We start from the raw sequence: 51637 nt of genomic DNA on the forward strand, positions 1-51637 counted from the left end.
ATTTCCAATACTTGCGGAGTAGTTTCTTTTAACTCATTTATTTTCGTTCGTAAGTACTCCATATCCTTTGATACATCATCCACTGTTGTTTTCACGGTTTCTATTTGACGACGAACAGAATCGGTTACTTCTTGAGGGTGTTGGACGGCATACTTTATTTTTCCACCAACCCTCTTCCCATTATGTATGAAATTTTCTCTAGTTTCTTTATCAAATAACGTAATTGCCGCTCCAACTAACGCTCCAATTAACATTCCATCCAGCATTTTGTTTCTTTTCTCCATGTTCTTCCACTCCCTCTTTTACTTAAATTTTTCTTCATTAATCTTCTCAAGCAAGCTTCTACATCCAGCCGATACAAGGTCATATACCTCATCAAAGTTGCCTGTAAAATACGGATCTGGTACGTCGCTCTTTTCGCTCTCTGGTACAAAACCCAAGAGTCTTCCGATAAATTCGGTCTTTTCATACCCAGCCATTTTACGTAGATTATCTAGGTTTTTGGCATCCATTGCGATAATATAGTCATATTTCGATAAATCCTCCGCTTTAACCTGCCTCGCCTTTAATCCCTCATACGATATTTTTTATCATCTAACAACTTTCTTGTGCCCTCGTGTGGTGGATGGCCAAGATGTGAATCACCTGTTCCAGCAGAATCTACTTCAATTTTGCCAGAAAGACCACCTTGTTCCACTAGGTGCTTGAAGACTGCTTCAGCCATCGGAGATCTACAGATATTCCCGAGACAAACAAATAATACACGTACTATTTTTAACCAGCTCCTTTCCACAGGTGCTACCTTTATTATATACATTTTCTCCACTCACATCGAATAATCTAACAATACTACATACTTGATGTTTACCCGCTTATCGGAAGAATGGTACTGTTTTTTTGAAAATCATGATAAAATATAGAAAAGTGTGTTCGAAAGGAATGTGTTCGAAATGAACTTAACAGAAAAATCAACCGAAAATGTCGTCTTCATGATTGAAGAAATAAAAGGAAAACTAAAAGTATTAAACTTGGGCGCCATTAAACCTTCCCATTTTGATGAAGAGATGTACGAGGAATTGAAAGATATTTATGAACTTGTAATGAGAAAGCCTTCATTCAGCCCTAATGAAATGCAAGGACTTGTTGAAGAACTAGGAAATTTACGAAAAAATAAAGACTAATGCCACAAATTAAACACTTAAAATTTCATTATTTTAAGTGTTTTTATTTTGCTCTTCTTCTGCTATTTTTTTCAGTTCATGTGCTCGTGATACGATGAAATTTTTCATATAATCGTGTAAAAACAGTTTATCTGCAACTTTTCCTATAACACCTAACGGAGACTTGTAAGTAAAAGTATCCATCATTATTGTTCCGCCCTCTACCTCCTTAAATTCATGTGTATGGGTAAAAGAATGAAATGCTCCTGTTACCATTTCATCCACAAAGTGATAAGGCTTTTCCATTCTCGTAACCTTTGCAGTAAGTTTTTGTCGGATTTTAAAATGTCTGGCTTCCCATGTCACCTGGTCCCCCTTTTCTAATAATCCATGTGTAACCCCTGCGATTGCGCGTTCTTTTGTTTTCGCTGTAGTTTTTGTATGTATATCCACATTTCTAGCAAGATCAAAGCAACTTTCTATCGTTGCTTCTATATATGTTTCGTAATAAATTACCGGCATGCAAACCTCCTCCTTATTGCTCTTATTATACTAGAAATGAGACAGTATTTAGGTATCAAGATTATCCCCTAGGCATATTGTGTATGGAGGGGGAATTTGAATGATTGCTTTATACGGTGCTACCATTGGTCTAACGTTGTTGCTATTTTTATCGATGGGGGTTTTTATTTATCTTGTTTCAACTGGATTAAACAAAAAAGACGCTGTTACGATTGACCCTTTTCCACCAGAAAGTAAGGATGAAGAGTATAATAAAATTGATTAGGACAACCTACTTTGTTCTTGCCCTTTTATTAAGGTAAAATGTTATTGAACGTTTTTCCTTCCTAGGGGGTTTTTTATTTTGGATACGATTACACATACACTGTTTGGAATGACCATCTACGGAGCAGTGGATAAAAGAAATGATGATAAAAAAACTAAGATTGCTTTATTTGTCTCTGCTGTGACAGCTAGCCAGATTCCTGATAGCGATGTAATTTCCCAGCTATGGGATACCGAGGGCTTGTACCAAATGTGGCATAGAGGTTTCACACATTCTCTATTCATGGTGCCTATTTGGGCACTTTTGCTGTTTTTAGTAAGCATCCTTATCTTAAAGAAAAAGGATTGGCGATTTTTATGGGTCCCGTTGATCGGTACTTTTGTACATAGTACAAGCGACCTGTTTAATGCATGGGGCACAGGTTATCTCGAACCCTTCTCCACTACTCGAATTACATTTGGTACCATTTCTATCGTTGATTTTATGATTTGGTTTATCATCGGAGTCGGTTTTTTGGCAAGACGGTTATGGAATAGAGAGAGGCATCAGCTCTACCGCTTAGTATGGCTGTTAATCATTTTTCATGTAACCATACAAACGTTTCAGGGCTATCTTCTTTACAAAAGCTATGAGGACAAATATGATCAAGTCGCTTTATCGGCAAGCTTTATTCCTTGGCATTATTCTGTTATTGGAAAATTAGATGATACCGTTATGATCTTTGATGATTCCCTTTTCACCTCACCTACGCTACAGTACTCTCTCATTTCAGCTGAGGGAACGGAACTTGATGAGCTATTTTCGCGAGTGCCTGAAGCGAAAACACTCTATGAGTGGTCTCCTTTTGTGGTCATTGTGGATGATGAGGAAAGGCTCGGCATATACGATCCAAGGTTCTATCGAAATGGACAATCTTTTTTATTTGAGTTTTTGGAAAAAGATTGATGACGAAGGGAAGCTCCCATTGACCTATTCTTATGGTCGATGGGTTTTTTATTGTGAATAAATAATTTAAGCTACGACAACTACCTACCATTTCACTTTACTTTTTACTTTCTCTCAATCTATTTTAAAAAACTTTATCAGTTTATGAATATAAATCTATGAAACTGGGAATTACTATATCAAATACAAAATTAAAAACGAGGTGCAGAGAATGTTATTAGCCAAAAGATACTTTTTAACAGAAATAGAACGTGAAAGTGTTGAACAAACGTTAATGGATGAAGGTCACCACCGTAAGAATATACTTAATCTTGATGACGAAGAAATTATTCACATCTATCAAAAAATAATGGTAGACCAGTTAATCACTAAGTAAATTAACATTTTCTCCATTAACAATTCCTTTGGTCATGCAAATAGTAGTGATTGTTACAGGAACTTATAACTTTTTACGAGAGCGGCCAGGTGAATCAGGCATAGCAAGAGGCACACTATTGAATAGTGTGCCTCTTTTATATATAAATAAGGGGGGGACAACGATTATTGAGGACTTAATCCTTTGATTAGATCAAGTCTAGGTTTACAAACTTCCACTTTAAGGCCTTTTTTCTTGTATTTTTCTACTAGGTTACGTACATCAATACCTTTTTTTACTTTATCCACATTTTTTTGCATGATTTTCCGCCTCTATTCTTTTATTTAGGCTCTTTTCGTAAAGATTGTTGCGTTAAGCCCTTAAAAACCGACAATTGAAATTTTCCTGCTATATTTACAGAGCAACGATTTTTAAGGTTTGTAACATCTTACGCATAGCAACAATGTATGATAAAAACAGCCTTAATTTAAAACATTTGTTTTACTAAAGTCATTTCAGCTTCCTGCAATTGTCCATTTCTGTAGTACGATACCTTCATTTTGTCTCCGACTTCTTTTTCATTGTATAGAAATTTCCTTAGGCCTAATGCATCTTTTATTTCGGTGCCATCGAGCTTCACAATGACATCAAAATTCTTCAATCCAGCTTTATCTGCAGGTGATGCCTGCTCTACACCAGTAACAACAATCCCATTTTTCACTTCTTCCGGAAGCTTTAATGTAGCACTTTGCTGTTCCAATGGCACATCTGACAAGGATGCAAGCGATACTCCCATAAATGGACGCTGAACTTCCGCATGCTGCTCTAAATCTTCAATAACAGGTTGAACTACTGAGGTCGGAATGGCAAAACCTAACCCTTCCACTCTGGATTGTGCAATTTTCATCGAGTTGATTCCTATTACTTCACCGCGAAGATTTATAAGTGCTCCGCCACTGTTACCAGGGTTAATTGCTGCATCTGTCTGAATAACATCTGCTTCCCAGTCTGGCTGTCCATCTTGATTTATGTCAACAGGTATCATCCGCTCTTTCCCACTGATGATTCCTTGTGTTACTGAGCCGAAAAACTCTAAGCCAAGTGGATTACCAATCGCAATAACAGGTTCACCTAGGGTAATAGAATCTGAATTTCCGAAAGAGGCAACTTTGTTTACACTTGAACCATCTACAGTTAATACCGCTAGATCAGTTATCGTGTCGGCTCCTACTAATTCTGCTTCTATTCTTGTTCCATCGACTAGACTCACTTCGATTTTAGAGGCCCCATCAATAACATGAGCATTGGTTACGATATATGCTTTTCCATTTTCCTTTTTATAGACCACACCTGAACCTGTGCCCGCTTCGGTGGCTCCTTGCGAGCGTGGTTCAAAAAGCGAATTTCTGCCTTCTTGTATATTTACTACCCCAACTACCGCTTCAGAAACTTTTTCCACTGAATTTGTTACATCTGTTTGGATTTGCTTAAAATCAACCTGCTCTGTTTGAATAGTGGATGTGGTTTCGATACTGTTAGGAGTTTCAGAGCTTTGTGCATCATCTATATAAACACCCCAATCCAAAAGAATCGGTAACATCGCAACGACAATAAGGGCGCCGACGATTCCGCCAGAGACGGAGGCAAACAACAGTTTACCTAAAGTCTTTTCTTTTCTAGTGCGCTTCTGGGTCACATGTTCATCATAGTACCCCATATTTCCATCACCTCATGATTTATTTATCTCTCAAACAAATGAGATATTCTATACTTTATATTTAACCTTATCGATATGAAAACAACCTTAAATATAAATGAGAATTTGATGAGAAATTATTTGTTTTCTTTTTCGGTGTCAAAAAGGACCTGGATAGAGGTCCATTTTCCTTCTTCGCTTTCTGCTTTAATGAGGCCGTTATAGTTGTGAACAATTCTTTTGGCAATGGATAGACCTAGTCCTTGGCCGCCTTGTTCACGGCTTCTTGCTTTGTCTACTCGATAAAAGCGGTTGAATATTTTTTCAAGATCTTCTTTTGGAATCCCCATCCCATAGTCCATAATTGAGCAAGAGAATTTACCATCCACTTTTTCTACCTTTACATCAATACCCTTGGAATCCATAGAATATTTCACCGCATTATCCAGGAGTATTATTAATAATTGTTCAAGATGGCGGTCTGCCATTTGAATGGATATGTCTCCTTTAATCTCTTTATGCAGAGTTAAGGTGAACTCGGGGTGCAATAGGGTGAATTTCTTAATAAGTTCTTCAATGACCGGAATCGGATTAGTATAATCATCTCCAATTTCAAAACGATCTGATTCCAGCCTTGTTAATTCAAGCAGCTCGAAGACCAACATTTTTAAGCGCTCGACCTCCTGCTGGGAAGCCTTGAGAGATTCTTCGAGCACTTCTGGATCGTTCTTCCCCCATCTATTTAACAAGGCTAAATGTCCTTCTAAAATAGAGATTGGGGTCCGCAGTTCATGGGAGGCGTCCTCAACAAATTGCTTTTGCTTTTGAAACGAGGTCTCCACATCGTTCATCATTTCATTAAACATGTTGGAAATCTGTGAGATCTCATCTTGTTGGTTTTTTTCCAGTGGTACCCTTTCTTTAAAGCCACGCTTTTTTATCCGCTTCATCGTATCCGTTAGAGCTGCTATTGGCGCTAAGAGCTTTCTCGCTATTAGCATTCCTCCTACACCACTTAGGAGAATAGCGCCTGCGCCGGCAGACCATGTTACTAAAAATATCAAACCCTGAAGACGTTCGTAATTTTTCAAATCTCTGATAACTTCTATGTACCCGATAAATCCATTTGTGATAACAGGTCTACGATTAATTAAATAATGTTTCCCATTTACATCCACGTGTTCCAAGTTCCCGCTTTCAACCGGAGTGACAAGCAGTTCTTTCGGGAGATTTGTAGCAACGGCTACGATTAAATTTCCTTCTTGATCAATAATACGGATAAGCTCATTCGCTTCATTGATATTTTTCAAAAAGTCACTACTATAAATGATTTCGTTTCTATCTACTAGGAAGGGTTTATCCGCTAAATAGGCTTGTATTTCCTTCATCTTTTCCTGAATATTTTGTTCCTCCTGCTCAATCATCCAAGTTCGCATAACATAATACTGGATGGAGTTATAGGTAACAAATAAAATAAATAATACCAAGGACGACCAGATGGTAATTTTCCACCGGATCGGCAGCTGGGAAAAGAAATTTCTTATTTTCGTCATTTTCTCATCACATACCCTGTGCCACGAACTGTTTGGATATAGCTTTCACCATCGGGGTTATCCAGTTTATTTCTTAAATATCTAACATATACATCCACTACATTCGTCTCAGCATAGGTTCCTAGCTCCCACACTTTTTCAAGCAAAAGTTCTCTTGTCAGAACTCGGTTTATATTAGTCATAAAAACCACTAATAGATCAAACTCCCTTTTTGTTAATTCAATATGTTCCTCTTTTCGATAGACCGAGCGGGCATCAATATCTACTACCAAGTCTCGAAAAGTGAGGGTTTGTGTGGAGTCAGATTCCTTCTTACCTTCCGTTCTTCGCATAAGAGCACGTATTCTGGCAAGCAACTCCTCTATTGCAAAGGGCTTGGACATGTAGTCATCTGCACCACTATCCAATCCAGATACCTTGTCCATCACACTATCTCTAGCAGTCAGCATAATTATCGGCGTTTCTTTTGCGGCTCGAATTCTTCTGCATACTTCCATGCCACTAAGCCCCGGCAGCATCAAATCTAAAAGAATAACGTCCCATTGTTCATTTATCGCCAAATCAAGGCCCGCTCTACCGTCATATGCAGTAGCAATCGTAAAGCCTTCATATTGTAATTCCAGTTCTATAAATCGCGCCAGATTTTTTTCATCTTCAATAATAAGTACCTTACACATCTCTCCACCTCCTAGTATCAGTGGCATCCTGCTTACAGTTTGGACTAAAATCGATCGTCTCAACCGTAAGACACTCTTATACTATAGTACCTAATAACTGAGGTATGTGGGATGAGAATTTGATGAGAATTTAAAACGTAATCTGTTTGTAACGGTTCTGAAAAGATTGGTAATGGGTGTGAAGGAGGGCTCTTTTAATAGTTCCGTGAGGTGTGAAGGAGGGCTCTTTTAATAGTTCCGTGAGGAGTGAAACCGGTCAGAGGAACCGGATTGAGTATGAAAGTGTCCCCTTCCTCAACCACTTTAAAAAGCACTTTTACTCAAATCGATTTAACATTTTACTTTGATAGGTTTTGAACACCGCCGAATTGTTTTCTTTCTTTTTTTTATCCATCAATTGATTAAAACGTATCAGCTTTTCATTGAGTCTTCTTGTTAAACGCTCTTCTTCTAGGTCGTCGTGTGCACCTTTAATCAAATCTTCCAAGTACTCGATCTCGCTTCGCACTTGTTGTTCTTCCATCATGCCAGCATTTTTCATCATTTTATAGGCCATTCTCATTTCGGGCGGAACACTTGAAAGATCTTCTAATTCAAGACGCTTCCCATACCCTGGTAAATTTTCAAATTCACCGTCTTCGTATGCTTTTTTTATTTTTTCATCCGTTAATCGAAAAAAGTCCACTGTTATCACCCTTTTTCTCTGCGTTATTTTTAGTATACCCGAACTCAACTTATTGGTTTATGAACTTTTTCTGAACATTCGGAAATATAATGATATTTATTTACTATTGTTGTTTTTGTATTAGAGGATTATAATACTAGTTTGTGGGTCCTCTGAGACCGGGTGGGAGAGGGAAACTGAATAAGGTGTTTTATAATGCTTCAATGGTTTAAGTCGTCATTCGATTTACCTGGTCATGAAACGACGTTAAAGCGTGAGTTAACGGCCGGTATGATATCTTTCTTTACCATTGTGTACATTATTGCTGTCAATGCAACGATTCTTGCAGAAGCTGGCATTCCTATCGAAGCCGCAATTATAGCCACCATTTTTACATGTGTTGTAGGATGTTGGTTAATGGGATTCTGGGCTAATGCTCCAATTATCCTTGTTCCAGGTATGGGCATCAATGCGATGTTTACCTATACATTGGTTCATTCGATGGGTTTAACTTGGCAAGAAGCGTTGGGCGTGGTGGTAGTTGCTGGTGTGATTGTGTCCATTATTTCCTTCACAAAACTAGCACAATTACTGCTTGAAGCAATTCCAAACTCTCTAAAGCATGCGATAACTGTTGGTTTAGGTTTATTTTTAACCTTAATCGGACTTGAAAAGGGTGGCTTAGTTATTAAGGGTGAGAACTCACTGTTAGCACTTGGTGATGTGACAAGTCCTTATGTACTAGCAACCATTCTGTCTATTATTCTAGCAGCAGTTTTATTTATGCGAAATGTACCTGCCAACTTTTTGATTAGTATGGTCGTTGGTACAGGTATCGCCGCAGCTTTAGGTGTGGTAAGCTTTTCCGATGTTGGCGGAAATGCATTACCAATGGAAAGCTATGCTTCCTTATTTGGTGCCGTTTCATTTGCAAAGATTGGAGAGTTTACGTTTTTAGTAGCTGTCTTCTCTTTAACGATGGTCTTGTTATTTGAGAACATCGGGCTGATAAATGGGCATCTAAGTATGATTAATCGTCCAGAAAAGTTCAAGCGTTCCTTTCAAGCAAACGGAATCTCCATTTTAACTAGTGGAATTTTTGGCACTAGTCCTACTGTATCCACAGTAGAAAGTGCTGCCGGAATTGCTGCTGGAGGAAGAACTGGCGTGACAGCAATTGTGACAGGAAGCTTATTTTTGCTTTCGATTTTTGCGATTCCTTTCATTAAGATTATTCCTGGAAGCGCGATTGCACCAATCCTGATTATTATTGGGGTACTGATGTTGCAAAGCGTAAAACAAATCGACTTCCAAGATCTATCAGAAGGTTTCCCTGCATTTCTTGTAATTGTAATGATTCCATTCTCTTACAGTATTGCAGACGGAATTGCATTCGGATTCATCGCCTATCCGCTAATCAAACTAGCACTAGGCAAAGCAAAAGAAGTCTCAGCGCCGCTTTACATCATCGCGGCCCTATTCTTCCTAACCTTCCTCACAAATGTACATTGATGGTATTTATTTGAATTAGGGGCCAGACCCCGGCAGGAATTTACTACTGAATGTAGTACTGCCGAGGGTCTGGCCCTTTTTGGTTATAAATGGTAATATGTTTTTCACCAATAAGTTGAGGACTCAATGAATCTTGATTTTCTGCCCCTTGCCTTGGCTACTAACCCTTTTAGCGGATAAACGCCTCTCTTTGTTCAGAGAAAGCATCAACCAGCCATCTGGGATGCATCGGTAGCAAGTCATGTGGAAGTCTGTTTGGAGCAAAGTATTCTAGTTCAACCATTTCCTTGTTCTTGGTTGCAGTAGTACCGCCAATAATTTCCGCTTGAAAATAAGAGGTCACAAATTGGACCAATCTTCCATCAGGATATTCAAAGGTTTGCGATTCAGGATCAGAGTAGATACCGATAAGCTTTTGTGGCTCTATATGCAAACCTGTATCCTGGTAAACTTCCCGTATGGCTGCTTGCTCGACGGTTTCTCCAGGCTGTACGTGTCCTGCTGGAATGGACCATAGTCCCACATCGGCTCTTTTTTGTAAGAGTATTCTCTTTTGATTATCAAAAATAATCACTGCTACCGCAGGGTACATACTAATCTGTTTCTGTTTATTCATAGGAATACTCCTAACAATTCATTTTTTCATTAGTCTAACGCGGACAACCTGTACTTTCAATGGAAACCCTTTTTATTTTAGATAAATAGGTCTTTTTCCCGATGAAATATTCCAATATGTTCTTATTGATAGTTAGAAGCTACTAAAAACACTAGTTTTATTGATTGAACCTACTCTTCTACAGAAAAAAACAGCGCCCATTATAGACGCTGATTTAAGCCATTCATCGTTTTTATATCCTCTTTTGTCTGATCTGTTCCTAATTCATAGATAGATGTAAAAATACGATCTACTAGGGACTGCTGAAGATTACGACGCTCTTGCCCTCTACTTTCGCTCCATGGCTTCATCAAGGGTTCAGGGCTGTATTCGGAGTCATGGAGATTTCCAAACATATGTTCAATCTCCATAATCTCTTTCTCAGTAGCCATTATTTCATAATAATTCACTTGATCATCAAATGGCTCTCGATGTATTTCACCGGTATCCAATGTTACGTAATATAACCGCTTCTCCATAAGCTTTTCCCTCCTATTGTGTACGAGGTGTTTTTTTCTTTTGTTTAAAATATTCAAATCCTTTTTTAATTAAAATAGGCAACACTGCAATAAACATTCTCTTAAACAGCCTTTTCATTCCAATCGCCTCCTTGGTCTATATAATACATTTACCCCTCTTTTTCTAGGCCGAAACAACAAATCATATCACTTGATGCAGACATGCTTTTGTCCTAAATATCACAGCAGGATTTAACATAAAAAGCCCACAGAATCTATTAAAGCTCTGTGCGCTACTTTTTGTAAGATTTATAGAAAATCCGAATATTTCCATCCTCTGCAACTTTGTAGTTCAAACCGGCCTCTTCAAGTGCTGAGATTAAAGTAGTATTCTCCAACGTCTTAAGGTCTTCAATCTTTTTGAAATTCTCTTCTACCACACCTCTTGATCTTTCTCCAAGTGAATACGTGTACGTAGCAGCATAGCGTTCGACGATAAGGGCATTTACGGTTTCCCGGTGTTTTAAAAATTCCTTAGGGGCATCTAGTGCTTGTCCAGCTGATATTGTTTGCCGTAAGGAGTGAAGCGCTGCATCTTCCATTGAATAACTATTACTCTCTCCTTTTGCAAAAAGTGACAAAGGTTCAACAAGTTGTTGGGATTCTTTTAATAGTTCGTCTGCATTAGAAATATATTTACTTATTTCTTGTTCCTTTTGAACCGAAATTCCATCATAAAACACAAAGAAGGTTAGTACTGTGATCACAATCGTACAAGCGATTAAAAAGTAAGTAACTATTTTATCAATCGAAAAGGAGTCATCCTCTTCCTCTATCTCGAAAAATGGCTCTTCCACTTTATTTCTTTTAAATAGCATAGACATGAATCCCCACTGATTTTTTACTCGAATATACCATATAATTACTATATTTACCACTTATTTATGAAAAGGTCTTCTTAATATGGCCGCTAAATTTACATAAATATTATTACCATATTATTCTATTGATTTCACCCCCACAAAACGACAAATTTCTATGAACGTATATACGAGACCTAAACTAAAAGAATGATTGGGTGAAGTGACTATGTTTTCAACAACTGAAATTGGAATTGACTTAGGTACAGCGAATACGCTGGTGTACAGTAAAAGTAAAGGTATCGTGTTCAATGAACCGTCCGTTGTAGCGATCGATTTAGATACGAAAGAAGTGCTCGCTGTCGGTACGGAAGCAAAAAAAATGATTGGTAAAACTCCAGGAAGAATCGTTGCTGTTCGACCTTTAAAAGATGGCGTTATTGCAGATTTTGAAATTACGACAAGTATGTTAAAACAGATCATGAAGCAAGCAGGAAAAGCGATGGGCTTCTCTATTCGAAAGCCAAGCGTGGTTGTTTGTACGCCATCTGGATCTACATCGGTAGAGCGCAGAGCCATTCAAGATGCTGTCAAAAACTGCGGAGCGAAGCATGTTCATTTAATTGAAGAGCCTCTAGCAGCCGCAATTGGTGCGGACCTTCCTGTAGACGAGCCTATCGCAAATGTAATCGTTGATATTGGTGGAGGCACTACAGAAGTTGCCATTATTTCGTATGGTGGGGTTGTGTCCTGTAATTCTATACGTGTCGGCGGCGACCAATTCGATGAGGATATCGTCCATTATGTCCGTAAGAACTATAATCTCCTTATCGGGGAAAGAACAGCAGAACAGATTAAAATTGAAATCGGCTATGCATTAGTAGAACACGAGGAACTTTCTATTGAAATTCGCGGCCGCGACCTTGTAACAGGCTTACCTAAAACGATCGAACTACATTCAACTGAGATTCAAAAATCAATGAGAGAATCCCTATTACACATTTTAGAAGCAATTCGAGCTACATTAGAAAACTGCCCTCCCGAACTAAGTGGAGACATCGTGGATAGAGGGGTCATTGTCACAGGCGGTGGAGCATTGCTTAATGGTATCCAAGGATGGCTCAGCAATGAGATTTTCGTACCTGTATATCTTGCACCTAACCCACTAGAATCTGTTGCAATTGGAACAGGAAAATCCCTAAGCGTTATCCATAAGCTGCAAAAAGCAGCACTTTAAAAAACTAATACTGATAGCCCGTAAAAAGTCGAAATTAGATTTTTTACGGGCTTATTTTTCGGAGTAATATTCTTGACCAGAAGAGTCTTTTAAAAGTTCTTTAACCCCATTCTCCGTGTAAAATTTAACTTTCCGAAGCTGGATACCAGGACTTGTTCCATAAGAAACCATACCCTTAAGTAATCCTCAAAGGAGTCACACCAATAACGAGCCGCGAAAACCTCTAGATCCATAATAGGAGTCTGCTCCATTATGATACAAAAAGACATGACCAAACCGATAATCGCAAAATAGTGCACCGCCGAGCTTTCGGATATCATTGGGTGTTTGAACCCAACTGGATGTTTTTTTTTCGAAATTTTCAAGTTGCTGCAACGCTCGATATTGTTCTTCACTCAATAGTTCTATGCCCATAGAAGCTGCCATATCGATCACATTATTTTCAGGTTTATATTTTTTTCTTGATTCCAATGCCTCCCGGTCGTAGCACACACTTCTGCGACCTTTAGGACTTTCCGCTGAACAATCACAAAACATGTATTCTCCCTTTTCATTATCAAAGCCAACCACATCCGGTTCACCACCGGTTATTTCCATTTCATTGAGTGACCACATTTTTTCTGTATTATCTTCAAGTTTAGCTTGGACTTCAGCCCATTTTATCCCTTCGTGACGATGCATGTTCTTCTCAAAACGTTCTTTCAATACTCTAAGTAATTCTTCACTTTGTTCTAGTGAAAGTTCATTTTTGTTGCTAACTTTATTTTTCATTGTCCAACTTCCTCCCCGTTTGTTACTCGAAAATATTAATGCATAGCTATCAAGAACATCTATTATTCTGAATTACTTCCCCTCAAACCCTTCGCTTGATACCAATGTATCGTTTGTTAGAGTAATGAGTAATCTTACTAAGTTTTATTATAAAATCTATTCACTCTATTTTCCCTACATATTCTAAAAGCTCCTCGTATTCCTTCCAAAACTGGTGGTATTGCCCCTCATATAGTTCGTTATTTTCCGTTCTCTTATCATTACCTAAAAAAAACTCCTTTGCATCGATTGCAAAGTTATATATCTCTTTTGCATATTCCGATAAAGGAATTTTGACTATCAACATTGAAAAATCAATTTCACCATCATTTTTCTTAAAATCTAATAACTCAACAACCCTTTCTGTATGCCTTACCTTCCAGCCTATATTTGATGGACAAAATGACGTAAAGCATCCACAGTGAAATATTAAATAGTTCTCTTCTTTAATCTCTTCAGGATAATATTTTGGGCTCTCTCTACATGGAAAGTTCTCTTTTACAGACCGTAATAAGGAAAGAGCAGACTCGCTTATATTCCATTCCCCATCTTCTTCATTTGATAAGACTGTATCACCAATACGAAGCAATATTTCTCCATGAGAACATAAATCACCTTCTGGAGGACCTAACCAAAATTGTTTTAGAATTTTTATTTCGAACTTTTTATTCATAGCCATCCCCTCATTTGGAAATGAGTAAAAACTTACATTTATTTTAAAGATTGTTCTCGGCTATCACTTTAATTCAACAGGCGTTATAATCACTATTTATTTTTAATAGTAGGAAAGCTGTGTTTACTGTTGTTTATTTTCTCTAATTTACTTCTAATAAACGTGTCTTTAAATTCTTCAATGCGAAAGGGGATTATTGGTGATAAGTATGGAACTCCAACGGAACGAAGGGTAACCATGTAAACAACCAATAAGGTTGTTCCTATTATCATACCTGGAAGACTAAATAAATTCCCAATGATTAAAAATACTGTTCGCAGTGTATTGGTTGGAGCTGCCATTTGTTTATTGGCAAGTAAAAGACTTGTCAAATATGTAATTGCAACTAATATAAGGGTTACTGGGTGTATTAGTTTGGCTGTAACAGCTGTTTCACCAATTGCGATTGTAGCTAATAATGATACAAGAATGATCCCACTCTGTGGAATTCTAAAGATTGCATCGGTCAAAACAACTAATAAAAAAAATAGAATAATCATCGACCAAAATGGTGGAAGCAATTCATCACCTTTAAATAATGTCTCTGCTACATTAGTTGGTAAATCATCTACATAATATTTTGCTATAACTACATATATGCTTGGAATATAAATCGTCATAATAAAGCTAATAAGTCTAACAAGACGAATTGATATTCGTCCAAGTTTTTGATAATATTCATCTGGGGCTTGAAGTGCTGAAACAAACAAACCTGGCAATATGATTCCAAATGGATTCCCATCTACTAGCACTACTACCTTTCCTTCATATAATGAAGAATTTATAACATCAGGACGCTCTGTAGTCTCAGACATTGTAAAAAGAATTGTCTTCGCTTTATCCTCCATGGCTTCTTCAATCAGTTTTGCTTCTAGTACATAATTAACTTTCAATTTATTTATACGTTGTCGAACTTCAGCTAACACATCTTGATCAACGATCCCTTTTATGTACAGTATCGCTATGGGGGTTTTTGAGATTGATCCTATATCCATTGAGTCTATACAGAAATTAGAGGTCTTTAACATACCACGCAATAAGCTTATATTCGTATCAAGTTTTTCTGTTAACCCTACTAACCCACCTCTTGGTGAACGCTCACTTGTTACTTGTTCTAAACTTCTCTCTTTCAAATCAGCCGTCTTGGCAATGATTCCTTTATTATAGCCTTCTATCAAGATAACAGTATTTCCGTCTAAAATAGCGTCCGTTAATTCAGCAAATGTACCTGCTATCTTAATTCCTGCCACTTTAATAACTTTTTGTGAAACGTCCTCTATATAGGAGGCACTTAACTCAATTTCCTTAGCCGACTCTAAAAGAGGGTCAATTATATTCATCTCTATTTTATCCGTATTAGCTATCCCTTCTATGTATACCAGATACACATTAAAGGGATCTTCTGTAGGTATCCGCAATTTCCTTACTGAAAGATCTGACGCACTATAAAAGGAATCTTTTAGATGTGTGATATTTTTTTCAAGGCTTGTATGTATTGGCTCACTCATTTTCTATCCACCTTACACAATTTTTACCATTCCATTAGGTTTGCCCATTAATAAATGAAATAGACATTTTATGGACATGTAATTGTGTGTAAAGTATTTACCCACCCTATGCCAGCTAACTTAAGATTGGTATAGTATTCCTTCCAAAACGAGTGGACTTGTCCCTCTAATAGTAGCCATCCCTAGGTTTAACTTAATTGACAATACCTCGATTTTCATTCATCTTATAACATCTTGTTAAAACAAATAATACGATTTGCTTCACTAAATCCCAATTTATAATGCAAGGCTAAGCTTACTTCATTTTCTAATTCACAGTCACTAGCAAACTCGTGACAACCTTTTTTCTTAGCCCAAATCTCACAAGCATTAACTAGTTTTTTAGCATATCCTTGCTTTCGAAAGGCTTCTTTTACGTAAAGTCCTTCTAGATATCCTACCGGGCTTGAACTTGTCCCTTCCACATAATCATAACGCAGTTGGCATTGTGCAAACCCAATTGCTTCAGTGTTATGATAAGCTAACATAATCGTTGCATCATGCTGTATAATAAGATTCGTTATTTCCTTTATAAATTCCTCTAAACTTTGACCTGGCCAAAGCAGTAAAGCAAGGTGCGCAGCTTCATTTATGTCAGATAATGTCGCCTCTTTTAGCATACAGAAACCTCCACTCTAAATTAAAATTTTCGAAAGTTTTTTCTTTTACTATCTCATGTATTCCATTTCCCTTGTGATTCCTCCTCCATTAAATGACCATTTTTCAAAGCAACTAAAATATGTCACTTATAAAGAGGCACTGTTAAACGCCCCTGTTGTTTCCGCAAAAGGCTACGTGTTCCACGGGGCGGTGCTGGAGCCTCCGCCCTTTGCTCCAATCATCACACTCATCTTTAACAAAACTTATAAAAAAAACAAGACGAGATCGTCTTGTTTTTTCTCGTTAACTTTAAATGAATTTAGGTATTTTCATTCACCTAAATCTACATTATGGTAGACTCGCTGCACATCCTCTAAGTCTTCTAGTGCATCAATCAATTTCTCGAATTGTGCTTGGTCTTCTTCTGGGATTTCCATCTCGTTTTGCGCAAGCATCGTTAGTTCTGCTACAGAGAATTCAGTAATTCCTGCTTCTTTTAATGCTGCTTGGACTGCATGAAATTGATCAGGCTCTGCATAGATAATGACTGCCTCATCTTCTTCAAAAATGTCACGTGCATCGAGGTCTGCTTCCATTAATAGTTCCATAACTTCATCTTCTGTTTTTCCTTCGATACCAAAAACAGCCGTTGCATCAAACATATATGCTACCGAACCACTGACACCCATATTGCCGCCATTTTTCCCAAAAGCAGCACGTACCTCTGATGCGGTACGGTTCACATTATTGGTCAGAGCGTCAACAATGATCATCGAGCCATTCGGTCCAAAGCCTTCGTAACGGAGCTCATCATAGCTTTCCTCGCCGCCGCCTTTTGCTTTTTCAATCGCACGGTCAATAATATTTTTTGGTACATTATAGGTTTTTGCACGTTCCAGCACAAATTTCAAGGCCATGTTTGATTCTGGATCAGGTTCGCCTTGTTTAGCAGCTACATAAATTTCAAGGGCAAACTTAGAATAAACACGACTTGTATTGGCATCCTTTGCCGCTTTTTTCTCTTTAATATTGTTCCACTTACGACCCATATATTTCACTCTCTTTCTACTTTTTATGTACGCAGGTAAGGTACTAATGATTTAATTCATGCCTGTTTCTCATGCGTTATTGACTTGTATCTATTTTTAGCATAATAAAATTTACATGCTTCTCCTCATCCATTATACCTTAACCTTATAGAGTCTTACGAGTCCCAATCTTTCTAATTTTTTCCCATCTCTTAATATAATCTTTCCTGATAAAAATAGTTTGGTGTGTTTATTTTATCTTCATAAGAATGGTGAAAAATATGGGTAGCAGCGGGTGATAAGGGTGGAATCAGCCAAGCCCATTCACCAGTTACATGACGGCAGCTTTCTTCCTCTCGTTGTTCAAAGTGTTGAAATTGCATGGCTGCCGTGTGGTGGTCCACTATGCTTACGCCCTTTTCTTTATACGATGATAAAACAGCAATATTTAATTCTATAAGCGCCTTATCCTGCCAAAGCGACGTATTAGAACTTGTGTTAAGCCCCATGATTTCCGCTACTTTAGGAATCATGTTATACCGGTTACGATCTGCAAGATTCCGAGCACCAATCTCGGTTTCCATATACCATCCATTGAATGGAGCAGCCGTATAATTAATTCCCCCGATTTCCAACCGCATATCGGAAATAAGTGGAGTTGCATACCATTTAAGGTCTAATTCACGGAACCTCTCCATCTCGGGGTGATAAAGCGGTACCTCTAACACATGCTCTTTTGCAAAGGAATACACCTTAGGCTTTGCCTCATCAACTTGGATTACTAACGGTAACACATCAAACTGCGTGCGTTCCCCTTCCCATCCAAGACTCTCGCACACTTTTGTTAAAGATACTGAGGCCGGATCACCAATCACACCATACTCTGTTTCATATCCTGCATATCGAATCAGTTGGTGGTTCCAAATACGTATCTGCTGATCTGGTCCTTTTTGCTGACGAAAAATAGTGAGCGTAGGTTTGATTTTTCCATTGTTCGTTGCAAATACAATATGCTCAGTTAATGCTTGAGCGATATCCTCTTCTGCTTGAAGATGGCGTTTATCGATTACATGCAAGGCATTCCAGAATAGCCTTCCGATACAACGATTGCTGTTGCGCCAAGCCATTTTCGCTCCATGAGATAACTCTTCAAATGTATGCTCATAGGTACCAAAAGCGGCTATATCATCTTTAATTGCTTGAAGTCTTTCATTTATTGTAGCTTCCTCTTTTTCCAATTCTGAGTAACACTGCCTAATAAACTCTTCAGCCTTAACGAGAAGAGTCTCCTTGTATTCTGACAAATTATCCACCTCTATTTGCTCTATTTTTTCTATTGTATACTCTTTTGGGTTGTATTAAAAATATTGAAGCGCAGCCTGCTGGACGTGACTAACTGCTATGGAAGTATTAAACAAAATCTACTAAAACCATAAAAAAACAAGCGCTCTCCAATAAAGAGTTCGCTTGTCTAAATCATGCCAGTTGTGTGTAGTTCTGGCCTAATATTTCACGCATATTATGAACAGTGATGAACGCCTGCTTATCTGTTGCACTAATATATTTCTTCAGTCGTATAAAGTCCTTCTTATTTAAGATGGTCGTTATGACTTCCTTCTCGTCAGATGTGAATGCACCTTTTGCAAAATGAATGGTCGCACCTTGCTTAAGTTCACCTACAATATACGATCGAATCAATTCGCTTTCACTGCTGATAATCACCACTTCACGCATTTCGTTTACCTGCTGCAAGGTGTAATCAATGACCAAGCCATTTAAAATCACCCCAAATACCGCATACATTCCTACCTCAGGGCCAAAAACCAGAATGGAAGACAGTGCAATAAGAATATCCGCCAATAGTACTCCCCTTCCCATATCAATGGAAAGGTATTTATTTAAAATTAGTGCAATAATATCTGTTCCGCCTGTAGATGCACGCTGATTAAATACTAGTGCAATCCCGAGAGCCGCGATACATTGACCAATAATTAACTGTATAAGAATATCTTCACTGAGTGGTCCTGATAATGGAAATAGCCATTCTAATAGCCAGACCATCACCGATAACATGACACTTGCATAAATAGTTTTTGCTCCAAAAGCAAAGCCTAGCAATAAAAAACCGATTACAAATAAAACCAGATTGACTATAAGCATCCAAACCCCGATAGAAAGGTTTGGTACCACATCATTTAAAATTATGGAAAGTCCACTTACTCCTCCAGTAGCCAAGCTATTGGGAGATAAGAAGAAATGAACATGTATGGCAACAAAAAGAGGACCAATATGCAAAAACAGGAAAGTTTTAAGATTTTTATTCAAATGCTCACCCTCCCTCTATTATTTCTACGTCTAGAGGAAGTATAAAGACCTAACTCGTTTATGTAAACACCTTAAAAAGAAGTTGCACAATTGAAAACGGTTTAATTTTACTTAGATCTACAGAAAAGAATGTTTGCAGCAAAACTTTTTAAAAAGTTGATTTTTTAGAAGGCCCTTCTTTCCTTGATATAAAAGGATTTTTATTGTTCTTCAATCAAACGTTTGTTTAAAAATTGCTTTTTTGCAAAAATACTTCTAATACTATAGCATTCAATCCTTTAGTGCCTAAGAGGTTTCGTTTGTTTTAGCCATAGCGTGACATTGATTTTATGACAAACTGTTAAATAGTGCATCAAGGTGAGCAGGACGATTCCTGTATTCATCCCTAGGATCACTCCACTCATACGAAGACTTTCCATGGAACCGAGGATAAATATCAGAATAAACGAGACAATGGTAGACCAGATGGAGTGAAGAAAAGCATCCTTAATTAGTCCAAGACCAATCATATAAGCCTGTAGCGGAATGACAAATAAATGAAATAAAAAGTACGGCCATAAAAGTTGCAAGTAGATAGATGCCTTTGAGTACTCATAAAATATATTGGTTAATGGTACTGCAAAGTGGTAAAAGACCATCACCACCGGTATTCCATATAAAAAGGTTAGAGCAATTACCTGTTGCAGAAGTCTGCGAAGCTTTGCATAGTCATGATCAGCATGTGCTGCGGATACGGTAGGGATCAACACAATCAACAAGGAATGTGCGATAAAACCAGGAAAAAAGCCAATCGTTAATGCCACGCCGGCCAATAATCCGAATTCTTCAAGTGCGATTGTTTCACTCAATCCCGCCTGGAGCAGGGCGATCTTGATTAGAAAGGGCTGGATTGCATGTGTAATGGCATGGAAGATTCTCATGCCCGTTGTTGGGATCGAAACTTCCAATAGGTTCTTCCTCACTACTCTCGCTTTCATGGCTGTGCTTGGCTGCTTTTTCAGTTGTTTATATTGAAGCATGTAGGCATAAAGTAAATACAAGCAAACAATCAGTTCCGTTAGAACGAGTGTACAAATAGCGATTAGAATTGCTAATTCAATTGAAAAGTTGAAAAAATGATAGACCAGAACAAGTAATACTAACTGAACGGCTTTACGCAGAAAGTTAGAAATGGCGATTTTACCCATATGTTGAAGTCCCATAAAATATCCTCTAGCGATGGAAGAGAACGAGATAATAGGAATCATCAATAGGATAAGCCATTTAACTAAAGGATGATAATGTTCGAATACTGGAATCAATGGCACGATTAGGGCAGCTAAAAAAGTTACTGCAACGGTAAAAATAATCGTAAGCCTTGTCGCATGAATTAGCATGCTTTTATGATATTTTTCTTCTTTTGCAGCCACAAATTTTGAAATAGAAATGGGAAGCTCTAGGCTTGCAATCACCACTACGAGAAAGATAACAGGAAGCACCGACATATAAAGTCCCATCCCCGCTTCTCCTAGCTGTTTCGCCAATACCATATTTACAATAAATTCTAAGCTTTCTCCTAAGAAAGCAGCAATAGCTAGTAATAGTGTCGCTTTAAAAAACTTATTCATGATTGTTCTCCTCTCTAATGGAAAAGGCTGACCAAAAGACCCATTATCCATCTTATGAGACAAGTTCATGAAAATTGCCAATGACATGTAGACAAACTAAATAAAATCCACACATTAAAATGGTTATCGCCCCATCTTAAGTGGAATAGTATTTAAATAAAAGAGAGAAAGGAGAAGGAAAATGAAGAGATTATGGCTGAATGTAGTTGCTTTTTTATTAGTTGTCACAGTAAACATTCTTTCCAACGCGTTGCCTTTTAACGGTCAGACAGCCGGTGAAATATCAAATCGATTGAATGTCCTGTTTACACCTGCAGGCTATGTTTTCTCCATTTGGAGTCTTATTTACTTATTATTAGGTGTATGGATTATCCGCCAGTTCCCAAAAAGCCGCAGGAATCTACCAATCTATCAAGATACAAGCACCTTATTTATTCTAAGCTGTCTTTTGAATAGTGCATGGTTAATCTTATGGCATTATGAATATTTTGTCGTGACAGTAGCCGTAATGCTTGGTCTATTGCTTACTCTAATTGCGCTTTACAAAAAAGTGGAAATATCGGATCCTGGCTTTTTTGACCGGTTGCCTTTTTCCATTTATCTTGGCTGGGTCAGTGTTGCAACCATCGCCAATATCAGCTATGTTCTCGTTGATTTGGGGTGGGACGGCTTTGGATTATCAGATATAACCTGGACGATTATTATGCTGGTGGTTGCCACACTTCTAGCTATCTGGTTTAATCTAGCCAACCGAGATCGAGTATTCCCGCTAGTCTTCGTGTGGGCCTTTATCGGTATCGGCGTCCGAAACATGGAAGAGTACAGTTATGTTTCCTATGTGGCGTATAGTCTGGCGGCAGTCATTTTGATTATGACAGTATTGGTAAGGGGACGAGCGAAAAAGTAGAAGTTTGATATAGTTTTTTATGGAACCTAGGACAAAATTAAAAAACTAAAAAAAAGACGCACACTTTCAGTGGTAGCTCTAAATAACGCTATTGATTTCCGTGCAAGACTCCGCTTTCCGCGGGTAGCCCGTGAGCCTCCTCGGCTTTGCCTGCGGGGTCTCACATAACCTACTCTTCCCGCAGGACAAGGAAGGCTTCGGTAGCGATACATCGCACGCAGAAAATGCTCGCATTTTCAAGGAGTCTCCGTCTTGCACTCCAATCAACCGCTGGGACTATATAAAACTAAAAGTACGTATGAACAAAACAAATAAAAAATCGGACATCCTTTTTAACCCTAGAATCAAAAGGATAACGGGTTTACTTGTGAGGTGCAAACAAATCACATGGCAAATCACAATGCAATTTCCACATAAAAAGGCTTAGAGAGTTTTCCCTTCTAAGCCTTTTTACTTTATTTCATAATTCAACAATCGCTCCCATTTAGCTGAAGATAGTACCTATAATAATTTTCATTAGCTAACAATTTGATTCCTCAGCTTTTAGCAATTCACCGCTTCCGTTATCTACTTGAACACTACCAAATTCACAATCCTTGTCGATTTCCCATTCAACGGTATACTTCCCTAAACCTTTACTCACCGATTTTATTTTTATTTCATCTTTGTCTTTGTTGAGGTCTTCAGTGAGATGTTGCAAAACAATTGACTCTGCTTCGGATTGAGTCATTTTAGATTCAGAATTACCACAAGCAGCTAATATTAAAAATAGCAAAACAAATAACATAAAGACTATTTTTTGCATATTTTCGCTCCCTCTTCTTTTCTGGCTTAAATTAGATTGATGGGTACACTAATGTCATTATTCAATTATCTTGCACCGTTAGTGAAAAAGCGACTGCTTTCTTATTCAGCAATCGCTCACGTTTGTTTAATATCCTCATTTACTTAACTGCTTGTCAGTTGGCAAAACGAACGCCGCAATAATATAAATCCACAATACTATCCCACCAGTAAAGAAAAATGATAAAGCAGTAAGAATACGAAGTAAACTAACATCAATTTTGAACATTTCACTTAATCCACCTATTACACCTGATAATTGTCTATCTTGCGTGGATTTGTATAATTTTTTCATCTTATCCCCCTGATATATTCATATTTTCTATACTTAGTGTTCCTCCACACTTCAGGAATGCTCCCATTTGTAGACTATCGATATTATTCTAAATTACCCGATTAGTTGAAGAAGAATTAAATCCAGAAGGTATTTAAGGCTAAAAGTGAAGTGGTTATAAACGTTAAAGAACCGAGGAATATAAATATTAGCCCTCTTTTTTTATCGGCTTCCCACATATCAGCTCCATTAATTATCCAACCTAAACCTATTAGCACAAAGGCAATATATTTTAGAGCGATGCTACTAAAAATAAACCCTATAAAAAAGATTATATAGCCGATTTGATCTAGTACGTGTAGTACAACCAAAATAGGATGACTTAGCTCCCTTTTAAATTGTTCTTTTTCTTCTATTGTAAAATTTTTGTATTCTCTTCTGGCCAGAATAGAGCCTATCAATAATGCTAGCAAAATTGCCCCAATTTGAACTATAAGCATACAATTCCCCACTTCATAAATATAAGAACATTGATAAAATAAGGGCACAAACTAACTATTTATTTTGTAACATGTAACCTGAGGGTACAGTCTTTCATTCGAACTTTATCTTATTAAACAAACCTGCAATTTAGCTGAACAAAGGATGAGACTGTGCCTATTGAACAATTGCCCCCGTTAATGAAATAATAATTCCTAGTATTTAAAGATAGATTTTAGTTCATTTGGAACAATTATAACCTCTTGTATCTCATATTCTTTATTTGGAGTTAAGTCAAGTAACACCATTTCTCCGTTATCAAACTCTAGTAATTCGTAGGTCTTATAACCAGTACCAGCACTCATTATTTCATTCACTTTCTTTAATGTTTCACTAGATATATGTTCAACTCTTCCCTCAGCCATAAGTGTTTTGGCAAGTGCATAATTTTCAGTTCTAATTGCTTGTTGAAATGAAAGTCCAACCTCAACAGGTCCTTCTTTTTTCGTCTCATGATAGAACAGAAAACCTAATACAACATTCAAAAAAATTGATAATATGAGAATAGTATTTTTAGAATTCATAAAATTCACCCCCTACTTTTTGTTCGTAAATATTTTGCACTACACAGTTAGCACAAGGAGCTGCCGCAACGACAATTCCAAGTATTCCATTCAAGCCCCCGTTTGTTGAAGAGTTTGAAAATGGTTGTTTAATTAATCTGAACCGTTAGTTTAATAAAACCTTATCTTGTAAAAAGACAAATTAAAATAAGAATAATAGCGATTATACTTCCTGGATCAACGCACCCGTTCGTTAAAGAAATGTTCGATTCTGTTTTAGTTTATTGATACTTCATTACCTTGCTTGTTAAATGAAAATGCACCCATTTCTTCAATAGTCACTTCAAAAGGATAAAATTTTGCATCTTTCTTTGAGAAGAACCATCTACGACCATCTTTTACTGTAATAAATAAACCATTTTCGTCTCCAACTGGCGTTAATCCTTCACTATCATCTCTCCAGTTAGGGACACCTAGTTCATTTAACTTTCTAACGAATGGGATTACCTCATCCACTACTAATCCAATTTCACTAATATTGAGGAAATCACCTGATGAAAAACGGTGTTCAACTGCATTATTTAAATTATGGCGAGCAATAAATTCCAATATGTTTCCTGACGGGTCTTCAAAATAAATGGCATGAGCATTCCAGCTTTCAAAGAAGACTTCATCCGATTCTTTTTCTATGTTTAGATCTATTTTTGGTTGTATCCAAGACTTTGCTTCTTCCATTTTATTTTCTGGAATATTTATAGCAAAGTGATAAAATGGCTCCGAATCTGCCTGTGATTGTTTAAAGGTAAGAGTAGTAGATCCTATTTCAACTGAGAAATCGTTTATATTATCATTAACAATCTGAAGCTCTAGTACATCTTTGTAAAAACCTTTCAATTCATTTAATTTGTTTGTAAATAATTTAATTTCTGTAAATTTCATAGTTTTTTTCTCTCCCTTTAAATTCAATAAGACAATAGCGATGCATTATTCAAGTATCGCATTCGTTAGTAAAAGTACTGCTTATAGCGAAAGATAGTACATGTTCTTTCACTTTTTTCCTTATCTTCCTTTGACATATTATCTAATTTAAACAGTTCTTTATTTTCTTTTGGAATAAGGATTGTTGACGGTTCCTGAAGTTCCTCCTTACTATTTTCACCATCTTCTGCTTGAGTAACATTGGATTTATTATAGTATGAATGTATTATTTCTGTTCTTATATAATTTCCCTCTGTATCATAAAAATCCTCTATGGCTTTAACATCAGTTTTTATATGATTTTTCCTTCTTCGATACTCGTTATTGAGTTTACTTTCTTGTAACCAGTTGTTTCATAAAAACCTTCATCGTTTTGTTCTGATGTCTCTGTAACAAATACTTCAATATGTTGAACTTTTTCCACATTACCGCATGCACTTATAAGAAATATGCTTACTATGAATAAACATATTGTTAAAAAATTTCCCTTCAAATCGACTCCCCCTTATTAAAAAAATTCACCATAAAACCCCATATTACTTATTGAATTCTTCTGCACGATAGTAAAAAAGCGACTGCCTTTGTTAAGCAATCGCTCCAGATTGTTGAATATCATCACTACCCTTCAAGAAGTTCCATATAATAAAGTTTTTCTCCTTGAAATTCAACAAGTAACAATCCACTACCTTCTTCATCTATTGAATAAATTTTTGTCCCTTTTGGTAATTTAGTTGCACTAAGGTCATTAAACAACAAGCTACTGGTATAGTAGATTTTTCATTTGACAGTTAGTATAACAATAAAAAACGCACTATGAATTTCTATGTGAAATACAGTGCGTTTTGCATTGATGTTTACTTGTTTGCACCTCTGAAGTAAACTCGTTATCAAAAGAATCGTTCGTTTTTTTCTTAGTCTAAAATATTTTTTGACCCACCACCATTTAGATTGTTTCTGTTATTTTATAAAAGTTGTGCAATATTCTTCAGTTTATTTGCACAAAAACCAACACATAGAGTAAATATTTTTCTACAAATAGAGCCTTTTGTCCAAGCAAATTCACCTTTTTTTCATGTAATAAATAGGAGTAGAAATGACGAAAGTAGGTCGCGTATGCGTGCAAAATATATTATTCATACAGGCAAGCATTTCTTAGGAACTCCTTATAGATTTGGTGCACCTTCCTATCGAACGGATATATTTGATTGTAGTTCTTTTATTCAATATGTATATGGGGCGAATGGTATTATCCTGCCAAGGAACTCCCGCCAACAATTTCGTATGGGACAGCCTATCCGGCTTTCCTCCATTCAAAAGGGTGATTTACTTTTCTTTACCACACCGAAGCGAAAAAGGAAAAAAGGAATCGAAAAAATTGGCCATGTTGCTATCTACATGGGAAATCACCAAATCTTACACACTTCACGAGTGGAGAAAAAGGTTTCGATCGCAAGCCTTTCACCTTATTGGAAAAAAGTCATCATTGGTGCTAGACGTGTGCTATAGAGGGTAACAAACATAAAATAAGGCTGTTTTGGCATTGATTTTTACCTTTACGTAAGTTGGTACCACATGTTGCAACTGCTCCTATTGTGCTCTTTTTCCTGTTCCACTTAATAAGTTACTTAATTGTGGTAAAAAATCCGTTTGCCGTTATTTTACGGGCTAACAGCAACATTTTTCATGAAAAGAACACAGAAAAAAGACGAAAGTCACCCTAAGATGGCTCTCGTCTTTTATTTATTCCATATCTTCACGTTCTTCGGAAAGTATTTTCATCTGATCATTTTCAAGACCTAATTCAAAGGTAACTTTATATTTTTTATAAGTTACTCCTCTGTCTGATCGTTGCTGCACAGTAATTACGGTTACTACTTCTACATTTCGCCCAACTTGTTTTGTTAATAGCTCATCCGTTTCAATAGTCAAAAAGTCCAAATAACCCTCCCGGAAATTTTCATAGGTTATTTCCGACTGCCAGTTACTCCCAAGCAGAGAATAGGCTGTTACATAATCCCGGTAATTTAAGCTTTCATAAAAATAACTTACAAGATACGTTGCAATGTCTTCATTAGTAGACTCGGCGCCATTGCCGTTCCCCGAGGTGTTTGCGCCAATTTTTGGCAACGACTGCATTGGCGTTTCTGACCAGTCTTCAAGGAGAGAGATAACATTACTAAGTGGAATACTGAAGCCAATCACTCCTTGATCCATCGTAGCCGAGTTGATGCCCACAACCTCTCCTGTCGTAGTATCGATTAAAGGCCCTCCACTATTTCCTGGAGCGATAGGGGCGGAAATTTGGAAAACATCCTCATATTTGAACGAATCAATATCAAAGCCCCGACCGACACCGCTGATAATTCCAGTCGTGACAGTATTTTGAAAGCCGAGCGGACTGCCTAGGGCGATAACTTCATCACCCAATTCTGCTTTTCTCGTTTTTGCTAACCGCAACGGCTCGGTTCCTTCCAATTCAGGTACACGCACGATTGCTACATCTGTATCAATACTTACCCCGATAACTTGCCCTGTTAATTCCTTTGAGTCTGCGGTAATTACCTTGACCTCTTTATTGTTCGCAACAACATGTGCATTGGTCACCACATCTCCTTTATCGTTATAAAGGAACCCGGAACCAAAGGAGCCATCAGGCAATTCTATTTTCACCACTAGCTTTTGAGATTCGAATATGATTTCTTTTAACGCTTGCGGCACTTTTTCTTTTTCTGGCGTTTCTATTTTAATATATATGCTAGACGGTTCTGTCAGCTGTTGTGGAATTGTTCCTTTTATAAAAAAGTACCCATACAATCCCCCACCTAACATGACTACGGTCAGCAAGATACTAAGTATCCATCTTTTTTTCATTCACACACCCACTTTACCCTTCTACAAGCCATGTCATATTCTCTATTTCTACCGTAACTTCTTCAAAAACACCATAATAATAGTCTTCAAACTTCGCAGTTTCACCTGGCATTAATTTATAAGGATAGACGGTTGTATAGCCTGTATCCAAAACGTCTTTGTCTTTACTTAAAATATTATAATAAACAGTGATAGAGGAAACAGAAGTAGAAACAATATTTTTCACTTCACCGGTTATCATCATGCCACCTGCATCATCTTCCACATATTTAAAGCCTTCAATTTCAAGAGCAGCGTTTCTATTCTTCAGATCCTCTTTGGCGGCAGCTTCCATCGCTTTTTCTATCCGTTCTAGCTCGGCCAATTCAAATTCACTGCGAGTTTGCTCTATTTTTTCCTTTAAAGACAATAATCTTTTATCATTTATGGCATATTGGAGCCCACGATCCGTTATCGTTATGGCCTTTGTAAATTGTTTTTGCGCAAGCTCTTCTTCTGCATTGGTTGAGGTAATCTGAACAATCCGATTTAAAATCTGTTCTTTCACTGCATTTCCTTCTTGAGAAGGTATAGCAGAAAGAACCGAAAGCTTCCTTGCAAGTTCTTCGACTGTTGTTAGTTGATCTAGCTCACTATTTATTTTGCCAACCTTTATCATTGTATCTTTTTCTACCAGTTCTTTTTTGAGCGGTTGAATTAAAGGTCCATCTAAGATAGCTACCTTCTCTCTTAATCTAACAAGCTCGTTTTGTGCTTCTTCGTACTTTTTATCTTTTATAAGGATACTTGTCTCTTCCAACTCCACTTCCAATTCTTCTGCAATCGTGATTACATCTAAATTGTTTTGAAGTACATGATAGCGTGGTCTGAGATCAATGGCAGACGCAAGTTCTTTCTTCGCTTGAGCATAATCTCCCTCAAGGGCAAATTCCTCTGCCGTGTTTTTTATGGCAAGAACTTGTGCATTTACCTTGCTTTCATGGTTATAGGTCCACCCTATCCCTCCTACGAGTAGGATAAAACAAGCAGTTGGAAGGATAAGTGGCAGATAACGCTTTTTATTGTTTTTCTTCGTTCTTTCGAGTCCTCTGCCTTCTTCTATTACTCCATATTCATCTATATGATTGTCTTCACCTTTTAGGTTAGCTCCGCAATTCGAGCAGTACTTCGCATCAGAGGTCACTTTTAATCCACAATTATGACAAAACATTTATTCCAAGCCTCCGTAACATTTATTCCTACCCCATTTTACAATAGATTTAAAATAAATGTGAGATCTCTTCGTCCTTCTATTAAAAATTACATCTTTCACTTCTTTTCTTCATCATACGTCATTTTCTTCTAAATGTTAAATAATAGGTAATAGAAAATATTACTATATTTCCGGGGAAAACAAGGAATATTGATATTTTTTGACGAATTGTTGTAATAGATCGTTTAAAGGAGGAAAACTTGTGGGTGTTCAAACCGATTATGCACGGCAATTCATCAATGATCCCTATCATTTTTTTAAGATGGCATCTAATAAAAACCCTGTACTATGGTACCAATTTTTCAATGTCGAAGGATGGCTAGTGACAGGTTATAAAGAAGCAGAAAAAACGTTAAAGGATTCAAGATTTGTAAAAGAAGTACAAGGTGTCGTCTCCCCCGAACAACTGAATCCCATTCCCGAAAACCTGGCGCCTGTTGTGAACCTTACCAGAAATATGATGCTATTCCGTGATGCACCAAATCATACGAGATTAAGAGGGTTGGTCAACAAAGCGTTTACCCCTAAGATGACGGAGCGGCTGAGGCCAACTATCTATAAAATGGCTCAATATTTGATTGAAGCTCGAAAAGGGAAGGATGTGCATGAACTTATACGTGATTTCTCCTACTCCCTCCCTGTTATGGTTATTACTGAATTGATTGGTGTACCAAAGGAGGATCGAGATCTGTTTCGTAAATGGTCTGACTCATTCTTGAAATTTATTGATATCAATACAACTGAAGAAGACTGGGAGGAAGCTGCTCCTGATCTCAAAGAAGCTGCTCAGTATATGCGTGAACTAATCGCAGTAAAACGGGTGAATCCAAGCAATGACCTGCTCAGTGGATTGATCACGGTTTCTGATTCGGGCGATAGTTTAACGGAGGATGAAATGGTCGCTACTTGTCTGTTACTATTGATTGCAGGTCACGAAACTACTGTAAACCTTATAACAAATGGTTATTATCTGTTACTTTCACATCCCGAGGAAATGGAGAAAGTCAGAGCCAATGCCAACCTCTTGCCAAATTTAGTAGAGGAAGTGCTGCGTTTTGACCCACCTGTTTTACTCACAACGAGATGGATTGGAGAGGATATGGATTTTTACGGGCAAAGCTTAAAAAAAGGGCAGACCGCGATAATTGCTTTAGGAGCGGCGAACCGGGATGAGGCTATGAACGAAGACCCAGATGTTTTTAATGTGGAGCGCAAAAACATCAAGCATCTTTCCTTTGCTTCAGGAGCACACTTTTGTCTAGGTGCACCACTTGCAAGATTAGAAGCGCAAATTGCATTTGAAGTGCTCCTGAAGCACGTTCATGAACCAAAATTGCTAGAAGAGCCGGTGCGGAGACCTAATATCATTTTCCGCGGGTTTGAAGCGTTGAAGTTTCAGGGGCGGATTGTGTAAGGTTTGGTAGGTGTTTAGGGTGTGGAAAGCTTGGGTTCCGTACGCAAAACCCGAGTTCCGTGCACAAAATCTGAGTTCCGTGCGCAAAACCCGAGATGCGGTGCGGAAAAACTGAGTTCCGTGCGCAAAACCCGAGTTGTGGTACACAAAGCCTGAAACTTCCGGGAAAATTGAGTTTGATCTTTACCAATTCAAATCCGATACAGCCTCTCCTAAAAAGGCCTGACCTCCAGCACGACTTTGTACTGGTAGGTCAGGCCTTTTCTACTCTATTTTGAGCGAGAACGAGGTTTTGTTGCAGGTGCTTTTCTTTTAAAGTTACCTTTCTTAACAGGCTTTATATCCTCTTCTTTTACAAGCTTCCCACCGAACATGACTCTTTTGTGTAGTGGAAGGTTCAGTTCTTTGGCAATCTGTTTTAGCTTGCGTTCTTCTCTTTCGGAGACTATCGAAATAACGGTTCCTTCAGCACCTTGTCTTCCTGTACGGCCTGAACGGTGCAGATAGCTTTCTGTTTCCTCGGGAAGGTCGTAATGAATAACATGAGTAAGTTCTTTTATATCCAGACCTCGGGCTGCAACATCTGTTGCAAGTAGTACTGGATATTCGTCTTTGCGGAAATTCTTAATTGCCGTTTCTCTTTCCTGCTTAGAGGATTCGGAATGAAGAGCCCCGACATTCATTTTTTTAAATAACAGTTTTTCTGTCAGAACAGCAAGGTTACCGATGTCTCGAACGAATCCAAGAGCCTTCATATTTTCCTGGCGCAGAATATTTGCTAGCACATTGGCCTTTTCACGTTGATCTACGATGACATACAGGTGATTTACCTTGGATGGAGCCATCTCGCTTCGTAAAACCTTTAGTACGATTGGTTCCTTCATATATGGCATTGCCTGCTTTTCTGTGTCCTCTTTTAAAGTAGCAGAAAACAGTAACAGCTGCCTTTCCTGCCTTGTTGACTTGATGATCGTTTGGATTGTTTTACTATGTTCTGGGATAAAAAGCTGGTCCGCTTCATCCATCACAAGGGTTGTTACTTCATGCATTTTTATTTTCTTCATTTGGATTAACTCTTGAAGTCTCCCAGGAGTTCCAACCAAAATTTGCGGATGCTTTTTCAGCTTTTCAATTTGCCTTTTCACATTGGCGCCCCCGATAAAAGATGCACCAATAATTTTGCTATCCTCTGTCCATTTTTGAATTTCTTGAAGGATTTGCATCGCCAATTCTTTGGACGGTGCCACGATGACTGCTTGTGGGTGAAGCTTTGTTACATCAATTTTCTCAATAATCGGTAACAAATAGGCAAGTGTTTTCCCTGTTCCTGTAGGAGACTCCACCATTACATCCTTCCCCTCAAGAATTGCCGGTATTGCTTTATCTTGAATAGGTGTAGTATTGGTGAATTCACTTTTTTTCCAGTTTTCCTGGATGAAAGGTTTTAAGGTAGTTATTACTGTTGACATATATTTCTCCTTTATTACCCTCTGATGGGTTTTAAGCTTTATCATTCATTCTACCCTACTTCGCATAAAAAAAGGAATACATACATGAATTTCTTCAGTTTGGAAAAATTATGTACATGTTTGATTTTGAGGAGGAAAAGATATGTCAGAAAATAGTACAACAAATCAACTACCTAAGTCACCGGAACCATACTGGAGAGAATCTACTTCCCTCCCTTCGTTTACCGCGCTAAAAGAAGATGCCAAAGCAGACATTTGTATTGTAGGAGGCGGCATCACCGGCATCACAGCAGCTTATCAACTATCCCAGGACGGATATAAGGTGGCATTATTAGATGCAGATCAAATTTTAAATGGTACAACCGGGCATACTACCGCCAAAATAACGGCTCAGCATGGCTTAATTTATGATGAATTCATTCAACACCTTGGCGAGGAAAATGCAAAGCTATATTATGAAGCAAATAACGATGCACTTCACTACATTAAGGATATCGTTAGCTTAAAAAGAATAGAATGTGACTTTAATCAACAGGACGCTTATATTTATGCAACCAATCAGTCTGACAGTCAAAAGGTTCTTAAAGAGCTTGATGCTTACCAAAGGCTGGGAATTCCTGGGGAACTTTTACATGAGATTCCTTTTGATATTCCCACTCAAAGTGTGATTGTGATGAAAAACCAGGCGCAATTTCATCCCCTTCAGTATTTAAATTATTTAGTGAAGGGCATCATCGATAATGGCGGAAGCATCTATGAACATACTGTTGTTGTTGACGTGGAGGACACACCTGAGTTGCAAGTTGTAACTAAGAACGGAGCCAAAGTAACGTGTCAAAAAGTTCTCGCGTGCTCCCATTTCCCTTTTTATGATGGGAAAGGTTTCTTTTTTACAAGAATGTACGCCGAACGCTCTTATATTGTCGCAGCCACGACAGTTAAAAAGTATCCAGGAGGCATGTACCTTAGTGCTGGGCAACCTACTAGATCTTTAAGATCCGTAAATAGCAATGGAGAAGAACTTGTTCTTATTGGAGGAGATGGGCATAAAACTGGACAAGGAATTGATACACTTAAACACTATAGAGCATTAGAGGAGTACGGAGAGAAAGTACTTGGAATAAAAGAGGTTGCTTACCGATGGTCGGCTCAAGATTTATACACATTAGATAAGGTTCCGTACGTTGGACAAATTACTTCTAGCAACCCGAATATCCTTATTGCTACCGGGTATCGAAAGTGGGGCATGACGAACGGTACAGCTGCGGCGCTTCTGTTGCAGGATCTTGTAAAGGGAAAACAAAATAAATATACTGAATTATTCTCCCCATCCCGGTTTGTTGCGGATCCTAGCTTAAAGAAGTTTATTAGTACCAATATGGATGTTGCTGGACACCTTGTAAAAGGTAAACTGGAGAAACCTACTAAACAGCCTGAAGATTTAGCACTAGACGAAGGTGGTGTGGTTACGCTAAACGGCAAACGTGCGGGGGCATATAAGGATGAGAAAGGTACTTTGCATTGTGTGGACACTACGTGTACTCATCTTGGGTGTGAAGTGGAATGGAATCATGGCGACCGAAGCTGGGATTGCCCGTGCCATGGCTCTAGATTCTCGATACACGGAGATGTATTGGAGGGGCCAGCTAAAGAGCCGCTTAAAAAGCTTTAGAGGAAAACTTTGAAGTATAAAAGGCTTTATTTTTATATAAGCATCAGCCCCTCCTGCAGTTGGCGGGGCTTTTACACATTAGGAAAACGAGTGAACAATATTTTGAAGGAGCGTTTACACCACTCCTTCCCTTTTCTTCTCTGTTGAAGTGGCAGGGAACACCAGCCTAACCTCCGTACCTTTCCCTAGCTTACTTGAATAAGTAACCTTTCCATTCATGGTTTCCACAATCCTTAATGAAACCGTTGTACCAAGTCCAGTTCCTTTGTCTTTTGTGCTATAGAATAATGTACCTATCCTTGATAACTGCTCCTTTGACATCCCTTTTCCTGTATCTTTAATAAGAACAATTGTCTCAGTGCTACTCGAAAAAAGCTTAACAAAAACTCTGCCATCTTGCGGAGTTGCTTCTATCGCATTTTTTATTATATTTACTAGTACCTGTTTAAATTGATTTTTGTCCGTGTCCATTTCTATATTTTTTTCTAGATAACTATCGAGGGTCACCCCGTTTTTTAAGGCAAGGGGGTTTAATAGCATTTGAACATCATTAATTAATTCTGAAAGATTCACATTTTCCATCTTTTTGAATTCCGGCTTGGCAAAATTTAAATAGTCATTAATAATTGACTCGGCCCGTCCCAGCTCACTTAAAACAAGTGGAATGTACGGATACTTTTTTTCATCTTCATCTTTTTCCTTTTGCATGAGTTGTAGGAAACCTTTAACAACTGTTAGAGGATTTCTTACTTCATGTGCAATGGATGCTGCTAATTCCCCGAGTGTATTTAATTTTTCTGCACGCATAATTTCCCGTCTCATCAGATCCCGTTCTAAGACTGCTTCGTGTAGCATGGCAGCAAACCCTACTCCGATTACCTGAATTAATCCAAAAGAAAGAATATAAAGCGTAAGGCCACTTTCCATCGAAAAATCGGCTTGTACAAAAATAAAAGTTATAAGAATACCGAGCATCACAATATCCGGCCACAGTCCCAATAATACCGAAAGTTTAATTCTTTTTTTCTTTGTTTGCAGTGTGTTGAACTTTTTGCTTAATAGAAATGGCAAAAGTGCAGCTAGAGTGGCACTAAAATAACCAAAAATTAACGCGTCTCCCCCTAAATACGTTCTTGTCCCTAAAATAGCTGCTAGTACAATCAGACCCGCCTTTGGTCCACCATATAAAATGGCCAATACAAGAGGAATATACCTTAAGTCCCAATATAAACCATAGTCATAGAATGCAAATAATAAACATAAACTTGCTGATACCCCTTGAAGAAGTCCGATGAAATAAGGAGATTTTCCAAACCTCTTATTATCAGAAACAACATAATAAATTAATACAGGAGCCAAAATGATTAGTACATGCAAAAGTAATTTTTCAGCCAGCATGATAGATCCCCATTCTTAACAAGCATTGATTTATTCATTAGAATTAATTTCGACAAGATTTGGTAAAATACCTTGTAGTTTGAGCGAGTTTTATAAATTTCATAATGTTTTTCACAAATTACCGCCAAAAACCCTTCTTTTTTTGAAAATATCCTTCATTAGCGCCCAAACAAATAGTAAAATAATCCTATAACTTTTAAAAGGTGTGATTGTGATGCATTGTATAAATTGTGGGGTTCCGACTCCTTTAGAGGAAGGTGGGATATTTACCGTAAAGTCTAAAACAGGACTCGTAGGACATCGTTATGCTTCCTTACTAGAACTTGAGAGGTTTGTGTTCAGCCTCCAAAATAAAGAAAACAACAATGATATAGAAGTGAAGACCTCAAATATGAATGGTTATTATACTCTTTCTAACTTTTCACTCATGCTACAAAACCACGAGTTAGTAAATCTAATTGCAAAGGGCTCTTTTACTACTCATTTTCAACCAATTATTGATTTACAGAATGACTATCGTCTTTTTGCCTATGAGTGTTTACTAAGACCACAGTCTGCCAATAATTCAGTTTCCCCTTATGAATTATTTGAATTTGCTAGAAAAACAAACTTACACAATTATCTAGACCAAAAAGCAAGAGAAGTATCCATTATATCTAGCAGCAAGGGAAAGATTCCGGAAGATGTTAAGATTTTCATTAATTTTCTGCCTTCCTCAATATATAACCCCGAATTCTGTTTGCAGCATACCTTCCATATTGTAGATAAATATAACATTGCGGCTAATCAGCTCGTGTTTGAAGTAGTAGAATCAGAGAAAATCACAGATATTAATCACCTTGAATCAATATTTAAGACATATAAAAAGTCCGGCATGCAGGTGGCTCTAGATGATGTCGGAGCTGGTTATTCCACTTTAGAGGTGTTAGATAAGCTGCGGCCAGACTTTGTTAAAATAGACCGCTCCTATGTCTCTCACTGTGATACTCTCTTGGAAAATCAGATTTTCTTGCAAAATGTATTAGAAATTTCTGAGAAACTTGGTATTAAAGTGTTGGCAGAAGGAATTGAAAGAGTAGAAGAATTAGAGTACTGCCGAAAAATCGGAATCCGTTATGCGCAAGGCTATTATATTGGAAAGCCAAGCCCTAGCCCGACCGAACCGAGTTTTGCTATTTAATTCGCAATCACCTAAACTCTCTCAAAAGGCACAAATGTAGCCTTTTGGGAGAGTTCTATACCTTTGTATGAAGAATTCAAATTTTAAAGTTTTCTGCTCTTCAACAGAAAAAGGCTGTGGGCTCTCTTAGAATGGAGATTCGCAGGCTTTTTTTTCGTCCTTTTTAAAAGTTTTTATTGGGAACCACTCCCTTAGCAGTCTTCGTCACGGCAGTTTTCAGCCCACTTTGCTTTTCATGTACCTGTTCCACTTCTTAACCAAATCTGGATATATCCGCGTTAGCTATCCTACAAAGAATTTCACCAGAAGCAGGTGAACCTACAAAAATCGTCATCCCCTATTTATCTTTGAGGTGGAGCAAGACATCCGCAACGTTGAAAAACTTTCTTACCCTTCAAAAAAAGCCACGGACACCTTATCTGGCGCACCGTGGCTTCTTTCTATATTAACCAACCTCTTTTTTCAACTGACTAGTAAATAAGTCGTGATAGAATCCTTTTTGTGAAAGCAATTCATCATGGGAGCCTTTTTCTATAATTTCTCCCTCATTTAAAACTAATATTTGATCCGCTTTTTGAATTGTATTTAAGCGATGCGCGATAACAAAGCTTGTTCTGCCTTCCATTAGACGCTCCAATGCCTCCTGGATTTTCATCTCGGTAATGGTGTCAATGCTGCTTGTCGCTTCATCAAGTACGAGTATTGTAGGATCTGCAAGGACCGCTCTTGCTATCGAGAGCAGTTGCTTTTGCCCTTGACTAATTCCACTACCATCTTGCTTCAGTCGGAAATCATAAGCTCCAGGTAACTTTTTAATAAATGAATGCGCATTTGCCAGATTAGCTGCCTTTTCCGCTTCTTCATCTGTTGCATCTAATCTTCCATAACGTATATTTTCTCGTATTGTCCCTTCAAAAAGGAAAGAGTCCTGCAAGACAAAGGCCATATGCTTTCTCAGGCTTGTTCGTTTAATTTGTGTGATGGGATGACCGTCCAATAAAATACTGCCGCTGTCTAAATCATAAAAACGGGAAATCAAATTAATGACGGTCGTTTTCCCTGCGCCAGTTGGTCCGACAAAGGCCACCGTCTCCCCTACAGATGCATGAAAGCTAATATTCTTAATGGTCGAATCATCGTCGTCATAGGCGAAACTAGCATCTCGAAACTCGACTTCCCCTCTCACCGTTTCGAGTTCTATTGCGTCTTTTTCATCATGCTCCTCTTCCTCTTCATCCAACACATCAAATACTCGCTCTGCTCCGGCAACGGCTGAGAGCAGGGTATTGAATTGGTTGGCAAGGTCATTTAGAGGACGTGTGAATTGTCTGGAATACTCTGCAAAAATAACGATTACTCCAATGGTGATTCCCATTCCATTCAGTGCCATGATTCCTCCGACACCTGCAATAATGGCAAAGCTTAAATTATTGAGCATGTTCATCAGCTTGGGGATAAATCCCGAATAGGTTTGAGCCCAATAGGCACTTTTCTTGAGTCGCTGGCTTTTTTCCATAAACTCATTCATTACTTTGTCTTCTTGCGAAAAGGTTTTAACGATTCTCTGACCAGAGATTGTTTCTTCGATATACCCATTCAACTCACCAAGATTACGCTGCGTTTGTTTGAATAGGGGACCGGTACGGTTGGTAATCCATTTTAGTCCAAAGAACATAACAGGGACGATGATTAAGGTGATACCTGTCAGAATAGGACTTAAATAGAGCATAACCGACACTGTTCCGACTAAGGTAAGAACACTCGAAAACACCTGAATAACAGAACTGTTTAAAGTGGAACTTACATTTTCCATATCATTGGTTACTCGGCTCATCAGCTCTCCATGCTGTCTTTTATCAAAATAAGGAATCGGTAGCTTGTGTAAATGCTGGAAAAGCTGGGTTCGCATTTTATAAACAGTATTCTGTGCAATGCCCACCATCCAGTAGTTTTGCAGCCAAGTTGATAAGGAGTAAAAAATATAAATGAATACTAAGCCAATCAAGACATTTATTAGACCTGCGCTATCTCGTTCTACTATATAATTGTCAATAGCCATTCCCACTATAAAAGGACCCAACAGACCTAAGGCAGAGCTTGCTAATACCATAAGCAATACTAATGATAACAGTCCTTTTCGCTCACCCAAATACATCCAGACTCGCTTAATTGTCGCCTTCCAGTTTTTCGGTTTCGGCTTCTTTGCGGCTTTATTTGCCACAGCGGCGCTATTATTTGGCTTCGACATGCTCCGCCACCTCCACTCCAAACTGTGATTGATAAATCTTTTGATACAAAGTTGAATTTTCTAGTAAATACTCATGACTTCCTTCTTCTAACATTTCTCCATCCTCAAGCAGCATAATTTTATCTGCTTCCATTGCTGTGCTTACCTTTTGGGTAATGATAAAGGTGGTGCACTGGTATGTTTTCAGCGCCTTCAATAACTTTGCTTCTGTCGTTAAATCGAGCGCACTAGTACTATCATCTAGCATTAAGATTCTAGGTTTTCTTATTAACGCTCTTGCTATGGAGAGGCGCTGTTTCTGACCGCCGGATAGATTAACCCCTTTTTGGCCAAGAACCGTGTCGTATTTATTAGGCAAGCGATTAATCGTATCATGAATTTGAGCATCCTTGGAAGCTTGAATTATTTCTTCTAAAGTGGCATCCTCTTTACCCCATCCAAGATTATCTTTGACAGACCCGGAAAACAATAACGCCTCTTGTGGCACATAGCCAATTTGTCGTCGAAGAGCTTTCACTGGCAAATCGGTGATATCCTTTTGGTCAATAAAAATAGTCCCATCGTTCACATCATATAACCTCGGAATCAGTTGAAACAAGGAAGATTTCCCTGACCCAGTTGCACCCATAATAGCCACAGTTGCCCCTGCTTCTACCCGAAAGTTGATGTTTTGTAGTACTGGGGTTTCCGTGTTTGGATAGTGAAAGGAAACCGAATCAAAGTGAACTTCTCCATTCAGCGAGGTTTCTTTTAAATCAATACCCTCTTTATCTACAAGATCTATCTCTTCATCCAGAACATCTGCAATCCTGTGTGCAGAGGCTTTGGCACGCGCAAACGCCATGATGATAAAGGAGATGATCGTTAATGCTCCGGTAATCCTCGTCGCGTAGTTAACAATAGCCACCACTTCTCCGACTTGCACGCTGCCCGTATTCACACCTGCACTTCCGAACCAAAGAACAGCTAAGATGCTGAGGTTCATGATTAATAAAAGAACTGGCATGGTAATTTCCATTAATCGTAGAGCGAAAATTGTTTGATCCTTTAATTCTTCGCTTGCATTGTCAAATCGTTTAATTTCATGATTTTTACGTAGAAAAGCTTTGATTAATCGAATTCCACCGAGATTCTCCCTCATAACATTGTTTACACCATCCAGTTTTTCCTGGACTGCTTTAAACATTGCTCCGCCTTTTTTCATTACAAAAACTAAAAAGACAAATAGCACCGGCACTCCTATTACCAAAAATAGTGCTAACTGAAAGTTCACAATAAGCGCCATTACCACTCCACCAATGATTAAGAGTGGCGCACGCAGCATAATTCGCAGACTCATAAACACCGTATTTTGAATTTGTGTGACATCATTTGTCATCCTTGTGATGAGTGAAGAAGTAGGAAACAGGCTAAAGTTAGCAAACGAAAAGGATTGGATTTTCCCAAATAACCCTTTCCGAATGTCATATCCGAAGCTTTGTGATACATGTGCTGCAAAGAAGGAATTAATTACTCCCGCCAGAAAAGCTACAAAGGAGAGCCCAACCATCACTCCTCCCCACTTCATGACCACATCAAGGTCCTCCTGCAAAATGCCATCATCAATAATCTTTGCCATAAGCAGCGGTTGTAAAAGCTCTACAACAAGTTCCGTAAGCATCAGTATCAACGCGATCCCTACTGCCAACTTATATGGCTTTAAAAAAGAAAAAACTTTCCCCATCTTCCTTGATCCCCCAAACTGTTTGCTATGTTTAATCTATGTTGATTCAATACCTTCCCCATTAACCAATACTTCGTTTAGCTAAACGAATATCTTGAAATCTTTATATTATTTCTATATCATACTCTTTTTGCTATGTTTTTTAAATAGTTTGAATTATTATTATTACTATTAGCTAATAAAAAACTATCAATAACTGCTGATAAGTGGAACCCATAACGAAGACATCAGAACTTGAAGAAGAAGCACGTTAGTCTTCCCCTTCCCCCTGTGTATTGGAGTGGCAGGTGATCGACTCCTGCGGGCGATAGCGGTAGACGGGAGACCCCGCAGGCGACGCCGAGGAGGCTCCCGCACCGCCCCGCGGAAAGTGATCACCTGAAACGGAAAGGAGCAGGAAGTTTAAACCGATCTCTACCTATAGTGTCATCTAAAAGTGGCACATTAGTCTTCCCCATCCACCCTGTGGAAAGGAACAGGGAGTATAAATGGAACGATTCTCTACCTATTTTTACAAAATGAACCTAAAAAGAGCAAGTAATAAGGAGGCAACCACTTATGTACAATCCCAAGCTAGCAAACTTAGTTAACGACTGGCTTCCAGAAGCTACGATCAATACCCTGCAACATGCATTGGAAACAGGCACCATCACATCCAAAGAACTTGTACTTATGTATCTTCACCGGATCAGCCAGCATGACCAAAAAGGGACTGCTATAAATTCTATTCTCGAAATCAATCCAGATGCTGTCTTTCTTGCAGAAGCATTGGATCACGAACGAAAGCAAAATGGCGCACGCGGACCACTTCATGGTATACCTGTTTTCATAAAAGATAATATTGACACTGCAGATAAGATGCATACAAGTGCAGGGTCCATCGCGCTTGCAGAACATTTTCCCAAAGAAGATTCCACTGTCGCTAAGAGTTTAAAAGAGGCTGGCGCTATCATTCTAGGTAAAACCAATATGACGGAATGGGCCAACTTTATGACTGAAAAAATGCCAAGCGGCTATAGCTCCCGCGGAGGACAAGTTCTTAATCCATATGGACCGGGAGTATTTGATGTGGGAGGTTCAAGCAGCGGATCAGGTGCATCCATTGCGGCGAATTTTGCAGCAGCAGCCATTGGAACAGAAACATCCGGTTCTATTTTAAGTCCGGCAAGCTCTAATTCTCTTGTCGGAATCAAACCTACAGTTGGGTTGATTAGCAGAAAGGGAATTATCTCAATTACTTATAGCCAGGATACTGCCGGACCGATGACACGTACAGTAGCAGACGCCGCCATCCTTTTAAGTGTCTTAACGCAAACGGACAAGCAGGACCCTGCCACCTTATCCAACCCAGAACCAGGGATGTCCTATTCTGACTTTTTACTAAAAGAAGGATTACAGGGGATGCGCATCGGAATTGCTCGTGACCCTTATTTCACTTACCTTTCTGAGGAGGAGGGGCAGGTGATGGAAAGGGCCATTGCCGACCTCCAAAAACAGGGAGCCATTATCGTTGAGGACGTAAACATCCCTTTCGCTAAGGATGAATGGGATTATCATACGCTTTTTTATGAATTCAAAAGCAGCTTAAACGCATATTTGAGCACTACCGCTTCTCATATTCCTATTAAGAGCTTAAAAGATTTAATTAATTTTAATGATAAAGCTCCTGATAAGATGCTTAAATACGATCAGACCATTTTAAAAGAATGCGAGAAGCTAAGCGGGGCCTTAACGGAAGAAACATATCTTGTCAGCCGCGAGAAGGACCTTTATCGCACACAGACAGGCGGAATCGACGCGGTGATGGCTGAGCTTCAGTTAGACGCAATTTTAACCCCCAACAACTTTGGGGCAAGTTTACCTGCAAAAGCAGGATACCCTTCCATTACGGTCCCAGGCGGCTACACAACCGATGGAAAGCCTGTTGGCGTAACCTTTACCGCTAAAGCTTTTGAAGAAAGCAAGCTGATTCAGATCGGGTATGCCTATGAGCAGGCAACTTTGCATCGAAAAGCACCTGATCTTCATTACAAGGAGGAGGAACAAGGATGACTACTTTTCAAAACTATTTACAAGAGCAGCGGAATAAGCATTTGGAGGAGCTTCTTGGCTTGCTTGCCATTCCGAGCATCAGCGCACTCCCCGACCATAAAGAGGACACTGTTCAGGCTGCAGAATGGTTTGCGGCATCGTTACGAAAGTTAGGGATGGATAATGTCCAGCTCTACCCTACAAAAGGATATCCAGTTGTTTATGGGGAATGGCTGAAAGCGGAAGGAAAACCGACCGTGTTGATTTATGGGCATTATGATGTGCAGCCAGTCGACCCTCTCCATCTGTGGGAGACCCCGCCGTTTGAGCCTACAATAAGAGAAGAGAGCATCTATGCGCGTGGGGCGAGTGATGACAAAGGTCAAACCTTTATGCACCTAAAGGCGTTAGAGGCCATCCTCCAAACAACCGGCACCCTGCCATTTAACTTCAAGTTTTGCATTGAAGGGGAAGAGGAAGTGGGTAGCCCTAATCTGCCGGCTTTTATTGAAGAGTATAAGGATATGCTTGCTGCCGATGTTATTGTTATATCGGATACAGCGATGATGGAAGAAGATAAACCGACAATTTGCTATGGACTAAGAGGAATGTGCGGCTTTCAGTTGGATGTGAAAGGACCGCGACGTGATCTTCATTCTGGTTTATATGGAGGGGCGGTCCAAAACCCGATTCATGCGGTAGTGGAACTTTTGCAATCTTTTCATAATCAAGATGGAGAGATTACAGTCGATGGGTTCTATGACAAGGTAGTCTCTTTGACTGAAGATGAGAAAGCTGCCTTCGAAGCATTAGATGTTACAGAGGAATCACTAAAAGAAGAGGTCGGTGTTACAGAGCTTCATGGAGAAAAGGGCTACAGCTGGCTTGAAAGAACCTGGGTCCGCCCAACCTTAGAAATCAATGGAATATACGGTGGCTTTCAGGGGGAAGGAATCAAAACGGTACTACCATCTGAAGCACATGCGAAAATAACCTGCCGACTTGTTCCAGATCAGGATCCTGATGAGATTCTTGAGCTGTTGCAAAAGCATGTCAAAGATCATACCCCGCCTGGTGTGGAAATTACAGTATCACTTTTTGACAAAGGGGCGCCGTTTGTTACCCCATTCGATCACCCGGCCATTCAGGCGGCAAGCCGTGCATTTGAAAAAGTATATAAAGTGCCAACCTCTTATACTAGAGGCGGAGGGTCCCTACCAATTGTCTCCAACCTGGATGCAATTTTGAAAGCACCAATCGTGTTGATGGGGTTTGGTTTGCCATCAGATAACGTGCACTCACCTAATGAAAATTTTAAATTAAAAAATTTTGACAAAGGGTTATTGACACTCTGCCATTATTGGGAGGAGCTTGCAGAAACACTTTAATGTAGAAGCGTTCCTTCGTAAGAAAGAGGTTGGGCCAAAAGTGTTTTAGACTAAGGAAAACCCGAACTATGTTTTTAAATTCTAGGATTCAAAAGGAAAGTTCGGGTTTTTTATTGGTTTTTTTCAAGTGTACACTTAGCATTAAAATACGTTCCAGCGGTTGATTGGAGTGACAGACGAAGACTCCTGCGGGAAGAGTAGCTTATGTGAGACCCCGCAGGCAAAGCCGAGGAGGCTCACGGGCTACCCGCGGAAAGCGAGTCTGGCACGGAAATCAATCGCGTAATTTAAAGACACTACAAAAATTGTTCGTCTTTTTAGGTGTTTTGTTTAGTTTGGCCCAAGCCTCTTTCAATTNGTCTGGCACGGAAATCAATCGCGTAATTTAAAGACACTACAAAAATTGTTCGTCTTTTTAGGTGTTTTGTTTAGTTTGGCCCAAGCCTCTTTCAATTTGTTCTCAGCTATTGCAACTTTCTTTTATTTTAGCATTCCTCTTGCATCCACTTTCCAGCTTCCAATCACCTTATTCCCTTTGCATACCGTATAATGTTCAAACTGGTTCGCAACCGTGCAGGCATGGTTCGGGATAATTCGTACTTTGTCATTCAAGTGCAAGGAGGGCTTTTCCTGGAACACTACTACTCCATGCTCTTCGGAAAGTCGCTCTATTGTTAGCTCGGGGTATCCAGTAATATAGCCGTATCCTTTGACGGAGTCTACCCCATGCGCCCCTTTATCAAGGCACAATGTTTTGCTTCCTGTATCAAGGACAATCCGATTCTCATAAACTCCTACAACCGAGGCTAGAACAGACAATGCGCAATCACGATGCTCCGCCACACCCAACCCTACTTGGATATGGTCAAAAAACACCGCATTGCCAGGTCGCACCTCTGTAATTCCATCCACCCTGCCGGAGGTCATAAAAGTCGGGGTCGAGCCAACGCTTCTCGTAGGAATTGGAATTCCCGCTTTTTCACATTCGTTCGCACTATCCACGACAGCCTGAGCCTCTGCCAAGGCTATCTCTTCTATTTTTTCCTTAGTTTGTGCACCGTACGCATGGCCAGCATGAGTGAATATCCCTCCCACACGGAGTCTTGAGAGGAATAGGATGGCTTGCGCAAGCTTTAAAACCGGCTTGCCGGGCTCCACTCCACATCTGTTCAGTCCACTATTCACTTTTATCCACACCTCTAAACTATGTGGAGTCTTTTCTAATTCCCTTTGAAGAAGCTTTAATTGTTCCACACTGTCCACTGCAACCTTAACTTCGATTCCCCTATTAAGTAAGCCGATGACCCTTTTTAGCTTTTGAGGACTTGCTAACGGAAAAGCAATTAAAATATCCTTGCAGCCTGTGCTTGCCATTACTTCAGCCTCTTCTACCTTCGCTGTTGTTAAACCGACCGCACCGCTCTTGAGCTGCAACTGAGCAATTTTAATCGATTTATGTGTTTTAATATGCGGTCGGAGTTTCAAGTTGTTCTTTTTTACAAAATTACTCATCCGATCGATGTTAGTCTGCAGCTTTTCAAGGTCTAAGAGTAAGGATGGTGTGTCTAAATGATCTATGCACGAATATCTGTCTTCCATAAATAGAGGATTCTCCTTTCAAACTACTAGTTTTGTTTACTATAACATGTACCCTGTCGCTGCGAATACCAGATGTAAAGAGTATGTGGCCAAGCTTTCTATCCTTTTTCATGCTTGAGGTAAAAAGGACAAAGCCAGACGCATACAGTGTAGGAGATATGGAGTAAGGGGTGAAGATGGTGGCTGCTAGTAATGGGAAAGAATATATTGATCGCATTAATCGTCTTAAAACAAAGGTTTGGATAAATGGCACACAGGTTAAAGGTAACATCTCGGAACATCCCGCATTTTCTGGTGTAATGAAAAGTCAGGCAGCATTATACGAGATGCAGTATGATCCAAAGTTAAAAGAGTTGATGACCTATAAATCAGAAACAACCGGAGAACGAATAGGAACTTCTTTTCTAAGACCTACTAGTATAGAAGACTTGGAAAAGCGGAGGAAAATGATTCAAACGTGGGCAAAAGCTACAGCAGGAATGATGGGGCGTTCACCAGACTATAAAAACACTACTCTCATGGCGTTGGCGGCAGCTGCTGATATTTTGGAAGAGCAGGGGCCTCAATATCCAGAAAACCTCCGAACTTTTTATAGATATGCGAAAGAAGAAGACCTTTCTTTTACCCATACCTTTATCGCACCGCAAGTGAACCGTTCCTCGTTGCATTACGAATCAGATGACGATATTGTCGCTGCTAGGATTGTAGATAAAACTTCTGAGGGGCTGGTTATCAAAGGAGCGCGGCTGCTGGCCACTCAAGGTGGAATAACGGATGAAATCATTGTCTCCTCTTCCGGCTTAAAGATGTTTGAAGAGCCTTTTGCATATGCATTCAGTATTCCAAGCAATACAGAAGGCCTGAAGTTTATCTGCCGGGAATCATTTGCATATGATGCTTCTAACTTTAATCACCCTCTTGGTTCCCGCTTTGAGGAAATGGACTCGGTGGTTGTGTTTGATAACGTGATCGTTCCATGGGAAAGGGTTTTTGTTGTAGAAAATATTGAAGCGGCGAATAACCTTTACTCTAAAAGCAGTTACAAGCCGCTTGTTCAGCACCAAATAGTTTCCAGACAAGTTGTCAAAGCTGAATTTGTGCTAGCTGTTGCGCAGCTTATCGTAAATACGATTGCAATCGGGGAATATCCTCATGTTAAAGAGAAAATATGTGAAATTATTATTGCTGTGGAGAATCATAAAGCACTTTTAATGGCCTCTGAAATGGGAGCAAAGCTGGACAAATGGGGTACAATGGCGCCTGATGTAAATCCCTTATCAGTTGCCGTTCTACAGTTCCCAAAACTATATCCAAGATTTACGGAGATCTTACAGCTACTAGGTGCAAGCGGGTTAGTTACTATTCCAACCGAAGCTGACTTGCACTCCCCTATTAAAGGAGACCTCCATCAATACCTTCAGGCCGCAAACGAAAATGCCGAATCTCGCATTAAACTATTCCGACTCGCCTGGGACATCAGCATGAGTGCCTTCGGTTCCAGACAAACCCTCTACGAACGCTTCTTCTTCGGCGATCCCAACCGCCTCACCCAAGCACTCTACCACGAATACAACCGCCACACCCTCACAGAAGAAGTGAAGAAACAGTTTGGGATATAGTGGAAAAAGGGGCCAGACCCCTTTTTCCAACTATATACATACTTTTCAGAATATTTTATAATGAAGTAGGTTAGTATATGGGATTTTCTCAAGATTTCAGGGGGTTATGGGATGGCTAGAGTGAATGTTTCTTTGAAGAAGAAGAGAAATTGGGGCAGGAAGTTTTTGCTTGGTGTAGGACTTATACTGTCTATTGTGTTTTCACTTTGCTTGGTTTTCACTTTTTCACCTACCAGCAGGATAGAAGCAAAGCCATTTTTTAAGAATAGCCGGCCTTTAGTCATTGCACATCAAGGAGGAGAGCTTTTAGCTCCATCTAATACAATGATAGCCTTTAAGCAAGCCGCTGACATGGGTGTGGATGTGATAGAAACAGATATACATATAACGAAGGATGGCCATCTAGTGGCGATCCATGATGCTACAGTAGATCGGACTACCAACGGAAGCGGTGCAGTTGCCGATCTTACATTGACAGAAATACAGGCCTTAGATGCCGGGTACCACTTTCAAGATTTAAATGGAAATTTAAGCTATCGAGGACAGGGAGCTTATATCCCCACTGTCGAAGAAATGTTTCAGGAATTCGGAGACATGCGCATTGAAATAGAAATCAAAGACAGCAATCCACCAGAACAATATGAGGAGATAGCAGAAAAGCTTTGGAAACTAACTGAAAAATACGGCATGGAAGACAAACTTCTTGTTGCCTCCTTTGATCAAGAGATCATCCAAATGTTTGATAACTATACAAACGGCAGAGTAGCTACCGCCGGAGGAAGACAAGAAATTACACAGTTTGTTATCTTTCAAAAAATCTTCATGAGGAATTTATATTCTCCTAAGGTTGATTCCTTTCAAGTACCGCTAGAACAAAGTGGAATAGATTTAACCAACCAACGTCTCATCAGGGACGCAAAGCGAACCGGGCTACAGGTGCACTACTGGACCATTGACGACAAAGAGACCATGCAATACCTAATCGAAAGAGGCGCAGACGGCATCATCACCAACCGACCAGACCTCATGCTCGAATTATTGGAGGAAATGGGGTACTAGAACTTAAGTTTGTTATCCATTATAATCCAATTGGGGTTAGGCCCTTTATTCCAGTTTAACCCATTTGGGGCCAGACCCCATTACATTTTCACCCAATTAGGTGTGTCCATCGGCTGTGTGGTATGATTAGTTGGGCACGGGTCACTAAATTTCTAGATGAATGGATGAATTTATAATGAATGGACAGAATAGAGCAGATATTTCTGCAGGGGTTGCTGTGAAGATTGTGTTAAAGCAAGATCAGCGCTCAGGAAAGCTAACTTCAGGTATTGTGAAGGATATTTTAACAAAATCCAGTTCTCATCCTCATGGTATTAAGGTCCGTCTGCAGGACGGGCAAGTTGGACGGGTGAAGGAAATAGAAAAGGCCTAAGCCGCTGTGAAGCTTTTCATAAACTTCACAGGGCTCAGGCCTTTTTTTTCTCACAGAAAATTTCAGTTATACTACAAGTTACTTCTTTATCCGCTATGAAGATAACCTCTGAGCTTCTTCCATTACGACACGCTTTTTCCGGTTTTTACCTTCCAATAAGGCAGCTATCATTGCGATAAGCATAAAGACACTCGAGATCTGGAATAGCGTTCCCGTTTCCACGAACTGTGCCAGAACACCAAATACAATCCCGCTTAATCCAATTCCAAGATCAATGGAAGAGAAGAACATCCCATTTGCAACACCGCGACGGTTATCCGGCGTAGTGGATAGTGTCCATGATTGCAGCGTTGGTATTAACGAACCAAACCCTACTCCAAACAAAATCCCTGCGATGGCAATCATTAGATTGGAATGAGCGAAGGAAAGCACCCACATCCCTGCAAAGGAAAGTACCATACATCCTATCACAAGTCCTCTTGGCCCTTTTTGATCAAACCACTTGCCTGCAAAAGGTCGAGAAACTGATGCCATAATCGCATTAAACAGATAGAAAAGGAAAATCTGATCAAGCCCTCTCTCCTCGCCAAAAATAACGATAAATGTCACAATAGCTCCGTAGCCAAAGGTGGCAATTACTGTGATTAAAGACGGATACCAGCTTGACTTTTCCACCAAAGAACCAATATAAGAGAACTTTAAATCCTCTTTTTTCGCATCCCTTACTACATCAGGCGTCCGGTAATTGACTATTGCAAGAAGGCCAAGCGCAATTACCCCCAAAATAGTAGACAAGTAGATCAAATTGTTAAAAGTCGTAACTTGATACATATAGATTCCTAGACTAGGTGCAATAATCATTCCAAGGGTGATGGAAAGTCCATAATACCCCATTCCTTCTCCAAGCCGAGATTTAGGAATCACATCCACCGCCGCTGTGCCATTGACCACCGTCGACCATCCCCACGCTAATCCATGCACAAAACGGAACAATAAGAAAATCACAACTATTTGTGATAGAGGATAGATAATTGTAATCAAAAGTAGCCCCACTGCCCCAACCAACACGAGGGGTTTTCTTGCTTTAAACTCCAACAGATAACCGATAAATGGCCTGCTAAGGATTGCACCAATCGAGAATAGTGCCGTCACCAGACCAATCTCAAGACCGGAAGCTCCAAGGGATTTTATATAAGGCGGTAATGTTGGTATTAACATTTGAAAAGACATAAATACAAACAGGTTCCCTACCATTAGCATGATAAAAGATTTTGACCATAATGGTTCCTTTGCTTTTTTAGGTATCATAGTAAGATACCACCTTCCTGGAATTAGACTAGTAAAAAGGCTCTGTTAAAGCTTACAGTTGTGCCTTCATCAACCATGGCGTGTTTAGCCGTGGCAAAATAAAAATGAACCTCCACAAGCGAAGATCCATTTTTATACTTATAGTATCTATTTTATTTCGTATCACAAAATATTAACACAATTTGGAGGAAAAAGAAACGGAAAACAAGACCTCACTGATTTGGTAGTTATCCCCTTATTTCATTACTTTCTTTAAAAAATTTATACTTTTTTCTGAATAAGGAGGGTAAATAAAGCTTAAATTCACTTTGGTACTCTTTTTCATTACACTTTTTTTATGGGAGAAAGTTTCAAAGCTATCTTGTCCATGATAGGCCCCTACTCCAGAAGTGCCGACTCCGCCAAACGGTAAATAAGGGTTTGTCAGATGTGTAACGGTGTCATTGATACAACCTCCACCATAGGAAATATTCTCAATCACAACATCCTCTACCTTATTGTTTTCAGTAAAAAGGTATAACGCCAAAGGTTTTGGCAAGCTATTTATTTTCTGAATGATATCCTGAAGCTCGTTGTAATCCAGAATTGGCAAAATAGGACCGAAAATCTCCTCCTGCATCACTTTATCCTCCCAGCTAACATCCTTCATTAGCGTGGGAGCCATATAACGCTCTTCACGATGATAAGTCCCACCGGCAACCACTTTGTCCATGTCTAATAATGAGACGAGGCGATCCATCTGCCGCTCATTTACCACTCTACCGTAGTCCTTGCTTTTTTGTGGATCCTCACCAAAAAATTCAGTTAACGTTTTTTCCATCAACCTCACGAGTTTCTCCTTTACACTATGATGCACAAGAACGTAATCTGGCGCTACACATGTTTGGCCCGCATTCATAAATTTACCCCAAACAATCCGCTTCGCAGCAACTTCTAGGTTTGCGTCCTTATCCACGATGCACGGACTTTTCCCACCTAGCTCCAACGTTACTGGAACTAGATTTTCCGCAGCAGCCTTCATCACGATTTTTCCTACCTCAACACTACCTGTAAAAAATATATAATTAAACGGAGCGTGAATAAGGGCAGAGGTTATTTCTTTGCCCCCTTCTACTACACTAATATACTGCTCTTCGAAGTTTTCTTCTATCATACGCTTCATCACCCGTGAAACATTTGGCGTAAATTCGGATGGCTTAAGAACTACGCAATTCCCCGCTGCTATTGCACCAATTAACGGCTCAAGCACTAATTGAACGGGATAGTTAAATGGGCCAACCACCAACACGGTTCCATAGGGCTGAGGGTAGATGAAACTTTTGGAGCCAATATGCACTAAAGGCGTTTTCACCTTTCGTGGCTTTGTCCACCTCTTGAGGTTTTTCGTAAAAAAACTGATGCTGTCGAGCACGTACCCGATCTCTGATGCATACGCCTCAAATGCCGATTTCCCTAGGTCCGCTGTTAATGCTTCATTTAATTCATTTTCATTAGCCTTAATGGCCTTTTTCAGTTTACCTAGCTGCTCCAAACGGTAGCTTACATCTTTCGTCACACCTGTTTCAAAAAACTGATTATGCTGATCTAATGTATGTAAAACCGAATCTTGAATGCTCATCCTAGCCGACTCCTCCTTTGGGTAGAAACATAATATACCCCGACACAATACTATCTTTAATTATAACTTCTTCCTTCTAAATACTAAAGCAACAGTGTATTAGAGTGAAGATAACCGTGGATTAATAACCCGAACCTAACTAAAAAGCGCCACTCTGTAAGGGCGCTTTTCTCTCTCAATTC

49 protein-coding genes and 1 pseudogene (1 of these 50 only partly in view) are annotated in these 51637 nt (G+C 39.1%); 16 read left to right on the forward strand and 34 right to left on the reverse strand.

Annotated elements, in window-relative coordinates; translation table 11 throughout:
- Positions 1-284, reverse strand: partial view of a YtxH domain-containing protein gene (locus K9B36_RS12970; protein WP_223702603.1) — the 5' portion only. Its footprint begins 58 nt before the window's first position; 284 of the gene's 342 nt are visible here — the first part of the coding sequence; the start codon lies at positions 282-284; its stop codon lies off the left edge, out of view.
- An 18-nt stretch (positions 285-302) separates the two neighbouring features.
- Positions 303-772, reverse strand: a pseudogene (locus K9B36_RS12975) (low molecular weight protein-tyrosine-phosphatase).
- A gap of 178 nt (positions 773-950) precedes the next feature.
- Between K9B36_RS12975 and K9B36_RS12980 the strand changes: the two are divergent.
- Positions 951-1181: a DUF1128 domain-containing protein gene (locus tag K9B36_RS12980; protein WP_223702605.1), complete on the forward strand. Its 231-nt coding sequence runs from the start codon at positions 951-953 to the stop codon at positions 1179-1181.
- A gap of 33 nt (positions 1182-1214) precedes the next feature.
- Here K9B36_RS12980 and K9B36_RS12985 read toward each other — a convergent pair whose 3' ends face one another.
- The gene (locus K9B36_RS12985; protein ID WP_223702607.1) at positions 1215-1682 is read right to left on the reverse strand and encodes an SRPBCC family protein; all 468 of its coding nucleotides are present in this window, start codon (positions 1680-1682) and stop codon (positions 1215-1217) included.
- 100 nt (positions 1683-1782) lie between these two features.
- Here K9B36_RS12985 and K9B36_RS12990 point away from each other — a divergent pair, with 100 nt between their 5' ends.
- The 3 genes from K9B36_RS12990 to K9B36_RS13000 all read left to right on the forward strand — a co-directional run bounded on the left by K9B36_RS12990 (position 1783) and on the right by K9B36_RS13000 (position 3268).
- Positions 1783-1947 carry a hypothetical protein gene (locus tag K9B36_RS12990; RefSeq protein WP_223702608.1) on the forward strand — a complete coding sequence of 55 codons (165 nt, stop codon included), beginning with the start codon at positions 1783-1785 and terminating at the stop codon, positions 1945-1947.
- Between the two features lie 78 nt (positions 1948-2025).
- A complete protein-coding gene (locus K9B36_RS12995) occupies positions 2026-2892 on the forward strand; it encodes a metal-dependent hydrolase (RefSeq protein ID WP_223702610.1) in 867 nt (288 codons plus the stop codon).
- Positions 2893-3103: 211 nt separating this feature from the next.
- A complete protein-coding gene (locus tag K9B36_RS13000; RefSeq protein ID WP_223702612.1) occupies positions 3104-3268 on the forward strand; it encodes a hypothetical protein in 165 nt (54 codons plus the stop codon).
- 164 nt (positions 3269-3432) lie between these two features.
- Here K9B36_RS13000 and K9B36_RS16900 read toward each other — a convergent pair whose 3' ends face one another.
- From K9B36_RS16900 to K9B36_RS13020, 5 genes are all read right to left on the reverse strand, one after another.
- Positions 3433-3567 carry a hypothetical protein gene (locus K9B36_RS16900; RefSeq protein WP_263399359.1) on the reverse strand — a complete coding sequence of 45 codons (135 nt, stop codon included), beginning with the start codon at positions 3565-3567 and terminating at the stop codon, positions 3433-3435.
- 167 nt (positions 3568-3734) lie between these two features.
- A complete protein-coding gene (locus tag K9B36_RS13005) occupies positions 3735-4964 on the reverse strand; it encodes a S1C family serine protease (RefSeq protein WP_223702613.1) in 1230 nt (409 codons plus the stop codon).
- 116 nt (positions 4965-5080) lie between these two features.
- Positions 5081-6496 carry a sensor histidine kinase gene (locus tag K9B36_RS13010; RefSeq protein WP_223702614.1) on the reverse strand — a complete coding sequence of 472 codons (1416 nt, stop codon included), beginning with the start codon at positions 6494-6496 and terminating at the stop codon, positions 5081-5083.
- Positions 6493-7173, reverse strand: coding sequence for a response regulator transcription factor (locus tag K9B36_RS13015; protein ID WP_223702615.1), 681 nt, complete (start codon positions 7171-7173; stop codon positions 6493-6495). Before K9B36_RS13015 ends, K9B36_RS13010 begins: the two co-directional genes overlap by 4 nt.
- A gap of 316 nt (positions 7174-7489) precedes the next feature.
- A complete protein-coding gene (locus K9B36_RS13020) occupies positions 7490-7858 on the reverse strand; it encodes a DnaJ family domain-containing protein (protein ID WP_223702616.1) in 369 nt (122 codons plus the stop codon).
- Between the two features lie 195 nt (positions 7859-8053).
- On the opposite strand from K9B36_RS13020, the gene K9B36_RS13025 reads away from it, so the two are divergent.
- Complete coding sequence (locus tag K9B36_RS13025) at positions 8054-9349, forward strand: NCS2 family permease (RefSeq protein ID WP_223702617.1); 1296 nt, start codon at positions 8054-8056, stop codon at positions 9347-9349.
- Positions 9350-9518: 169 nt separating this feature from the next.
- On the opposite strand, the gene K9B36_RS13030 is transcribed toward K9B36_RS13025, so the two are convergent.
- The 3 genes from K9B36_RS13030 to K9B36_RS13040 all read right to left on the reverse strand — a co-directional run bounded on the left by K9B36_RS13030 (position 9519) and on the right by K9B36_RS13040 (position 11340).
- The gene (locus K9B36_RS13030; protein WP_223702618.1) at positions 9519-9965 is read right to left on the reverse strand and encodes an NUDIX domain-containing protein; all 447 of its coding nucleotides are present in this window, start codon (positions 9963-9965) and stop codon (positions 9519-9521) included.
- 200 nt (positions 9966-10165) lie between these two features.
- Complete coding sequence (locus K9B36_RS13035; RefSeq protein ID WP_223702620.1) at positions 10166-10483, reverse strand: hypothetical protein; 318 nt, start codon at positions 10481-10483, stop codon at positions 10166-10168.
- A gap of 272 nt (positions 10484-10755) precedes the next feature.
- Positions 10756-11340, reverse strand: coding sequence for a hypothetical protein (locus tag K9B36_RS13040; RefSeq protein WP_223702622.1), 585 nt, complete (start codon positions 11338-11340; stop codon positions 10756-10758).
- 211 nt (positions 11341-11551) lie between these two features.
- Between K9B36_RS13040 and mreBH the strand changes: the two genes are divergently transcribed.
- Positions 11552-12559 (forward strand): rod-share determining protein MreBH, encoded by a 1008-nt coding sequence (gene mreBH, locus K9B36_RS13045; RefSeq protein WP_223702624.1) that lies wholly within the window; start codon positions 11552-11554, stop codon positions 12557-12559.
- Positions 12560-12754: 195 nt separating this feature from the next.
- On the opposite strand, the gene K9B36_RS13050 is transcribed toward mreBH, so the two are convergent.
- From K9B36_RS13050 to K9B36_RS13085, 8 genes are all read right to left on the reverse strand, one after another.
- A complete protein-coding gene (locus K9B36_RS13050) occupies positions 12755-13330 on the reverse strand; it encodes a DUF4256 domain-containing protein (RefSeq protein WP_223702626.1) in 576 nt (191 codons plus the stop codon).
- A 160-nt stretch (positions 13331-13490) separates the two neighbouring features.
- Positions 13491-14042: a hypothetical protein gene (locus K9B36_RS13055; protein ID WP_223702627.1), complete on the reverse strand. Its 552-nt coding sequence runs from the start codon at positions 14040-14042 to the stop codon at positions 13491-13493.
- 92 nt (positions 14043-14134) lie between these two features.
- Positions 14135-15589, reverse strand: coding sequence for a spore germination protein (locus K9B36_RS13060; protein ID WP_223702628.1), 1455 nt, complete (start codon positions 15587-15589; stop codon positions 14135-14137).
- Positions 15590-15813: 224 nt separating this feature from the next.
- Positions 15814-16248: an aminoglycoside 6'-N-acetyltransferase gene (aac(6'), locus tag K9B36_RS13065; RefSeq protein WP_223702629.1), complete on the reverse strand. Its 435-nt coding sequence runs from the start codon at positions 16246-16248 to the stop codon at positions 15814-15816.
- 309 nt (positions 16249-16557) lie between these two features.
- Positions 16558-17277 carry a YebC/PmpR family DNA-binding transcriptional regulator gene (locus tag K9B36_RS13070; RefSeq protein WP_223702630.1) on the reverse strand — a complete coding sequence of 240 codons (720 nt, stop codon included), beginning with the start codon at positions 17275-17277 and terminating at the stop codon, positions 16558-16560.
- Positions 17278-17468: 191 nt separating this feature from the next.
- Positions 17469-18560 (reverse strand): nitric oxide synthase oxygenase, encoded by a 1092-nt coding sequence (locus K9B36_RS13075; RefSeq protein WP_223702631.1) that lies wholly within the window; start codon positions 18558-18560, stop codon positions 17469-17471.
- A 172-nt stretch (positions 18561-18732) separates the two neighbouring features.
- Entirely contained in the window at positions 18733-19581 is an 849-nt protein-coding gene (locus K9B36_RS13080; protein WP_223702632.1) for a YitT family protein, read from the reverse strand.
- Between the two features lie 278 nt (positions 19582-19859).
- Positions 19860-21188, reverse strand: coding sequence for a polysaccharide biosynthesis protein (locus K9B36_RS13085; protein ID WP_223702634.1), 1329 nt, complete (start codon positions 21186-21188; stop codon positions 19860-19862).
- A 181-nt stretch (positions 21189-21369) separates the two neighbouring features.
- On the opposite strand from K9B36_RS13085, the gene K9B36_RS13090 reads away from it, so the two are divergent.
- Complete coding sequence (locus K9B36_RS13090) at positions 21370-22095, forward strand: tryptophan-rich sensory protein (protein ID WP_223702635.1); 726 nt, start codon at positions 21370-21372, stop codon at positions 22093-22095.
- Positions 22096-22615: 520 nt separating this feature from the next.
- Here the strand turns inward: K9B36_RS13090 and K9B36_RS13095 are convergent.
- The 6 genes from K9B36_RS13095 to K9B36_RS13120 form a co-directional block, all read right to left on the reverse strand.
- Positions 22616-22900, reverse strand: a complete 285-nt coding sequence (locus K9B36_RS13095) for a hypothetical protein (protein WP_223702636.1) — start codon at positions 22898-22900, stop codon at positions 22616-22618.
- A gap of 135 nt (positions 22901-23035) precedes the next feature.
- Positions 23036-23233, reverse strand: a complete 198-nt coding sequence (locus K9B36_RS13100; RefSeq protein ID WP_223702637.1) for a PspC domain-containing protein — start codon at positions 23231-23233, stop codon at positions 23036-23038.
- A 116-nt stretch (positions 23234-23349) separates the two neighbouring features.
- Complete coding sequence (locus K9B36_RS13105; protein WP_223702638.1) at positions 23350-23712, reverse strand: hypothetical protein; 363 nt, start codon at positions 23710-23712, stop codon at positions 23350-23352.
- A gap of 195 nt (positions 23713-23907) precedes the next feature.
- Positions 23908-24276 (reverse strand): hypothetical protein, encoded by a 369-nt coding sequence (locus K9B36_RS13110; protein ID WP_223702639.1) that lies wholly within the window; start codon positions 24274-24276, stop codon positions 23908-23910.
- Positions 24277-24531: 255 nt separating this feature from the next.
- Positions 24532-25194 carry a VOC family protein gene (locus K9B36_RS13115; protein ID WP_223702640.1) on the reverse strand — a complete coding sequence of 221 codons (663 nt, stop codon included), beginning with the start codon at positions 25192-25194 and terminating at the stop codon, positions 24532-24534.
- A gap of 331 nt (positions 25195-25525) precedes the next feature.
- Entirely contained in the window at positions 25526-25726 is a 201-nt protein-coding gene (locus tag K9B36_RS13120) for a hypothetical protein (protein ID WP_223702641.1), read from the reverse strand.
- A gap of 620 nt (positions 25727-26346) precedes the next feature.
- Between K9B36_RS13120 and K9B36_RS13125 the strand changes: the two genes are divergently transcribed.
- A complete protein-coding gene (locus K9B36_RS13125) occupies positions 26347-26739 on the forward strand; it encodes a C40 family peptidase (protein ID WP_223702642.1) in 393 nt (130 codons plus the stop codon).
- A gap of 234 nt (positions 26740-26973) precedes the next feature.
- Here the strand turns inward: K9B36_RS13125 and K9B36_RS13130 are convergent, their stop codons facing one another.
- Both K9B36_RS13130 and K9B36_RS13135 read right to left on the reverse strand, forming a co-directional pair.
- Positions 26974-28104 (reverse strand): S1C family serine protease, encoded by a 1131-nt coding sequence (locus tag K9B36_RS13130; protein WP_223702643.1) that lies wholly within the window; start codon positions 28102-28104, stop codon positions 26974-26976.
- Positions 28105-28117: 13 nt separating this feature from the next.
- Entirely contained in the window at positions 28118-29314 is a 1197-nt protein-coding gene (locus tag K9B36_RS13135) for a zinc-ribbon domain-containing protein (protein WP_223702644.1), read from the reverse strand.
- A 244-nt stretch (positions 29315-29558) separates the two neighbouring features.
- Between K9B36_RS13135 and K9B36_RS13140 the strand changes: the two genes are divergently transcribed.
- Positions 29559-30770: a cytochrome P450 gene (locus tag K9B36_RS13140; RefSeq protein ID WP_223702645.1), complete on the forward strand. Its 1212-nt coding sequence runs from the start codon at positions 29559-29561 to the stop codon at positions 30768-30770.
- A gap of 269 nt (positions 30771-31039) precedes the next feature.
- Here K9B36_RS13140 and K9B36_RS13145 read toward each other — a convergent pair whose 3' ends face one another.
- Complete coding sequence (locus K9B36_RS13145; RefSeq protein ID WP_223702646.1) at positions 31040-32239, reverse strand: DEAD/DEAH box helicase; 1200 nt, start codon at positions 32237-32239, stop codon at positions 31040-31042.
- 142 nt (positions 32240-32381) lie between these two features.
- Here K9B36_RS13145 and K9B36_RS13150 point away from each other — a divergent pair, with 142 nt between their 5' ends.
- A complete protein-coding gene (locus tag K9B36_RS13150; RefSeq protein ID WP_223702648.1) occupies positions 32382-33911 on the forward strand; it encodes an FAD-dependent oxidoreductase in 1530 nt (509 codons plus the stop codon).
- 114 nt (positions 33912-34025) lie between these two features.
- On the opposite strand, the gene K9B36_RS13155 is transcribed toward K9B36_RS13150, so the two are convergent.
- Positions 34026-35309 (reverse strand): ATP-binding protein, encoded by a 1284-nt coding sequence (locus K9B36_RS13155; protein ID WP_223702651.1) that lies wholly within the window; start codon positions 35307-35309, stop codon positions 34026-34028.
- 214 nt (positions 35310-35523) lie between these two features.
- Between K9B36_RS13155 and K9B36_RS13160 the strand changes: the two genes are divergently transcribed.
- Positions 35524-36489: an EAL domain-containing protein gene (locus K9B36_RS13160; RefSeq protein ID WP_223702653.1), complete on the forward strand. Its 966-nt coding sequence runs from the start codon at positions 35524-35526 to the stop codon at positions 36487-36489.
- Between the two features lie 445 nt (positions 36490-36934).
- Here the strand turns inward: K9B36_RS13160 and K9B36_RS13165 are convergent, their stop codons facing one another.
- The gene (locus K9B36_RS13165) at positions 36935-38737 is read right to left on the reverse strand and encodes an ABC transporter ATP-binding protein (protein ID WP_223702654.1); all 1803 of its coding nucleotides are present in this window, start codon (positions 38735-38737) and stop codon (positions 36935-36937) included.
- A complete protein-coding gene (locus K9B36_RS13170) occupies positions 38721-40460 on the reverse strand; it encodes an ABC transporter ATP-binding protein (protein ID WP_223702655.1) in 1740 nt (579 codons plus the stop codon). The genes K9B36_RS13165 and K9B36_RS13170 overlap by 17 nt, the downstream gene beginning before the upstream one ends.
- Before the next feature lie 558 nt (positions 40461-41018).
- On the opposite strand from K9B36_RS13170, the gene K9B36_RS13175 reads away from it, so the two are divergent.
- Together K9B36_RS13175 and K9B36_RS13180 are read left to right on the forward strand one after the other, a co-directional pair.
- Positions 41019-42512, forward strand: coding sequence for an amidase family protein (locus tag K9B36_RS13175; RefSeq protein ID WP_223702656.1), 1494 nt, complete (start codon positions 41019-41021; stop codon positions 42510-42512).
- Positions 42509-43879, forward strand: coding sequence for a dipeptidase (locus K9B36_RS13180; protein ID WP_223702657.1), 1371 nt, complete (start codon positions 42509-42511; stop codon positions 43877-43879). Before K9B36_RS13175 ends, K9B36_RS13180 begins: the two co-directional genes overlap by 4 nt.
- Positions 43880-44359: 480 nt before the next feature.
- On the opposite strand, the gene K9B36_RS13185 is transcribed toward K9B36_RS13180, so the two are convergent.
- On the reverse strand, positions 44360-45478 hold the full coding sequence (locus K9B36_RS13185) for a D-TA family PLP-dependent enzyme (protein WP_223702658.1): 1119 nt from the start codon (positions 45476-45478) through the stop codon (positions 44360-44362).
- 179 nt (positions 45479-45657) lie between these two features.
- Between K9B36_RS13185 and hpaB the strand changes: the two genes are divergently transcribed.
- The 3 genes from hpaB (at position 45658) to K9B36_RS13200 (ending at position 48529) form a co-directional block, all read left to right on the forward strand.
- Positions 45658-47097 carry a 4-hydroxyphenylacetate 3-monooxygenase, oxygenase component gene (hpaB, locus tag K9B36_RS13190; protein ID WP_223702659.1) on the forward strand — a complete coding sequence of 480 codons (1440 nt, stop codon included), beginning with the start codon at positions 45658-45660 and terminating at the stop codon, positions 47095-47097.
- Between the two features lie 111 nt (positions 47098-47208).
- Positions 47209-48156, forward strand: a complete 948-nt coding sequence (locus tag K9B36_RS13195) for a glycerophosphodiester phosphodiesterase (RefSeq protein WP_223702661.1) — start codon at positions 47209-47211, stop codon at positions 48154-48156.
- 175 nt (positions 48157-48331) lie between these two features.
- On the forward strand, positions 48332-48529 hold the full coding sequence (locus K9B36_RS13200) for a YwbE family protein (protein WP_223702662.1): 198 nt from the start codon (positions 48332-48334) through the stop codon (positions 48527-48529).
- A gap of 93 nt (positions 48530-48622) precedes the next feature.
- Here the strand turns inward: K9B36_RS13200 and K9B36_RS13205 are convergent, their stop codons facing one another.
- The gene (locus tag K9B36_RS13205; RefSeq protein WP_223702663.1) at positions 48623-49837 is read right to left on the reverse strand and encodes an MFS transporter; all 1215 of its coding nucleotides are present in this window, start codon (positions 49835-49837) and stop codon (positions 48623-48625) included.
- Between the two features lie 235 nt (positions 49838-50072).
- A complete protein-coding gene (locus K9B36_RS13210; protein ID WP_223702667.1) occupies positions 50073-51449 on the reverse strand; it encodes an aldehyde dehydrogenase in 1377 nt (458 codons plus the stop codon).
- Positions 51450-51637 lie beyond the last annotated feature (188 nt).

Source organism: Sutcliffiella deserti (assembly GCF_020037475.1).
In the GTDB taxonomy this organism is placed as follows: domain Bacteria; phylum Bacillota; class Bacilli; order Bacillales; family Bacillaceae_I; genus Sutcliffiella_A; species Sutcliffiella_A deserti.

Bases quoted from the DNA above. Each gene is read 5' to 3' on its own strand.
- K9B36_RS12980 (WP_223702605.1), top strand. From the start codon at position 951: ATGAACTTAACAGAAAAATCAACCGAAAATGTCGTCTTCATGATTGAA.
- K9B36_RS12985 (WP_223702607.1), bottom strand. From the start codon at position 1,682: ATGCCGGTAATTTATTACGAAACATATATAGAAGCAACGATAGAAAGT.
- K9B36_RS12990 (WP_223702608.1), top strand. From the start codon at position 1,783: ATGATTGCTTTATACGGTGCTACCATTGGTCTAACGTTGTTGCTATTT.
- K9B36_RS13000 (WP_223702612.1), top strand. From the start codon at position 3,104: ATGTTATTAGCCAAAAGATACTTTTTAACAGAAATAGAACGTGAAAGT.
- K9B36_RS16900 (WP_263399359.1), bottom strand. From the start codon at position 3,567: ATGCAAAAAAATGTGGATAAAGTAAAAAAAGGTATTGATGTACGTAAC.
- K9B36_RS13005 (WP_223702613.1), bottom strand. From the start codon at position 4,964: ATGGGGTACTATGATGAACATGTGACCCAGAAGCGCACTAGAAAAGAA.
- K9B36_RS13010 (WP_223702614.1), bottom strand. From the start codon at position 6,496: ATGACGAAAATAAGAAATTTCTTTTCCCAGCTGCCGATCCGGTGGAAA.
- K9B36_RS13015 (WP_223702615.1), bottom strand. From the start codon at position 7,173: ATGTGTAAGGTACTTATTATTGAAGATGAAAAAAATCTGGCGCGATTT.
- K9B36_RS13025 (WP_223702617.1), top strand. From the start codon at position 8,054: ATGCTTCAATGGTTTAAGTCGTCATTCGATTTACCTGGTCATGAAACG.
- K9B36_RS13030 (WP_223702618.1), bottom strand. From the start codon at position 9,965: ATGAATAAACAGAAACAGATTAGTATGTACCCTGCGGTAGCAGTGATT.
- K9B36_RS13035 (WP_223702620.1), bottom strand. From the start codon at position 10,483: ATGGAGAAGCGGTTATATTACGTAACATTGGATACCGGTGAAATACAT.
- K9B36_RS13040 (WP_223702622.1), bottom strand. From the start codon at position 11,340: ATGCTATTTAAAAGAAATAAAGTGGAAGAGCCATTTTTCGAGATAGAG.
- mreBH (WP_223702624.1), top strand. From the start codon at position 11,552: ATGTTTTCAACAACTGAAATTGGAATTGACTTAGGTACAGCGAATACG.
- K9B36_RS13050 (WP_223702626.1), bottom strand. From the start codon at position 13,330: ATGAAAAATAAAGTTAGCAACAAAAATGAACTTTCACTAGAACAAAGT.
- K9B36_RS13055 (WP_223702627.1), bottom strand. From the start codon at position 14,042: ATGAATAAAAAGTTCGAAATAAAAATTCTAAAACAATTTTGGTTAGGT.
- K9B36_RS13060 (WP_223702628.1), bottom strand. From the start codon at position 15,589: ATGAGTGAGCCAATACATACAAGCCTTGAAAAAAATATCACACATCTA.
- K9B36_RS13070 (WP_223702630.1), bottom strand. From the start codon at position 17,277: ATGGGTCGTAAGTGGAACAATATTAAAGAGAAAAAAGCGGCAAAGGAT.
- K9B36_RS13085 (WP_223702634.1), bottom strand. From the start codon at position 21,188: ATGAATAAGTTTTTTAAAGCGACACTATTACTAGCTATTGCTGCTTTC.
- K9B36_RS13090 (WP_223702635.1), top strand. From the start codon at position 21,370: ATGAAGAGATTATGGCTGAATGTAGTTGCTTTTTTATTAGTTGTCACA.
- K9B36_RS13095 (WP_223702636.1), bottom strand. From the start codon at position 22,900: ATGCAAAAAATAGTCTTTATGTTATTTGTTTTGCTATTTTTAATATTA.
- K9B36_RS13100 (WP_223702637.1), bottom strand. From the start codon at position 23,233: ATGAAAAAATTATACAAATCCACGCAAGATAGACAATTATCAGGTGTA.
- K9B36_RS13105 (WP_223702638.1), bottom strand. From the start codon at position 23,712: ATGCTTATAGTTCAAATTGGGGCAATTTTGCTAGCATTATTGATAGGC.
- K9B36_RS13110 (WP_223702639.1), bottom strand. From the start codon at position 24,276: ATGAATTCTAAAAATACTATTCTCATATTATCAATTTTTTTGAATGTT.
- K9B36_RS13115 (WP_223702640.1), bottom strand. From the start codon at position 25,194: ATGAAATTTACAGAAATTAAATTATTTACAAACAAATTAAATGAATTG.
- K9B36_RS13125 (WP_223702642.1), top strand. From the start codon at position 26,347: ATGCGTGCAAAATATATTATTCATACAGGCAAGCATTTCTTAGGAACT.
- K9B36_RS13130 (WP_223702643.1), bottom strand. From the start codon at position 28,104: ATGAAAAAAAGATGGATACTTAGTATCTTGCTGACCGTAGTCATGTTA.
- K9B36_RS13135 (WP_223702644.1), bottom strand. From the start codon at position 29,314: ATGTTTTGTCATAATTGTGGATTAAAAGTGACCTCTGATGCGAAGTAC.
- K9B36_RS13145 (WP_223702646.1), bottom strand. From the start codon at position 32,239: ATGTCAACAGTAATAACTACCTTAAAACCTTTCATCCAGGAAAACTGG.
- K9B36_RS13150 (WP_223702648.1), top strand. From the start codon at position 32,382: ATGTCAGAAAATAGTACAACAAATCAACTACCTAAGTCACCGGAACCA.
- K9B36_RS13155 (WP_223702651.1), bottom strand. From the start codon at position 35,309: ATGCTGGCTGAAAAATTACTTTTGCATGTACTAATCATTTTGGCTCCT.
- K9B36_RS13160 (WP_223702653.1), top strand. From the start codon at position 35,524: ATGCATTGTATAAATTGTGGGGTTCCGACTCCTTTAGAGGAAGGTGGG.
- K9B36_RS13165 (WP_223702654.1), bottom strand. From the start codon at position 38,737: ATGTCGAAGCCAAATAATAGCGCCGCTGTGGCAAATAAAGCCGCAAAG.
- K9B36_RS13170 (WP_223702655.1), bottom strand. From the start codon at position 40,460: ATGGGGAAAGTTTTTTCTTTTTTAAAGCCATATAAGTTGGCAGTAGGG.
- K9B36_RS13175 (WP_223702656.1), top strand. From the start codon at position 41,019: ATGTACAATCCCAAGCTAGCAAACTTAGTTAACGACTGGCTTCCAGAA.
- K9B36_RS13180 (WP_223702657.1), top strand. From the start codon at position 42,509: ATGACTACTTTTCAAAACTATTTACAAGAGCAGCGGAATAAGCATTTG.
- K9B36_RS13185 (WP_223702658.1), bottom strand. From the start codon at position 45,478: ATGGAAGACAGATATTCGTGCATAGATCATTTAGACACACCATCCTTA.
- K9B36_RS13195 (WP_223702661.1), top strand. From the start codon at position 47,209: ATGGCTAGAGTGAATGTTTCTTTGAAGAAGAAGAGAAATTGGGGCAGG.
- K9B36_RS13200 (WP_223702662.1), top strand. From the start codon at position 48,332: ATGAATGGACAGAATAGAGCAGATATTTCTGCAGGGGTTGCTGTGAAG.
- K9B36_RS13205 (WP_223702663.1), bottom strand. From the start codon at position 49,837: ATGATACCTAAAAAAGCAAAGGAACCATTATGGTCAAAATCTTTTATC.